General features: G+C 62.6%; 55 protein-coding genes and 1 tRNA gene (2 of these 56 only partly in view). 19 read left to right on the top strand and 37 right to left on the bottom strand.

Annotation, left to right across the window (positions count from 1 at the left end; translation table 11 throughout):
• The 12 genes from RCH10_RS08995 to uvrB all read right to left on the bottom strand — a co-directional run.
• A protein-coding gene (locus RCH10_RS08995; RefSeq protein ID WP_187052482.1) for a glycine zipper domain-containing protein crosses the window boundary here: on the bottom strand, nucleotides 1-294 show its 5' portion. Its footprint begins 3 nt before the window's first position; only the first 294 of its 297 coding nucleotides appear in the window; it begins with the start codon at nucleotides 292-294; its stop codon lies beyond the left edge, outside the window.
• A gap of 73 nt (nucleotides 295-367) precedes the next feature.
• Nucleotides 368-1,486 carry an NAD(P)/FAD-dependent oxidoreductase gene (locus RCH10_RS08990; RefSeq protein ID WP_409052097.1) on the bottom strand — a complete coding sequence of 373 codons (1,119 nt, stop codon included), beginning with the start codon at nucleotides 1,484-1,486 and terminating at the stop codon, nucleotides 368-370.
• A gap of 172 nt (nucleotides 1,487-1,658) precedes the next feature.
• Nucleotides 1,659-1,733, bottom strand: a tRNA-Val gene (locus tag RCH10_RS08985).
• Nucleotides 1,734-1,802: 69 nt separating this feature from the next.
• Complete coding sequence (dnaQ, locus tag RCH10_RS08980; RefSeq protein ID WP_323496414.1) at nucleotides 1,803-2,507, bottom strand: DNA polymerase III subunit epsilon; 705 nt, start codon at nucleotides 2,505-2,507, stop codon at nucleotides 1,803-1,805.
• Nucleotides 2,507-2,845 carry an ISC system 2Fe-2S type ferredoxin gene (gene fdx / locus RCH10_RS08975; protein ID WP_187052485.1) on the bottom strand — a complete coding sequence of 113 codons (339 nt, stop codon included), beginning with the start codon at nucleotides 2,843-2,845 and terminating at the stop codon, nucleotides 2,507-2,509. Before fdx ends, dnaQ begins: the two co-directional genes overlap by 1 nt.
• A 7-nt stretch (nucleotides 2,846-2,852) precedes the next feature.
• Nucleotides 2,853-4,709, bottom strand: coding sequence for a Fe-S protein assembly chaperone HscA (gene hscA, locus RCH10_RS08970; protein ID WP_409052096.1), 1,857 nt, complete (start codon nucleotides 4,707-4,709; stop codon nucleotides 2,853-2,855).
• Between the two features lie 4 nt (nucleotides 4,710-4,713).
• Nucleotides 4,714-5,232, bottom strand: coding sequence for a Fe-S protein assembly co-chaperone HscB (gene hscB / locus RCH10_RS08965; protein WP_323501051.1), 519 nt, complete (start codon nucleotides 5,230-5,232; stop codon nucleotides 4,714-4,716).
• A gap of 62 nt (nucleotides 5,233-5,294) precedes the next feature.
• Nucleotides 5,295-5,618: an iron-sulfur cluster assembly protein IscA gene (gene iscA / locus RCH10_RS08960; protein ID WP_187052488.1), complete on the bottom strand. Its 324-nt coding sequence runs from the start codon at nucleotides 5,616-5,618 to the stop codon at nucleotides 5,295-5,297.
• 2 nt (nucleotides 5,619-5,620) lie between these two features.
• A complete protein-coding gene (gene iscU / locus RCH10_RS08955) occupies nucleotides 5,621-6,043 on the bottom strand; it encodes a Fe-S cluster assembly scaffold IscU (RefSeq protein ID WP_187052489.1) in 423 nt (140 codons plus the stop codon).
• 27 nt (nucleotides 6,044-6,070) lie between these two features.
• Entirely contained in the window at nucleotides 6,071-7,291 is a 1,221-nt protein-coding gene (locus tag RCH10_RS08950) for an IscS subfamily cysteine desulfurase (RefSeq protein ID WP_409052095.1), read from the bottom strand.
• A gap of 77 nt (nucleotides 7,292-7,368) precedes the next feature.
• A complete protein-coding gene (iscR, locus tag RCH10_RS08945) occupies nucleotides 7,369-7,905 on the bottom strand; it encodes a Fe-S cluster assembly transcriptional regulator IscR (RefSeq protein ID WP_187052491.1) in 537 nt (178 codons plus the stop codon).
• Nucleotides 7,906-8,135: 230 nt separating this feature from the next.
• Nucleotides 8,136-10,271, bottom strand: coding sequence for an excinuclease ABC subunit UvrB (gene uvrB / locus RCH10_RS08940; RefSeq protein WP_323496412.1), 2,136 nt, complete (start codon nucleotides 10,269-10,271; stop codon nucleotides 8,136-8,138).
• Between the two features lie 106 nt (nucleotides 10,272-10,377).
• On the opposite strand from uvrB, the gene RCH10_RS08935 reads away from it, so the two are divergent.
• The 3 genes from RCH10_RS08935 (at nucleotide 10,378) to RCH10_RS08925 (ending at nucleotide 13,846) form a co-directional block, all read left to right on the top strand.
• On the top strand, nucleotides 10,378-11,574 hold the full coding sequence (locus RCH10_RS08935; RefSeq protein WP_323496411.1) for an amino acid aminotransferase: 1,197 nt from the start codon (nucleotides 10,378-10,380) through the stop codon (nucleotides 11,572-11,574).
• Between the two features lie 122 nt (nucleotides 11,575-11,696).
• Nucleotides 11,697-13,175, top strand: coding sequence for a polyhydroxyalkanoate depolymerase (locus RCH10_RS08930; protein WP_409052094.1), 1,479 nt, complete (start codon nucleotides 11,697-11,699; stop codon nucleotides 13,173-13,175).
• Between the two features lie 17 nt (nucleotides 13,176-13,192).
• Nucleotides 13,193-13,846: an RnfABCDGE type electron transport complex subunit B gene (locus RCH10_RS08925; RefSeq protein ID WP_409052093.1), complete on the top strand. Its 654-nt coding sequence runs from the start codon at nucleotides 13,193-13,195 to the stop codon at nucleotides 13,844-13,846.
• Nucleotides 13,847-13,850: 4 nt separating this feature from the next.
• Here RCH10_RS08925 and RCH10_RS08920 read toward each other — a convergent pair whose 3' ends face one another.
• Genes RCH10_RS08920 through scpA form a run of 5 tightly spaced genes read right to left on the bottom strand, consistent with a single transcriptional unit; the run spans nucleotide 13,851 to nucleotide 21,237 of the window.
• A complete protein-coding gene (locus RCH10_RS08920) occupies nucleotides 13,851-14,372 on the bottom strand; it encodes a VOC family protein (RefSeq protein ID WP_409052092.1) in 522 nt (173 codons plus the stop codon).
• Nucleotides 14,372-16,420, bottom strand: coding sequence for an acetyl-CoA carboxylase biotin carboxylase subunit (locus RCH10_RS08915; protein ID WP_409052091.1), 2,049 nt, complete (start codon nucleotides 16,418-16,420; stop codon nucleotides 14,372-14,374). Before RCH10_RS08915 ends, RCH10_RS08920 begins: the two co-directional genes overlap by 1 nt.
• A 17-nt stretch (nucleotides 16,421-16,437) precedes the next feature.
• Nucleotides 16,438-17,982, bottom strand: coding sequence for an acyl-CoA carboxylase subunit beta (locus tag RCH10_RS08910; protein ID WP_187052497.1), 1,545 nt, complete (start codon nucleotides 17,980-17,982; stop codon nucleotides 16,438-16,440).
• Between the two features lie 46 nt (nucleotides 17,983-18,028).
• Entirely contained in the window at nucleotides 18,029-19,075 is a 1,047-nt protein-coding gene (gene meaB / locus RCH10_RS08905) for a methylmalonyl Co-A mutase-associated GTPase MeaB (protein WP_409052090.1), read from the bottom strand.
• Nucleotides 19,076-19,077: 2 nt separating this feature from the next.
• On the bottom strand, nucleotides 19,078-21,237 hold the full coding sequence (gene scpA / locus RCH10_RS08900; protein ID WP_409052089.1) for a methylmalonyl-CoA mutase: 2,160 nt from the start codon (nucleotides 21,235-21,237) through the stop codon (nucleotides 19,078-19,080).
• A 117-nt stretch (nucleotides 21,238-21,354) separates the two neighbouring features.
• Here scpA and RCH10_RS08895 point away from each other — a divergent pair, with 117 nt between their 5' ends.
• From RCH10_RS08895 to RCH10_RS08875, 5 genes are all read left to right on the top strand, one after another.
• Complete coding sequence (locus tag RCH10_RS08895) at nucleotides 21,355-22,017, top strand: GntR family transcriptional regulator (protein ID WP_409052088.1); 663 nt, start codon at nucleotides 21,355-21,357, stop codon at nucleotides 22,015-22,017.
• A 136-nt stretch (nucleotides 22,018-22,153) separates the two neighbouring features.
• Nucleotides 22,154-22,912 (top strand): SDR family oxidoreductase, encoded by a 759-nt coding sequence (locus RCH10_RS08890; protein WP_323501026.1) that lies wholly within the window; start codon nucleotides 22,154-22,156, stop codon nucleotides 22,910-22,912.
• A 73-nt stretch (nucleotides 22,913-22,985) separates the two neighbouring features.
• Complete coding sequence (locus tag RCH10_RS08885; protein WP_409052087.1) at nucleotides 22,986-23,828, top strand: transporter substrate-binding domain-containing protein; 843 nt, start codon at nucleotides 22,986-22,988, stop codon at nucleotides 23,826-23,828.
• A gap of 42 nt (nucleotides 23,829-23,870) precedes the next feature.
• The gene (locus RCH10_RS08880) at nucleotides 23,871-24,539 is read left to right on the top strand and encodes an amino acid ABC transporter permease (RefSeq protein WP_323496401.1); all 669 of its coding nucleotides are present in this window, start codon (nucleotides 23,871-23,873) and stop codon (nucleotides 24,537-24,539) included.
• 23 nt (nucleotides 24,540-24,562) lie between these two features.
• Complete coding sequence (locus tag RCH10_RS08875) at nucleotides 24,563-25,330, top strand: amino acid ABC transporter ATP-binding protein (RefSeq protein ID WP_409052086.1); 768 nt, start codon at nucleotides 24,563-24,565, stop codon at nucleotides 25,328-25,330.
• Here the strand turns inward: RCH10_RS08875 and dusA are convergent.
• Together dusA and RCH10_RS08865 are read right to left on the bottom strand one after the other, a co-directional pair.
• Nucleotides 25,327-26,436: a tRNA dihydrouridine(20/20a) synthase DusA gene (gene dusA, locus RCH10_RS08870; protein WP_409052085.1), complete on the bottom strand. Its 1,110-nt coding sequence runs from the start codon at nucleotides 26,434-26,436 to the stop codon at nucleotides 25,327-25,329. The two genes, RCH10_RS08875 and dusA, sit on opposite strands and share 4 nt — an antisense overlap.
• A 163-nt stretch (nucleotides 26,437-26,599) precedes the next feature.
• The gene (locus RCH10_RS08865) at nucleotides 26,600-26,818 is read right to left on the bottom strand and encodes a hypothetical protein (RefSeq protein ID WP_187052506.1); all 219 of its coding nucleotides are present in this window, start codon (nucleotides 26,816-26,818) and stop codon (nucleotides 26,600-26,602) included.
• Between the two features lie 266 nt (nucleotides 26,819-27,084).
• Between RCH10_RS08865 and RCH10_RS08860 the strand changes: the two genes are divergently transcribed.
• Complete coding sequence (locus tag RCH10_RS08860) at nucleotides 27,085-27,489, top strand: hypothetical protein (protein WP_409052084.1); 405 nt, start codon at nucleotides 27,085-27,087, stop codon at nucleotides 27,487-27,489.
• Between the two features lie 42 nt (nucleotides 27,490-27,531).
• On the opposite strand, the gene RCH10_RS08855 is transcribed toward RCH10_RS08860, so the two are convergent.
• Together RCH10_RS08855 and phbB are read right to left on the bottom strand one after the other, a co-directional pair.
• On the bottom strand, nucleotides 27,532-28,881 hold the full coding sequence (locus tag RCH10_RS08855; RefSeq protein ID WP_323496396.1) for a dicarboxylate/amino acid:cation symporter: 1,350 nt from the start codon (nucleotides 28,879-28,881) through the stop codon (nucleotides 27,532-27,534).
• 194 nt (nucleotides 28,882-29,075) lie between these two features.
• Nucleotides 29,076-29,813, bottom strand: a complete 738-nt coding sequence (gene phbB / locus RCH10_RS08850; RefSeq protein WP_323496395.1) for an acetoacetyl-CoA reductase — start codon at nucleotides 29,811-29,813, stop codon at nucleotides 29,076-29,078.
• Between the two features lie 131 nt (nucleotides 29,814-29,944).
• On the opposite strand from phbB, the gene RCH10_RS08845 reads away from it, so the two are divergent.
• Genes RCH10_RS08845 through RCH10_RS08825 form a run of 5 tightly spaced genes read left to right on the top strand, consistent with a single transcriptional unit; the run spans nucleotide 29,945 to nucleotide 34,895 of the window.
• On the top strand, nucleotides 29,945-30,982 hold the full coding sequence (locus RCH10_RS08845; protein ID WP_323496394.1) for an ABC transporter ATP-binding protein: 1,038 nt from the start codon (nucleotides 29,945-29,947) through the stop codon (nucleotides 30,980-30,982).
• A gap of 49 nt (nucleotides 30,983-31,031) precedes the next feature.
• Complete coding sequence (locus RCH10_RS08840) at nucleotides 31,032-32,336, top strand: ABC transporter substrate-binding protein (protein WP_409052083.1); 1,305 nt, start codon at nucleotides 31,032-31,034, stop codon at nucleotides 32,334-32,336.
• Nucleotides 32,337-32,362: 26 nt separating this feature from the next.
• The gene (locus RCH10_RS08835) at nucleotides 32,363-33,202 is read left to right on the top strand and encodes a carbohydrate ABC transporter permease (protein WP_409052227.1); all 840 of its coding nucleotides are present in this window, start codon (nucleotides 32,363-32,365) and stop codon (nucleotides 33,200-33,202) included.
• Nucleotides 33,199-34,038, top strand: a complete 840-nt coding sequence (locus tag RCH10_RS08830) for a carbohydrate ABC transporter permease (RefSeq protein WP_409052082.1) — start codon at nucleotides 33,199-33,201, stop codon at nucleotides 34,036-34,038. Before RCH10_RS08835 ends, RCH10_RS08830 begins: the two co-directional genes overlap by 4 nt.
• Nucleotides 34,035-34,895, top strand: a complete 861-nt coding sequence (locus RCH10_RS08825) for an endonuclease/exonuclease/phosphatase family protein (protein WP_409052081.1) — start codon at nucleotides 34,035-34,037, stop codon at nucleotides 34,893-34,895. Before RCH10_RS08830 ends, RCH10_RS08825 begins: the two co-directional genes overlap by 4 nt.
• A 57-nt stretch (nucleotides 34,896-34,952) precedes the next feature.
• Here the strand turns inward: RCH10_RS08825 and RCH10_RS08820 are convergent, their stop codons facing one another.
• The 5 genes from RCH10_RS08820 to maiA form a co-directional block, all read right to left on the bottom strand.
• Nucleotides 34,953-35,321 (bottom strand): hypothetical protein, encoded by a 369-nt coding sequence (locus tag RCH10_RS08820; protein ID WP_409052080.1) that lies wholly within the window; start codon nucleotides 35,319-35,321, stop codon nucleotides 34,953-34,955.
• A 100-nt stretch (nucleotides 35,322-35,421) separates the two neighbouring features.
• Nucleotides 35,422-36,600: an acetyl-CoA C-acetyltransferase gene (locus tag RCH10_RS08815; RefSeq protein ID WP_187052514.1), complete on the bottom strand. Its 1,179-nt coding sequence runs from the start codon at nucleotides 36,598-36,600 to the stop codon at nucleotides 35,422-35,424.
• A 48-nt stretch (nucleotides 36,601-36,648) separates the two neighbouring features.
• On the bottom strand, nucleotides 36,649-38,373 hold the full coding sequence (gene phaC, locus RCH10_RS08810) for a class I poly(R)-hydroxyalkanoic acid synthase (RefSeq protein ID WP_409052079.1): 1,725 nt from the start codon (nucleotides 38,371-38,373) through the stop codon (nucleotides 36,649-36,651).
• A 410-nt stretch (nucleotides 38,374-38,783) separates the two neighbouring features.
• Nucleotides 38,784-39,623, bottom strand: coding sequence for a peptidoglycan editing factor PgeF (pgeF, locus tag RCH10_RS08805; protein ID WP_409052078.1), 840 nt, complete (start codon nucleotides 39,621-39,623; stop codon nucleotides 38,784-38,786).
• Entirely contained in the window at nucleotides 39,623-40,282 is a 660-nt protein-coding gene (gene maiA / locus RCH10_RS08800; protein ID WP_409052226.1) for a maleylacetoacetate isomerase, read from the bottom strand. The genes pgeF and maiA overlap by 1 nt, the downstream gene beginning before the upstream one ends.
• Nucleotides 40,283-40,397: 115 nt before the next feature.
• Here maiA and RCH10_RS08795 point away from each other — a divergent pair, with 115 nt between their 5' ends.
• From RCH10_RS08795 to RCH10_RS08775, 5 genes are read left to right on the top strand one after another with little or no spacing between them, the layout of a single operon-like run.
• On the top strand, nucleotides 40,398-41,099 hold the full coding sequence (locus tag RCH10_RS08795; protein ID WP_409052077.1) for a fumarylacetoacetate hydrolase family protein: 702 nt from the start codon (nucleotides 40,398-40,400) through the stop codon (nucleotides 41,097-41,099).
• Between the two features lie 25 nt (nucleotides 41,100-41,124).
• Complete coding sequence (locus tag RCH10_RS08790) at nucleotides 41,125-41,676, top strand: NUDIX hydrolase (protein WP_409052076.1); 552 nt, start codon at nucleotides 41,125-41,127, stop codon at nucleotides 41,674-41,676.
• A 5-nt stretch (nucleotides 41,677-41,681) separates the two neighbouring features.
• Nucleotides 41,682-42,182, top strand: a complete 501-nt coding sequence (locus RCH10_RS08785) for a CreA family protein (RefSeq protein WP_409052075.1) — start codon at nucleotides 41,682-41,684, stop codon at nucleotides 42,180-42,182.
• 31 nt (nucleotides 42,183-42,213) lie between these two features.
• Entirely contained in the window at nucleotides 42,214-43,965 is a 1,752-nt protein-coding gene (locus tag RCH10_RS08780) for an ABC transporter ATP-binding protein (RefSeq protein WP_409052074.1), read from the top strand.
• 56 nt (nucleotides 43,966-44,021) lie between these two features.
• Nucleotides 44,022-44,561 (top strand): peptidoglycan DD-metalloendopeptidase family protein, encoded by a 540-nt coding sequence (locus RCH10_RS08775; RefSeq protein WP_409052073.1) that lies wholly within the window; start codon nucleotides 44,022-44,024, stop codon nucleotides 44,559-44,561.
• Nucleotides 44,562-44,613: 52 nt separating this feature from the next.
• Here RCH10_RS08775 and RCH10_RS08770 read toward each other — a convergent pair whose 3' ends face one another.
• From RCH10_RS08770 to RCH10_RS08720, 11 genes are all read right to left on the bottom strand, one after another.
• Nucleotides 44,614-45,480: an intradiol ring-cleavage dioxygenase gene (locus RCH10_RS08770; RefSeq protein ID WP_409052072.1), complete on the bottom strand. Its 867-nt coding sequence runs from the start codon at nucleotides 45,478-45,480 to the stop codon at nucleotides 44,614-44,616.
• Nucleotides 45,477-46,499 carry a branched-chain amino acid ABC transporter permease gene (locus RCH10_RS08765; protein ID WP_323496380.1) on the bottom strand — a complete coding sequence of 341 codons (1,023 nt, stop codon included), beginning with the start codon at nucleotides 46,497-46,499 and terminating at the stop codon, nucleotides 45,477-45,479. The genes RCH10_RS08770 and RCH10_RS08765 overlap by 4 nt, the downstream gene beginning before the upstream one ends.
• 5 nt (nucleotides 46,500-46,504) lie before the next feature.
• Nucleotides 46,505-47,374, bottom strand: coding sequence for a branched-chain amino acid ABC transporter permease (locus tag RCH10_RS08760; RefSeq protein WP_409052071.1), 870 nt, complete (start codon nucleotides 47,372-47,374; stop codon nucleotides 46,505-46,507).
• A 37-nt stretch (nucleotides 47,375-47,411) separates the two neighbouring features.
• A complete protein-coding gene (locus RCH10_RS08755) occupies nucleotides 47,412-48,113 on the bottom strand; it encodes an ABC transporter ATP-binding protein (protein WP_409052070.1) in 702 nt (233 codons plus the stop codon).
• A complete protein-coding gene (locus RCH10_RS08750; protein ID WP_323496377.1) occupies nucleotides 48,110-48,829 on the bottom strand; it encodes an ABC transporter ATP-binding protein in 720 nt (239 codons plus the stop codon). Before RCH10_RS08750 ends, RCH10_RS08755 begins: the two co-directional genes overlap by 4 nt.
• A gap of 3 nt (nucleotides 48,830-48,832) precedes the next feature.
• Nucleotides 48,833-50,092: an ABC transporter substrate-binding protein gene (locus tag RCH10_RS08745; RefSeq protein WP_409052069.1), complete on the bottom strand. Its 1,260-nt coding sequence runs from the start codon at nucleotides 50,090-50,092 to the stop codon at nucleotides 48,833-48,835.
• A gap of 55 nt (nucleotides 50,093-50,147) precedes the next feature.
• Nucleotides 50,148-51,215, bottom strand: coding sequence for a maleylacetate reductase (locus tag RCH10_RS08740; protein WP_409052225.1), 1,068 nt, complete (start codon nucleotides 51,213-51,215; stop codon nucleotides 50,148-50,150).
• A gap of 23 nt (nucleotides 51,216-51,238) precedes the next feature.
• On the bottom strand, nucleotides 51,239-52,747 hold the full coding sequence (locus RCH10_RS08735; RefSeq protein ID WP_409052068.1) for an aldehyde dehydrogenase family protein: 1,509 nt from the start codon (nucleotides 52,745-52,747) through the stop codon (nucleotides 51,239-51,241).
• A gap of 42 nt (nucleotides 52,748-52,789) precedes the next feature.
• Nucleotides 52,790-53,797, bottom strand: coding sequence for a hydroxyquinol 1,2-dioxygenase (locus RCH10_RS08730; protein WP_409052067.1), 1,008 nt, complete (start codon nucleotides 53,795-53,797; stop codon nucleotides 52,790-52,792).
• Nucleotides 53,798-53,813: 16 nt separating this feature from the next.
• The gene (locus RCH10_RS08725) at nucleotides 53,814-54,323 is read right to left on the bottom strand and encodes a hydroxyquinol 1,2-dioxygenase (protein WP_409052066.1); all 510 of its coding nucleotides are present in this window, start codon (nucleotides 54,321-54,323) and stop codon (nucleotides 53,814-53,816) included.
• Between the two features lie 177 nt (nucleotides 54,324-54,500).
• Nucleotides 54,501-54,776, bottom strand: partial view of a LysR family transcriptional regulator gene (locus tag RCH10_RS08720; protein WP_187052530.1) — the 3' portion only. It continues 672 nt past the right edge of the window; the window shows 276 of its 948 coding nt (coding positions 673-948); its start codon lies off the right edge, out of view — the gene reads right to left on this strand; the stop codon is at nucleotides 54,501-54,503.

Below are 54,776 nucleotides of genomic sequence, written 5' to 3'. Positions count from 1 at the left end.
GCGGCGACCGAGCAACAGGCCCAGTAGCACGCCCACCGCGAGTGCAGCGCCTGCGATTTGCCATGGCTCGTCGTGCGCATAGGTGTTGGCGCTGTCTGCAGCCTCACGCGCCTTCTTGGCGGCAATGCGCGCCTTTTCGGCGGTCAGTTCCTTGGCGATGGCGATCTTGGCATCGACGCGCTGGCGCAAGGCCTTGATGTGCGGCACCGAGTCGAGTTCTTTGCTGGCGAGAACGCCTCGCACGTCTTCAACCACCGCATCGGCGGCTGCTTCGAGATTGCTGGTAGCACTCATTGAAATGTTCCCTCCGTGGATTGACGCCGGCACTGTGCCGACGACTTTGACACGCCTGCAATTGGCGTGCCGCTCATGGTACAGCCGCCAAACGGCCACCGAGCAATCCGGCGACATGCGTACCGATCGCCAGGCTGCTGGTAAGGCCCGGCGACTCGATGCCGAACAGGTTGACCAGACCCCGTACGCCGTGATCGGCAGGGCCTGATATGACGAAGTCCATCGCCGGCTGTCCCGGGCCAGAGAGCTTGGGGCGCATCCCTGCATAACCCGGCAGCAACGCGCCTTCGCGAAGCGCGGGCCAGTAACGTCTGACTTCGGCGTAAAAGGCGTCGCCACGAGCCGGATCGACCACCAGATCGACGGGCGACGACACCCATTCGACGTCGGGCCCGAACTTGGCCTGACCGCCCAGGTCGATCGTCAGATGAACGCCAAGCCCCCCAACTTCGGGCACCGGATAGATGAGGCGGCTGAAGGGCGCGCGGCCCGCGAGGGTGAAGTAATTTCCCTTTGCGAAATACTCGGTCGGGACTGCGTCGGCAGGCAAACCGGCAAAGCGTCGGGCAAGCGCAGGGGCGGACAGCCCAGCAGCGTTGACGACGCTGTTGCAGCGTACGCACGTACCGTCTTCCAGCTGTAGCTCGATCGCGCGGTCGACGCACTTGGCCGCAACGACTGAGGACTTGATCGCCAGAACACCACCCGCGTTTTCCATGTCGCCCTGAAAGCTCAGCATCAACGCGTGGCTGTCGATGATGCCGGTGCTGGGCGAGTGCAGCGCGGCCAGACATTCCAGTTCTGGCTCCATGGCCCGCGCTTCAACGCCGTTCAATCGCACGATGTCGGGGACGCCGTTGCGCAGCGCCTTGACCTGAATGGCCTCGAGTTCTTCGATTTGCGCAGGGGTCGTTGCCACGATCAACTTGCCGCAGCGCCTATGCGGCACGCCGCGCTGTGCCGCATAGGCGTACAGCGCCGCGTTGCCAGCGACACACAGCGTCGCTTTCAACGAGTCTCGCGGGTAATAGATGCCGGCATGGATGACTTCGCTGTTTCGGGAGCTGGTGCCGGTGCCGATGGCGCTCTCCGCCTCCAACACGACAACCTCGTGCCCTCGCAATGCCAGGGCCCGCGCGACCGCCAAACCCACAACGCCGGCGCCTATGACGGCGCAATCGATGGTCTCCATGACACGAGCTTAGCGTCTTGTCGCAGATTGCTCGAGAGGCGTGTCGGTCAGCGCCATCGGATCAACAAAAAGAAGGGGAAGTTTGGGGCAACCAGCCAGCGAGCGAGTGGCCCGATCTGCAGTACGGCTGTGCAGACGCGAGGACGCATCTAACCTGTCTGACTGAAGGAATTGGTGGGCGGTCCAGGTTTCGAACCTGGGACCCCAGCAGTGTGAATGCTGTGCTCTACCCCTGAGCTAACCGCCCGAGCGCTGCTGCTGCAACACTTTGGATCTCCACGCTACGGCGCGGAGCCTCAAATTATGCCATAGGGCTCTAGCTGACCTGGCGGAACAGCGTACGTCCGTTGCTGGCCTTGTCGAGCTGCTGCAGCGTCGCGTCGTGTGCCGCCAATTCGACATCGGCTGCGTAGATCACCGGTAAATCGAAGCTGCGCAAATCGATGGCCACGAAGGTACCCAGCGCTGGCTCGTTGGATGCCACATCGATCAGCAAGGCGTCCTGTCCACGCGTGAGGTTGATGTAGACGTCGGCCAGCAACTGGGCATCGAGCTTGGCGCCGTGGAAGGTCCGATTCGAGCGATCGACGCCGAAACGGTCGCACAGTGCATCGAGCGAATTGCGCTTGCCGGGGTACACCTGCTTGGCCATGGCCAGCGTGTCGGTAACCTGGCCGACGAAAGTCTTCAACGGCGGCAGGCCGACTCGCTCGAACTCCTTGTTAAGAAAGCCGACGTCGAACGCAGCGTTGTGAATGATCAACTCTGCATCGCGCAGGTACTCGATCACGTCGTTAGCAAGCGCAGCGAACTTGGGCTTGTCGCGCAGGAAATCCGTCGTCAGCCCGTGCACCTTGAGCGCGTCTTCGTGGCTCTCGCGCTCGGGGTTGAAATAAATGTGCAGATCGTTGCCGGTGAGCTTGCGATTGAACAACTCCACGCAACCGAGTTCGATCACACGATCGCCGTTTTCTGCAGAGAGGCCGGTGGTTTCGGTATCGAGAACAACGAGACGCGACATCAGTGGTTTTCCTTGGCGTGATTGATCGAGTACTTCGGGATCTCGATGGTCACGTTCTGCTGCGCCAAGATGGCCTGGCAACTCAGGCGCGATTGCGGCTCGAGCCCCCAGGCGCGGTCGAGCAGATCTTCTTCGCCCTCTTCCGCCTCGTTGAGCGAATCGAAGCCTTGGCGAACCAGCACATGGCAGGTCGTGCAGGCGCAGCTCATCTCGCACGCGTGCTCGATATTGATGTGATGTTCGAGCAGCGCCTCGCAGATCGACGTGCCCGCAGGCGCGGTGATCTCGGCGCCTTGCGGACAGTATTCGGGGTGGGGCAGGATCTTGATGACTGGCATTTTTTTTCTACAGGGATTCGACTTTGCGACCCGAGAGTGCTCGGGCAATACCGGCATTCATGCGCGCTGCGGCAAAGCCTTCTGTCACATGAGCGAGCGCTTTGGTAGCGGCCTCTACCACCGCGGCATCGGTGCTCCGATGGGCTTGGCGCAGCGCCGTCATCGACTGATCGATCAGCGTGCGATCTTCAGAGCTCAGCAGGTCGCCGTCGGCGTCGAGCGCGCTCTGCGTCGCGAGCAGCATGCGATCGGCGTCCACACGTGCTTCGACCAGAGCCCGCGCCTGCATGTCTTGCTGCGCGGTCGCGAAACTGTCTTGCAGCATCGTCGCGATCTGGTCGTCCGACAGTCCATACGAGGGCTTCACGGTGACGCTGGCTTCCACACCACTGCCCTGCTCCTTGGCGCCGACGCTGAGCAAGCCGTCGGCATCGACGGTGAAGGTGACGCGAATGCGCGCAGCGCCAGCCGACATCGGCGGGATGCCGCGCAAGGTGAAACGCGCGAGGCTGCGGCAATCGGCAACGAGATCGCGCTCGCCTTGCACCACATGCAAAGCAAGCGCGGTTTGCCCGTCCTGGTAGGTGGTGAAGTCTTGCGCCATCGCGGTCGGAATGGTCTGGTTGCGTGGGACGATGCGCTCCACGAGCCCGCCCATGGTCTCGATGCCGAGCGACAGCGGGATCACGTCGAGCAGCAACAAATCGTCCGCGCCGCCGTTGCCTGCCAACTGGTTGGCCTGGATCGCTGCGCCGAGTGCGACGACTTCGTCCGGGTTCAAATTGGTCAGTGGCGCACGACCGAAGAACTCGCCGACCGCATGCTGGATCTGCGGCATGCGCGTCGACCCGCCCACCATGACGATGCCCTGCAGGTCATCGGTCTTGAGCCTGGCATCGCGCAGCGCTTTGCGCACTGCGGCGATGGTGCGGTCCGTGAGCGGCTTGGTCGCCACATCGAACTGCTGCCGGGTGAGCTCGAACTGCACGTCGGCACTTGACACCTGCACATGAAACAGCGTCGAAGCCGAAGTGCTGAGCGCTTCTTTTGCAGCGCGCGCTGCCACAAGCATCGTGGCCCGATCGGCATCGTCTGTCGCGTGCGCACCGGTGTTCGACAGCACGAGATCAGCGATCGCGTGATCGTAGTCGTCACCACCCAGCGCAGAGTCGCCCCCAGTCGCGATCACCTCGAACACGCCCCGCGTCAGTCGCAGGATGGAAATGTCGAAAGTGCCGCCGCCCAGGTCATAAACCGCGTAGACGCCTTCGCTGGCGTTATCGAGGCCGTAGGCGATGGCAGCAGCCGTCGGCTCGCTGATGAGCCGAAGCACATTGATGCCTGCGAGCTGCGCGGCGTCTTTGGTGGCCTGGCGCTGTCCTTCGTCGAAATAGGCCGGCACGGTAATGACCGCACCGTAGAGCGAATCATCGAAAGTGTCTTCGGCGCGGAAACGCAGCGTGGCCAGAATCTCGGCGCTGATCTCGACCGGCGATTTGATGCCCGCCGCAGTGTCGACCTTGACCATTCCGCCTTCGTCCACCAACCGATACGACATCGCATCGCGGTTGACGATGTCGGACAAGCCGCGTCCCATCAGCCGTTTGACCGACGTGATGGTGTTGGCGGCGTCCTGCGCGCGTGCCGCCAGCGCTTCGAACCCGATCTGCCTACGCTCGGCGTCGAGGTAGCGAACCGCAGATGGAAGAATGACGCGGCCCTCGTTGTCGGGCAAGCATTCGGCAACGCCGTTGCGCACCGCGGCCACAAGCGAGTGCGTCGTGCCGAGGTCGATGCCGACGGCGATGCGCCGTTGATGCGGGTCCGGCGCCTGGCCCGGTTCGGAAATCTGCAGAAGTGCCATCGCTCTATTGTCCCAACTGATCGGCTTTGGACTCAACGTCGTCGGCAAAGCGCTCGATGAACATGAGGGCTCTCACCTGCTGCGCTGCCGCAGGGTGGTCGCCCTCTTCGTCGATAAAGCGGTCCAGAGAGGAGAGAGCCACCGCGCGCGCCGTCTCCACCTCGGTCCGTAACGCGTCGACAACTGCTACTTTCGTCGCGTCATCGAGCGTCTCGCGCCACTCCATCTGTTGCATCAGGAATGCGGGCGGCATCGCGGTATTGGTTTCGGCGTTGATCGACGAACCGCGTTGCTCGCACAAATAAGCGGCGCGCTTGACCGGATCTTTCAACCGCTGGTAAGCCTCGTTGATGCGCACCGACCATTGCATCGCCAGTCGCTGCGCGGCCGGGCCTTGCGCCGCGAAACGGTCTGGGTGCGCTTCGCGCTGCAGTTCCTTCCAACGCGCGTCCAGCGCCGCGCGGTCCTGCGCAAACATCGTTGGCACGGCGAAGAGTTCGAAGTCGGTGTCGTTAAGGTTCATGGCAATAAAAAAGCCGCCAGCACATGACATGGTGGCGGCTCGGGCGCGAAACGCGCACGGCGTCAAATCCTGAAAGACTCTCCGCAGCCGCAACGATCGCGCTCGTTTGGATTAATGAACTTGAAGCCTTCGTTCAAGCCTTCGCGAACGAAGTCGAGCTGCGTTCCGTCGATATAGGCCAGGCTTTTTGGATCGACGAGCACTTTGACGCCGCGGTCTTCGAAAACCACGTCTTCAGGCGCGAACTCATCGACATATTCCAGCTTGTAGGCGAGCCCGGAGCAGCCGGTTGTCTTGACGCCCAGACGCACACCCACGCCCTTGCCACGCTTACCGAGGTAGCGATTGACGTGGCGCGCGGCCGCATCGGTAAGGGTCACGGCCATGATCAGTGAACCGCTTCCTGAGGCGCAGCCTTGGCAGCCGATGCGGCGTGCTTGGCTTTGTAGTCGTTGACCGCTGCCTTGATCGCGTCTTCTGCCAGGATCGAGCAGTGAATCTTTACCGGCGGCAACGCCAGTTCTTCAGCGATCTGCGCGTTCTTGAGCGCAGCGGCTTCGTCGAGCGTCTTGCCCTTGACCCACTCGGTGACCAACGACGACGACGCGATGGCCGAGCCGCAGCCGTAGGTCTTGAAACGTGCGTCTTCGATCACGCCGGTTTCCGGGTTGACCTTGATCTGCAGCTTCATAACGTCGCCGCAAGCAGGTGCGCCGACCATGCCGGTGCCCACAGAGTCGTCGCCCTTTTCGAACGAACCGACGTTGCGGGGATTTTCGTAGTGGTCTATGACCTTGGATGAATATGCCATGAAGTTACCTCTTGTTTTGTATCGTGTTCAGTGCGCCGACCATTGGATAGCGCTGATGTCGATACCGTCCTTGAACATTTCCCACAGTGGGCTCAACTCGCGCAGCTTGGCGACGTTGTGCTTAATGGTGGAAATCGCGTAGTCGATTTCTTCTTCGGTCGTGAAGCGACCGATCGTCATGCGAAGGCTACTGTGCGCGAGCTCATCGCTGCGGCCGAGAGCGCGCAACACATAGCTCGGCTCCAGACTGGCTGATGTGCATGCCGAGCCCGACGACACCGCCAAGCCCTTGATACCCATGATCAGCGACTCGCCTTCGACGTAGTTGAAGCTGATATTCAGGTTGTGCGGCACACGATGCTCGAGGTCACCATTGATGAAGACCTGCTCGACATCTTTCAGGCCATCGAGCAAGCGCTTTTGCAGCGCTGCGGCTCTGGCGTTGTCTGCCTTCATATCGAGTTTAGCGATGCGGAAGGCTTCACCCATTCCGACGATCTGGTGCGTCGGCAACGATCCTGAACGCATGCCGCGCTCATGGCCACCCCCGTGCATTTGCGCTTCGAGCCGGACGCGCGGCTTGCGCCGAACATACAACGCGCCGATACCTTTGGGACCATAAGTCTTGTGCGAAGCCAGACTCATCAAATCGATGGGTAGCTGCGTGATGTCGATCTCGACCTTGCCCGTCGCTTGCGCTGCATCGACGTGAAGCAGCACGCCTTTTTCCCGGCAGGCGTTACCGATGGCGACAACGTCTTGCACCACCCCGATTTCGTTATTGACGAACATGACGCTCGCCAGAATCGTGTCGGGGCGAATGGCCGCCTTGAACTTGCCGAGGTCGAGCAAACCGTTTTCTTCAACGTCGAGGTACGTGACCTCGAAGCCTTGACGTTCGAGCTCGCGCATGGTGTCGAGAACGGCCTTGTGCTCGGTCTTGACCGTGATGAGGTGCTTGCCCTTGCCTTTGTAGAACTGGGCCGCGCCTTTCAGCGCAAGGTTGATCGATTCGGTAGCGCCGGAAGTCCACACGATCTCACGAGGGTCGGCATTGATCAATTCCGCGACGTACCCGCGGCCTTTTTCGACGGCCTCTTCCGCCTCCCAGCCCCACGCGTGACTGCGGGAGGCCGGGTTGCCGAAGTGCTCGCTCAACCAGGGAATCATTGCGTCGACGACGCGCGGATCGACGGGCGTGGTCGCGCCGTAGTCAAGATAGATGGGGAAATGAGGAGTGAAGTCCATGGCTGGCTCTGGCTGGCATTGGTTAATTTGAGGGTCGCTGCAGGCAAGGCACCCGAGGGCGCCTTAGTTCATGGCCTTCACGACTTCGCAAAGACATTCCCGAGGGCAAACACCGAATTCGGCGCGTTGATGCGGATAGGCTTCGCCACCGGTTGCGCCGAAATCGCGCGCTTGATCACCGGCTTGTTCTCGATCTGGACACCCTTGGCGAGTTGGTCATCGACCAATTTTTGCAAGGTGACCGAATCGAGGAACTCGACCATGCGCTGATTCAGCGATGCCCAAAGTTCGTGCGTCATGCAGCGACCGGCCTCGCCCAGACAATTCTCTTTGCCACCGCAATGAGTCGCATCGATGGGTTCATCCACCGAAACGATGATGTCGGCGACAGTGATCTCGGCCGCTTTACGACCGAGGCTGTATCCGCCGCCGGGGCCGCGGGTCGATTCGACCAGTTCGTGGCGGCGCAGCTTGCCGAAGAGCTGTTCAAGGTAGGACAGCGAAATCTGCTGCCGCTGGCTGATGGCCGCCAGCGTGACCGGACCGGTGTTCTGGCGCAATGCCAGATCGATCATGGCAGTGACCGCAAAACGGCCTTTTGTAGTGAGACGCATCGCAAGCTCCTTCAAGTGCTTACCGTTGAAATGACACCGCTGCCAGAGGGCTTCGGGTAGCTTCGTCTCCGCCCTGACCGACCTCTGTAGCTGGTGCACCAGTCGGTATGAGTCGGTCCTTCATCGCGAAGTTCTGGTGTTGTTGACTAATTCGGTCAAGTATAGCGATAAGCCTTCAGTTTTGCTCGGGTAACTCCCGCCGACCCCCTCGGGGGCTGTAGGCCAATCACTCATTTACGGGGCACTGCCTCGGCAATGTTGTCGGTGCGTCCGCCGCCGAAAGCCTGTTCACGCAACTGAGCCAACTGATCCCGGACCCGTGCCGCTTTTTCGAACTCCAGATTGCGCGCGTGCTCAAGCATCAGCTTTTCGAGGCGCTTGATCTCGCGAGCAACATCTTTCTCGCTCATGTCCTCGACCTTGGCGCGCTCCAGATCGAGCTTGGCCATTTCCTTGCCGGTTTTCTCGCTGTAGACGCCATCGATCAAGTCGCGCACTTCCTTCACGATGCTGCGCGGCGTGATGCCTTCGGCCAGGTTGTGGGCGATCTGCTTGGTACGACGTCGATCGGTTTCGTCAATCGCCTTTTTCATCGAATCGGTCATCCGGTCGGCATACAGGATGGCTTTGCCGTTCACATTGCGCGCGGCACGCCCGATCGTCTGAATCAGCGAGCGCTCCGCACGCAGGAAGCCCTCCTTGTCAGCATCCAGGATGGCAACCAGCGATACCTCCGGAATGTCCAGCCCCTCGCGCAAGAGGTTGATTCCGACCAGCACGTCGAAGCTGCCCAAACGCAGGTCGCGCAGGATTTCGACGCGTTCGACAGTGTCGATATCGCTGTGCAAATAACGCACCTTCACGCCGTTGTCGCTCAGGTAGTCGGTGAGCTGCTCGGCCATGCGCTTGGTCAGCGTCGTGATCAGCACCCGTTCGTTCTTGTCGACGCGCAGACGAATCTCGCCCAGCACATCGTCGACCTGATGCGTGGCCGGCCGCACCTCGACCTCGGGATCGATCAGTCCGGTCGGCCGTACCAGCTGCTCGACCGTGTTGCCTGAATGGTCCTTCTCGTACTGCGCCGGCGTGGCAGACACGAAGATCGCCTGCCGCATGCGCGCCTCGAACTCCTCGAACTTGAGAGGTCGGTTGTCCATCGCGGAAGGCAGGCGAAAACCGTACTCGACCAGCGTCGTCTTGCGCGCACGGTCGCCCGCATACATGCCGTTGAGCTGGCCGATCATCTGATGACTCTCGTCGAGGAACATCAACGCGTCTTTGGGCAGGTAGTCGGTCAACGTCGAGGGCGGTTGCCCCGGCGCAGCCCCCGAAAGATGCCGAGAATAGTTCTCGATGCCTTTGCAATGGCCGATCTCGGCGAGCATTTCCAGGTCGAAGCGAGTGCGCTGCTCTATGCGTTGGGCTTCGACGAGCTTGCCCTGGCTCACAAACTCCTTCACCCGGCCGACCAACTCGTGCTTGATGCCCTCGACCGCAGACATCACCTTGTCGCGTGGCGTCACGTAGTGGCTCGATGGGTACACCGTGAAGCGTGGGATTTTCTGTCGGATTCGGCCGGTGAGCGGATCGAACAGTTGCAGTGTTTCGATCTCGTCGTCGAAGAGCTCGATGCGGATGGCCAGCTCGCTGTGCTCCGCCGGAAAAATATCGATGGTGTCGCCACGCACCCGGAACGACCCACGCGAAAAATCCTGTTCGTTGCGCGTGTACTGCATGCGGATCAGCCGCCCGATCACATCGCGCTGGCCGATTTTGTCGCCGATGCGCATGATGAAGCGCATCTGCGTGTAGTCCTCGGGCGTGCCGATGCCGTAGATGGCGCTCACCGTCGCCACGATGACCGTGTCGCGTCGCTCCAGCACGCTCTTGGTCGCCGACAGCCGCATCTGCTCGATGTGCTCGTTGATGGAGCTGTCTTTTTCGATGAACAGGTCGCGCTGAGGCACGTAGGCCTCGGGCTGGTAATAGTCGTAGTAGCTGACGAAGTACTCGACGGCGTTATGCGGAAAAAATTCGCGGAACTCGCTGTAAAGCTGCGCCGCCAGCGTCTTGTTCGGTGCGAAGACGATGGCCGGCCGGCCGAGCCGGGCGATCACGTTGGCCATGGTGAAGGTTTTGCCGGAACCAGTCACGCCCAGCAGGGTCTGGAACACCTCGCCATCGTTCACGCCTTCGACCAAGCCATCAATCGCTTTCGGCTGATCGCCCGCAGGAGGATAGGGCTGGTAAAGCTCGAAGGGCGAGCCGGGAAAAGTGACGAACGTTCCCGACTTTGCGGGCCCGATCGCTGCAAGCTTGTGTGCGTCGGTCACTGTATCGGTGATGGCTTCGGTGGTCTCTGGCATGGCTGTACCCGTCAATTGGCGGTGGCGCCGGTAAAATTCAATGCAACCGGAAAGCTTAAGCGCTTGCCCGGTTGCACGCGAAGCTTTCAATCAAAGGACTTTCTCCATGTCTATGTTTACCGCGGTCGAAATGGCGCCGCGCGACCCGATCCTCGGCCTTAACGAGCAATACGCCGCCGACACCAATCCCGCCAAGGTGAATCTGGGTGTGGGCGTTTATTACGACGACAACGGCAAGCTCCCGCTACTGAAATGCGTCCAGACCGCCGAACAAAACATGATGAAGTCGCCGACTGCACGCGGCTACTTGCCGATCGACGGCATCGTCGCGTACGACAACGCGGTGAAGAGCCTGGTCTTCGGGGCCGACAGCGAGCCGCTGAAGTCGGGCCGCGTCGCGACCGTGCAAGGCCTGGGCGGCACTGGAGGCCTGAAGGTCGGTGCCGACTTCCTTAAGAAGCTGAGCCCGAATGCCAAGGTGCTGATCAGCGACCCGAGCTGGGAAAACCATCGCGCCCTGTTCACGCAGGCCGGCTTCGTGGTCGAAAGCTACCCGTACTACGACGCCGCTACGCGCGGCGTCAATTTCGAAGCCATGCTGGCAGCGCTCGATGCGTCACCTGCCGGCACCATCGTCGTGCTGCATGCCTGCTGCCACAACCCGACCGGCTACGACATCACCGCCGCCCAGTGGGATCAGGTGGTCGACGTGGTCAAGGCTAAGAACCTGACCGCGTTCCTCGACATGGCCTACCAGGGCTTTGCCCATGGCATCCAAGAAGATGGCGCGGCCATCGGCAAGTTCGTCGAAGCCGGCTTGACCTTCTTCGTGTCGACTTCGTTTTCAAAGAGCTTCAGCCTCTACGGCGAGCGTGTCGGTGCGCTGTCGGTGTTGTGCAAGGACAAGGAAGAAACCTCGCGCGTGCTGTCGCAACTGAAGGTCATGGTGCGTACCAACTACAGCAATCCGCCGATTCACGGTGGCGCGGTGGTGGCAGCGGTGCTCGGCGACCCCGCACTGCGTGCGATGTGGGAAGGCGAACTGGCGGAAATGCGCGTTCGCATCAAGGCGATGCGGCAGAAGCTGGTCGACGGACTGAAGGCAGCTGGCGTAAAGGAAGACATGAGCTTCATCACCAAGCAGATCGGCATGTTCAGCTACTCCGGCCTCAACAAAGACCAGATGGTGAGGTTGCGCTCAGAGTTCGGCATCTACGGAACCGACACCGGCCGCATGTGCGTTGCGGCACTGAACAGCAAGAACATCGACTACGTCTGCGCTTCGATCGCCAAGGTTATCTGACCTGCACGGATATCGAAACGTTTGGTTGACACGATTGCGGTGGTGTTTGTAGGGGTTACGCCCCTACAAACACGGGGACCCCGCTGATATATTGCACTGCAACATCCTAGTACAACCACGCAATGCTCTACCAACTCTACGAAGCCCAACGCTCCTTGATGGAGCCGTTTTCGGACTTCGCTCAAGCTGCCTCCAAACTCTATGGCCACGGGGCAGTGTGGGGCAACATGCCCATGGCGCAGCGCATGGCCGCTGGCTACGAGCTGATGTATCGCCTCGGCAAGGACTACGAAAAGCCGAAGTTCAGCATCGAAAGCGTCAAGGTGAACGGAGACGACGTCGTCATCCACGAAGCGATTGCGCTAGACAAGCCGTTTTGCGAGCTGCGTCGCTTCAAGCGGTTCACCGATGACCCGGACACGTTAAAGATTTTGAAAAGCCAGCCCGTCGTGCTCATCGTTGCGCCGCTGTCGGGTCACTACGCCACGCTGCTGCGGGACACTGTTCGCACCATGCTGCAAGGCCACAAGGTCTACATTACCGACTGGAAAAACGCCCGCCTCGTGCCGCTGTCCGAAGGCGAATTCCATCTCGATGATTACATCCACTACGTGCAGGACTTCATCCGGCTGCTGCAAGCCGAATACGGCAACTGCCACGTAATGAGCGTTTGCCAGCCGACGGTGCCGGTGTTGGCCGCTGTGGCGCTTATGGCGAGCAAGGGCGAGACGCTGCCGCTCACGATGACCATGATGGGTGGTCCGATAGATGCGCGCAAATCGCCGACCGCCGTAAACAACCTGGCTACGACCAAAGGCTTCGACTGGTTCGAGAACAACGTCATCTATCCGGTCCCGCAGGGATTCCCGGGCGAGGGCCGGCGCGTGTACCCGGGCTTCCTGCAGCACACCGGATTCGTCGCAATGAATCCTGACCGTCACGCGACCAGCCACTACGATTACTTCAAGGACTTGATGAAGGGCGACGACGCCAGCGCCGAAGCGCATCGCAAGTTCTACGACGAGTACAACGCCGTGCTCGACATGGATGCGGACTACTACCTCGACACCATCAAGACCGTCTTCCAGGACTTCAGCCTGGTGAACGGCAACTGGGACGTGAAGAACGCTGATGGCGAGCTTGAACGCGTGCGTCCGCAAGACATTCGCACGACCGCCTTGCTGACCGTCGAGGGTGAGTTGGACGACATCTCCGGCTCGGGTCAGACGCAGGCTGCGCACGACCTTTGCACCGGTATTGCTGCGAATCAGCGGGAGCACTACGAGGCCAAGGGCGCAGGCCATTACGGCATCTTCAGCGGCCGCCGCTGGCGCGACCTGGTCTACCCGAAGGTTCAGAAGTTCATCGCGGCGCATGACGAGGCACAGCACCGCGCACTCGCCAAGCCTTCAGTAGATGCAGAAGACACGGTAAAGCCGGTTCAGACTGGCGCGAAGCCTTCGGTGAAGCCTGTGACCAAAGCGATCGCAAAGCCAGCGGTCAAGCCAACGGGCAAGCCGGCCGCGACTGTTCGGCAACCGAAGGCAATGGCAGCAAGCGCGTCGAAAAGCAAAGTGCGCGCCGGCACGCGCGCGCGCTGAGCAACCGCGCACAAGTCATGACCGAAGCGCCGTCCGGGTCACTGGCCGCGCGCATCAACGACGCCCTTCCGCAAACGCAGTGCACGCGTTGCGGCTATCCGGACTGCAATGGCTATGCCGAAGCCATCGCTGCAGGCGACGCGGCCATCAACCAATGCCCACCCGGCGGTGCCGAGGGCATAGGCCGTCTTTCCTCGCTTACAGGCCGACCGGCAATCGCGCTCGACCCTCAGTTCGGAATCGAGGCACCGCGCCTGATGGCGGTCATTGACGAAGCCTGGTGCATCGGCTGCACGCTCTGCCTCGATGCGTGCCCAACCGACGCCATCCTGGGCATCCACAAGCGGATGCACACGGTGATCGAAGCGCACTGTACGGGTTGCGAACTCTGCATTCCGGTATGTCCGGTCGACTGCATCTCGCTCGAAGTAGAAACGCCGGGCTTGAGCGGATGGGATGCATGGTCATCGACACAGGCAGACCATTCACGGCAACGCTACGAATCCCACAAGGTACGCCGCCCGGCGCGAGAAGAAGCCGCAGCGAAACTGGCTCAGGACGCCTCGGCAGATGCACCTAACGCCGATGCCGATGCCGATGCTCGCAAACGCTCGGTGGTGGAGGCCGCTATGGCACGCGCGCGGGCTGCGGCAGCTGCGCGCAAACCTTGATCTTTCAAGCGGTGATTTGCGGCGTGCCCGCAGCCAGCGCCTCAAAGGCTTTCACCACGCCCGGCGGGGCCTGCACCATCTCGATCAGCACGCCCTCGCCCGCGATGGGAAATTCGTCGTTGGCCTTCGGATGCATGAAGCAGATGTCGAAGCCCGCGGCACCCTTGCGAATACCGCCGGGCGCAAAGCGCACGCCCTGCGCGGTCAGCCACTCGACCGCGACCGGCAGGTCATCGATCCACAAGCCGATGTGATTCAGCGGCGTGACGTGTACCGCCGGCTTCTTGTCGATGTCCAGCGGCTGCATCAAGTCGACCTCGACCTTGAACGGCCCGCTGCCGATCGCGCAGATGTCTTCGTCCACGTTCTCGCGCTCGCTGCGAAACGTGCCCGTCACTTCCAGGCCCAGCATGTCGACCCAGAGCTTTTGCAGCCGCGTCTTGTCGACAGCGCCGATAGCGATCTGCTGGATGCCCAGCACCTTGAACGGGCGAATCTTTGAATCATTGGTTGCGTCGGTTGGCATCACACGAACTCCAGAATGATCTGATCGACAGCCAGCGACTCACCCTTGCCCGCGGAGATCTTGCCGACCACGCCGTCCTGCGATGCGAAGAGCACATTTTCCATCTTCATCGCCTCGATCACAGCCAGCTTCTCGCCCGCCTGCACCTGCTGGCCGGGCTGCACCGACACCTCGACCAGCAGACCCGGCATCGGGGACATCAGGAACTTGCTTAGGTCGGGCGGTGCCTTGTACGGCATCAGTTCGAGCAGGCGCGCACCGAGCGGCGACAGGACCATCGCTTCGATCTGCGTGCCGTCGTGCAACACGCGCAACGCCAGCGGATTCTTGCCCGCGCCGCGCTCGACCTGCGCGACGAAAGGCTTGTCGTTGACCGTACCTTCGACGCGAATACTGCCGAGCGCGCCATTGCTATCGATCTTGAAATTGCTGTCGCCGACAGCCACGGCGCTCGCACCGTTCTTGCCCTGAAAGTCGGTGACGGACACGGGGTGATGAATGTGCTTTCCTTCCGGCCCAAGCTCGACCACCACGAACTGCTCGCCGACCTTCACGCTGTGGCCTTCGAGTTGGCCGCTGATGCCCGAGGCCCGCGCACGATAGCGCCGGTGCACATAGGCGGCCAGCGCGATCAAGAAAGCCGGATCGCTGTGAGGCACGTCCTCCGCATGAAAGCCATGCGCGTAATGCTCGGCGATAAAGCCGGTGTTGAAGTCACCCGCGACGAACTGTGGATGCGCCAACAGCGCCGCCTGGAACGGGATGTTGCTGCTGATGCCGCGGATCACGAAGCCATTGAGTGCCTCGCGCATCTTCGCAATTGCATGCTGGCGATCCTTGCCGTGCACGATGAGCTTGGCGATCATCGAGTCGTAGAACATCGGGATCTCGCCGCCGTCGTACACGCCCGTATCGACGCGCACGCCGTAGAGATGCGCGGTATCGGCAGAGAACATCGTCTCTTCCGGCGGCTGGAACTTCACCAACCGGCCGGTCGACGGCAGGAAGCTGCGAAACGGATCTTCGGCATTGATGCGGCATTCGATGGCCCAGCCCTCACGCTTCACGTCGGCCTGCTTCAGCGGCAGCGGCTCACCCGCCGCGACGCGAATCATGAGTTCGACCAGGTCGAGCCCGGTGATGCACTCCGTCACCGGATGTTCCACCTGCAGCCGCGTGTTCATCTCCAGAAAGTAAAAGCTCTGGTCCTTGCCGACCACGAACTCGACTGTGCCGGCACTCTGGTATTTCACGGCCTTGGCCAGCAACACCGCCTGCTCTCCCATCGCCTTGCGCGTGGCGTCCGTGATGAAAGGTGACGGCGCCTCTTCGATCACTTTCTGGTGGCGCCGCTGGATCGAGCATTCACGCTCGTTCAGGTAGATCACGTTGCCCTGCGAATCGCCCAGCACCTGGATTTCGATGTGGCGCGGTTCGACCACGAACTTCTCGATAAAGACCCGGTCATCGCCGAAGCTGTTGCGCGCCTCGTTGCGGCAAGCGGAAAAGCCTTCGAACGCTTCCTTGTCGTCGTTCGCAACACGCAAGCCTTTGCCCCCGCCGCCGGCCGACGCCTTGATCATCACCGGGTAGCCGATTTCCCTGGCGATCTCGACTGCGCGTTCGGCGGTTTCGATGGCTTCGTTCCAGCCCGGAATGGTGTTGACCTTGGCCTCGTTCGCCAACTTCTTGGAGGCGATCTTGTCGCCCATCGCCGCGATCGAATAGTGCTTGGGGCCGATGAAGACGATGCCCTCTTCTTCGACCTTGCGCGCGAAGGCTTCGTTCTCCGACAGGAAGCCGTAGCCCGGATGCACCGCTTCGGCACCAGTCTGCTTGCACGCCGCGATGATGCGGTCGACCTGCAGATAACTGTCGCGGCTGGCTGCGCCACCGATGTGCACCGCCTCGTCGGCCAGTTCGACATGGCGCGCTTCCTTATCGGCATCGGAATAAACCGCGACGGTCAGGATGCCCATCTTCTTCGCGGTCTTGATGACGCGACAGGCGATTTCGCCGCGGTTGGCGATCAGGATTTTTTTAAACATGTTCTTCTTCTAGGAGCTCAGAGCGGAATGTTCCCGTGCTTGCGCCACGGGTTCTCGAGCTTCTTGGCCCGAAGCATCACGAGCGAGCGGCAGATGCGCTTGCGCGTCTCGTGAGGCAGGATCACGTCGTCGATGTAACCACGTGCGCTCGCCACATACGGGTTGGCGAAACGCGCTTTGTATTCGGCCTCGCGCGCAGCCAGCTTCTCCGGGTCGTTCTTGTCTTCGCGAAAGATGATTTCGACCGCACCCTTGGCGCCCATCACCGCGATCTCGGCGCGCGGCCATGCGAGATTGACGTCGCCGCGCAGATGCTTCGACGCCATCACGTCGTAAGCGCCGCCGTAGGCTTTGCGCGTGATCACCGTGATCTTCGGCACTGTGCACTCAGCGTACGCATAGAGCAGCTTCGCGCCGTGCTTGATGATCCCGCCGTACTCCTGCCCCGTGCCGGGCATGAAGCCGGGTACGTCGACAAAGGTGACGACCGGAATGTTGAAGCAATCGCAAAAGCGCACGAAGCGCGCCGCCTTGATGCTGCTTTTGATGTCGAGACAACCAGCCAGCACCAGGGGCTGGTTGGCCACGATGCCGACGGTCTGCCCCTCCATGCGGGCGAAGCCGATGACGATGTTTTTCGCGTACTCGGGCTGCAACTCGAAGAAGTCGCCGTCGTCGACCACCTTGAGGATCAACTCCTTCATGTCGTACGGCTTGTTGGCGTTGTCGGGCACCAGCGTATCGAGCGAAAAATCGGGTCGGTCGGCCGGATCGCCCTTGCCGTTGTTGCCAAGGCGCACCGGCGATTTCTCGCGGTTGTTGAGCGGCAGGTAGTTGTAGAGCCGGCGCAGCATCATCAGCGCTTCGACGTCGTTTTCGAATGCCCTGTCGGCCACGCCACTGCGCGTGGTGTGCGTGATGGCGCCACCGAGTTCTTCGGCCGTCACGTTCTCGTGTGTCACCGTCTTCACGACCTCGGGGCCAGTGACGAACATGTAGCTCGAGTCCTTCACCATGAAGATGAAATCGGTCATGGCGGGCGAGTACACAGCGCCGCCGGCGCACGGGCCCATGATCATGCTGATCTGCGGCACCACGCCCGACGCCATCACGTTGCGCTGGAACACGTCGGCATAACCGCCGAGCGAGGCCACGCCTTCCTGGATGCGCGCGCCGCCGGAATCGTTGAGGCCGATAACCGGTGCACCGACCTTCATCGCCTGGTCCATCACCTTGCAGATTTTCTCGGCATGGGCTTCGCTGAGCGCACCGCCGAAAACGGTGAAGTCCTGGCTGAAGACGAAGACCAGCCGGCCGTTGATCATTCCGTAACCAGTGACCACACCGTCACCTGGAATCTTCTGCTCCGCCATGCCGAAGTCGACCGACCGATGCTCGACGAACATGTCCCACTCTTCGAAGGTGTTGTCGTCGAGCAGCAGTTCGATGCGCTCGCGCGCGGTGAGCTTGCCCTTCTTGTGCTGTGCATCGATGCGCTTTTGTCCACCGCCGAGCCGGGCCTTGGCGCGGCGCTCTTCGAGTTGGTCGATCAGTTCTTGCATGGTTGTTTCTCCAAAGCTGAAGTTCGATTGATTCTTGTATTCCGGGCTAGATCTGGCCAGCCGCTATGGCGAGCAAAGTGCGCGCTGCGGCCGACGCCGGCAGCGTGCCTTCGACCACTTGCCGCGTCAGTTGCGGCAACATTTCGCGCACCTGCGGATGATGTCGAAAAGCGTGCTTCAGACCAGCGTCGATGCGCTCCCACATCCAGGACAGCGACTGCTTTTCACGCCGCTTCACCAGCTTGCCATTGCCAGCCTGCAGTGCCTTGAACTGTGTGACCGAGTCCCAGAACGCGTCGACGCCGGTACCGGCGAGCGCACTCAACTGCATCACGCGCGGCAACCAGAAGCGCACCTCGGCGCCGTTGTACGCATCGTGCATCGCATGCACATGATCAGGATTGCCCTGATGGCCGAAGAGGCGCAGCGCAGAAGTTATCTGCGCCTGCGCGCGCGTGGCGGCATCCTTGTCGAGATCGGCCTTGTTGATGACGACCAGGTCGGCCAGTTCCATCACACCCTTCTTGATCGCCTGCAGATCGTCACCGGCGTTCGGCAGTTGCATCAGCACGAACATGTCGGTCATGCCCGCCACCGCGGTCTCGCTCTGGCCAACGCCGACGGTTTCGACAATGACGATGTCATACCCCGCAGCCTCGCACACCAGCATCGCTTCACGCGTCTTCTCTGCCACGCCACCCAGCGTGCCCGACGACGGGCTCGGCCGAATGTAGGCGCGCTCATGCACCGAGAGTCGTTCCATGCGTGTCTTGTCGCCGAGGATCGAGCCACCTGACACGGAAGACGATGGGTCGATGGTGAGCACTGCGACCCGATGGCCCTTGTCGATCAACAAGAGGCCGAGCGTTTCAATGAAGGTCGACTTGCCGACGCCCGGAACGCCCGAGATGCCGAGCCGAAACGACTGGCCCGTGTGTGGCAGCAAGGCGGTGAGCAACTCGTCCGCTTGCGCTCGATGGTCGGCTCGGGTCGACTCCAGCAGCGTGATGGCCTTGGCAATGGCGCGCCGCTGCGCGGGGCCTTCGGCACTCAACAAGGAATCGGACGTGACCGTGGTGCGCTCCCCCGGCATGTTCAGGCCGCAATCGAAGCGCGAATCTGCTCCAGCACATCCTTGGCACTCGCCGGGATCGGCGTCCCCGGGCCGTAGATGCCTTTCACGCCGGCCTCGTAAAGCATCTCGTAATCGCCGCGCGGAATCACGCCGCCGACGAACACGATGATGTCGTCGGCGCCCTGCTTCTTCAGCTCGGCGATGATCGCCGGCACCAGCGTCTTGTGGCCAGCGGCAAGGGTCGAGACGCCGACCGCATGCACGTCGTTCTCGATGGCCTGGCGCGCGCACTCCTCAGGCGTCTGGAACAACGGACCCATATCGACGTCGAAACCAAGGTCAGCGAAGGCCGTGGCGACAACCTTGGCGCCGCGGTCGTGGCCGTCTTGCCCGAGCTTGGAAATCATCACGCGTGGACGGCGGCCCTGCTCTTCAGCAAACAAGGCGATCTCGTTTTGGAGCGCTTCCCAGCCCTCGGCCGAGTCATAGGCTGCGGCATAAACGCCGGTGACCTTCTGCGTGTCGGCGCGATGCCGGCCATAGACTTTTTCCAGCGCGTCGCTGATCTCGCCGACCGTGGCGCGCAGGCGCACCGCATCGATGCTCAGCGCCAGCATGTTGCCTTCGCCGCTTTCGGCAGCGGCCGTCAGCGCTTCGAGTGCCACCTGCACGGCTGCCGAGTCACGCGAAGCGCGAATGGTCTTCAGCTTGGCGATCTGGCCGTCGCGCACTTTCACGTTGTCGATCGACAAACTGTCGATCGCGTCTTCAGTCTTTAGCTTGTACTTGTTGACGCCGACGATCACGTCACGGCCAGAATCGATGCGCGCCTGCTTGTCGGCGGCGGCGGCTTCGATCTTGAGCTTGGCCCAGCCGCTGTCGACGGCCTTGATCATGCCGCCCATGGCTTCGACTTCTTCGATGATTTCCCAGGCCTTGTCGGCCATGTCCTGGGTCAGCTTTTCCATCATGTAGCTGCCGGCCCATGGGTCGACCACGCTGGTGATGTGGGTCTCTTCCTGAATGATGAGTTGCGTGTTGCGTGCGATGCGCGAGCTGAACTCGGTCGGCAGTGCAATCGCTTCATCGAGCGCATTGGTGTGCAGGCTTTGCGTGCCGCCGAACACCGCGGCCATTGCCTCGATGGTGGTGCGCACGACGTTGTTGTACGGGTCTTGTTCGGTGAGCGACCAGCCGCTGGTCTGGCAGTGCGTGCGCAGCATCAGGCTCTTGGCGTTCTTGGGCTCGAAGTCTTTCATGATGCGGCACCACAGCAAGCGCGCGGCGCGCATCTTGGCGACTTCCAGATAGAAGTTCATTCCGATGGCCCAGAAGAAACTCAGGCGCCCCGCGAACACGTCGACGTCGAGCCCCTTGGCCAAGGCCGTCTTGACGTACTCCTTGCCATCAGCCAGCGTGAAGGCCAGTTCCAACGCCTGGTTGGCACCGGCCTCCTGCATGTGATAACCGCTGATGCTGATCGAGTTGAACTTCGGCATCTTGTGCGCCGTGTACTCGATGATGTCGCCGATGATCCGCATGCTCGGCGCCGGCGGAAAGATGTAGGTGTTGCGCACCATGAACTCTTTCAGAATATCGTTCTGAATAGTCCCGCTCAACTGGTCTTGCGGCACGCCCTGCTCTTCGCCGGCCACGATGTAGCCGGCCAGCACCGGCAACACGGCGCCGTTCATCGTCATAGATACCGACACCTTGTCGAGCGGAATCTGGTCGAACAGGATCTTCATGTCTTCGACCGAGTCGATTGCTACGCCCGCCTTGCCGACATCGCCCGTCACCCGCGGGTGGTCGCTGTCGTAGCCGCGGTGTGTCGGCAGATCGAACGCGACGCTCACGCCCTGGCCGCCGGCAGCCAGCGCCTTGCGATAGAAGGCGTTGGACTCTTCTGCAGTCGAGAAGCCGGCGTACTGCCGGATGGTCCAGGGCCGCACTGCGTACATCGTGGCTTGCGGCCCGCGCAGGTAGGGCTCGAACCCCGGCATCGTGTCGGTGTACTTCAAGCCCTTGAGGTCGGCGGCGGTGTAGAGCGGCTTGACGCTGATGCCGTCCGGTGTCAGCCAGTTCAGCGCATTGACGTCGCCACCCGGCGCCGACTTGGCAGCCGCTTTGGTCCATGCCTCGAGGCTGACGGGTGGGAAGGTCGGTTCGGGTGTGCTCATGGGCGCCGCTTTTGCAAAGTTGTTCCCAGTGTCTCCGCTGAGTCCGGGCAGTTCAAGACGAGTCTACCCGATCCATAATTATTAATTCAGATCGCGTCATTGCAGTACAGTTCGCGCATGTCCGCTGTCACGCTCACTCCGCGCGCCCTCTACGAAGAGGTGGCCGAGCTGCTGCGCCAACGCATCTTCAATCAGGAGCTGGAACCGGGCGCCTGGATCGACGAACTGAAGCTGGCGGAGGAGTACGGCATCAGCCGCACGCCACTGCGCGAAGCGTTGAAGGTGCTGGCCGCCGAGGGCCTGATCACGATGAAGGTGCGACGCGGCGCCTACGTGACCGAGGTGTCCGAGCGCGATCTGGTCGACGTTTATCACCTGCTCTCGCTGCTGGAAAGCGACGCCGCAGCGACCGTCGCGGTCACTGCCACAAAGTCACAGCTGGACGAACTCGAAGCACTGCACGCGCAGCTTCAGGCAGCGCTGAGCATGCCGCGCCCCAACTACGCGGCCTTTCTGGCGCTGAACATCGCCTTTCATACGCGCCTGCTGGAAATTGCCAACAACCGCTGGCGGGTGCAGATGGTGGCCGACCTGCGCAAGATCATGAAGCTCAAAGGCCACAGCTCGCTTTTCAAAGAGCCGCGCGCGCGCGAATCGCTCAGGGAGCACGACGCGCTGATGAAGGCGATCACGGCGCGCGACGGGCCGGCCGCCATGCAGCGAATGCAGGAGCATTTTGAGAGTGGATTGAAGGCTGCAACGGGTGCCCACGTTCCCTGAGGCCCCGAAGCTTCGCCTTACCCGCAGCTCCTCGTCGGCCTCATGTACGAGGCGGTGACACCCTACTTTTGCTTGCACAATACTTGCATCCATAAAGCAGCGGCACCATTCGGTGACCGAAAACAAGGCAGTTCGAATGAGCAGTGTGGTCGTGACCGGCGCGGGCTCGGGCATCGGAGCAGCGACGTGTCGACGCCTGGCGGCACAGGGCATCGACCTCGTGATCCATACCGGCAGCCGGCGTGCAGCGGCTGACGCCGTGGCAGCGGAATGCAGTGCGGTGCGCACCACGGTGGTGGTCGGCGACATGGCGCTGCCATCGACCGTCGATGCGCTTCTCGATGCTGCGATGGCGCTTGGTGGAGCGCCAGGCGATGCTGGCGGACTGCGCGGCGTGGTCGCCAATGCCGGCTTCGCCGACAAGACCAGCCTCGCCGAACTCGACGACGACATCCTCGAACGATCGCTTCGGACCATGGTCGTTTCCGTCGCGCACCTTCTGCGCAAAAGCCTGCCGCTGCTCGCACTTTCTGGGCAAGGCCGCTTCGTGGCCGTCAGTTCCTTCGTGGCGCACCGCTTCACGCTGGGCGCATCGACGTTTCCAGCCACCGCCGCAGCCAAGGCCGGCGTCGAGGCACTGGTCAAAGCAGCGGCGGCCGAGAACGCTGCACGCGGTGTCACGGTCAACGCGGTAGCGCCAGGCTACGTCCGCAAAGACCGCGCCAACGCCGGTGCGCTGACCGACGAGCAATGGAAGCAAGCGCTGTTGCGCGTGCCCGCCGGCCGGCTCGCCACGCCCGATGACATCGCAGCACCCATCGCCTTTTTGCTGAGCCGTGAGGCGGCTTTTATCACCGGCCAGATCCTTCACGTCGATGGCGGCATGACCCTGTGACTGGCCGCACCGTCGTTCCATTTCAACGCTTCTCTTCCTTCCTGTCTTCTCTCATCATCTACGTAAAAAAATCATGACAAACCGTCGTCAGTTCATCACCAGCGTCGCCGCAGCCAGCGCCGCGACCGCCCTCCCGCACGCCGCCTTCGCGCAGACCGATGCGACCGAAAGCGCATGGGCCCGCATCAACCGCACCAAGGTACTGCGCATGGGCGCAGTGGCCGGCGCGGCGCCCTACTATCACAAGGACCTGGCATCGGGCGAATGGCAAGGCTTCATGATCGACTTCGGCAAGAGCCTCGCCGGGAGCCTCAACGCCAAACTCGACATCAACGAAACCAGCTGGGGCAACTCGGTGCTCGATCTCCAGTCGAACAAGATCGACGTGTTCTTCGGCCTGAACCCGACGCCGGCGCGCGCGTTGGTCGTCGACTTTTCCGACCCGTTGTTCAACAACGCTTTCGTCCTCGTGGCACGCAAGGGGTTCGACCCGAAGACGTGGGAGGAGCTCAACAAGCCCGACGTCAAGATCGCCGTCGATATCGGCTCGTCGCACGACCAGGTCGTCACCAAGACCTGCCCCAACGCGCAGATCATCCGCCTCGAAAAAGCCGCCGATGCCACGCTCGCCCTGCAGACCGGCCGCGCCGATTGCCAGGTCCTCGCCGTGGTGCTGGCACTCACCGTGGTCAGCAAGAACCCGACCGTCGGGCACATCGTGCTGCCGACGCCGACGCAGGCCACAACAACCAACCTGGGCTTCCGCAAGGAAAGCGACCGTCAGTGGGTCGAGTACGTCAACAAGTGGATCGCGCAGACGCGTTCCAGCGGCAAGGTGAAGGAGGTGGTGCTGGCCAACATGCAGACCCTGTCAGGCGTGAAGCCGGACCAGGTTCCATCGACGATCAGCTTCTGATCCGAATTCAGCACCCGACAAGAAGAGCGAACGAGAGCCGCCGTGTACCACTGGGACTTCGAATTTCTGTGGGGCTTTCGCAAGCTCCTTCTCATGGGTCTCGGCTACACCGTCGCCTACACGGTCATCTGCACTGTGATCGGGCTGGCGATCGGGCTGGCGGTCGCGATGGGTCGGTTGTCGCAACCCGTTTGGCTGCGCGCGCCGCTGCGGGCTTATGTCGAAGTATTCCGCTGCACACCGGTGCTGGTGCAACTGGTGTGGTTCTATTACGCGCTGCCGGTGCTCACAGGCATCCAGATCTCGGCGGCGCTGGCGGCCATATTGGCGCTCTCTTTGTACGGCAGCTCGTTCTACTCCGAGATCATCCGCGGCGGCATCATCTCTATTGATCCGGGGCAAACAGAAGCAGCACGTGCGCTGGGCATGCGGCGCTTTCAGATGATGCGCCGGGTGGTCCTGCCGCAAGCGTTCAGGCGCATGGTGCCGCCACTGTTGAATCAGTCGATCCTGCAACTCAAGAACACGTCGCTGCTGTCGGTGCTGGCATTGCCGGACCTGCTCTATCAGGGCCAAAGCATCGCTCACGAAACCTATCGGCCGCTGGAGACCTACACCGTGGTCGCACTCGCCTACTTCCTCGTGCTGCTGCCGGCCACGATTCTGGTTAAGCGTGCTGAAACCCGCCTCTCCGGTCCAGCGCACGCATGACAACGTTGCCAACATCTGCGCCCATGATCGAGGTCACGCGCCTGGGCAAACGCTTCGGCGACAACCGCGTGTTGCGCGACGTGTCGCTCTCGGTCGCAAAGGGTGAAGTCATTGCACTGATCGGGCCTTCGGGCTCGGGCAAGTCGACCTTGCTGCGCTGCCTCAACCTGCTGACGGTGCCCGACCAAGGCACCGTTCGAGTGGGCGAGCAATCGCTGACCTTCACCGGCGCCGCGACCCGGCTGCCGAAAGACGCGGTGCTCTCCGGCTTCCGCGCACGAACCGGAATGGTGTTCCAGCACTTCAACCTCTTCCCTCACATGACGGTGCTTGGCAACGTCATGGAGGGGCCGGTCACCGTCATGAAGCAGCCGAAGGCGCAAGCCGCCGAGAAGGCACGTGCGCTGCTCGCCAAGGTGGGGTTGCTGGACAAGGCCGACGCCTGGCCCGATCAACTCTCAGGCGGCCAGAAGCAGCGCGTCGCGATTGCACGTGCACTGGCGATGGAGCCGCAGGTAATGCTGTTCGACGAGGTTACTTCGGCCCTGGACCCGGAGCTGGTCGGCGAGGTGTTGCGCGTGATTCAGGCGCTGGCCGAAGAAGGTATGACGATGTTGCTGGTCACGCATGAGATGTCATTCGCGCGCGAAGTGGCTAACCAGGTGGCGTTCATGCGCGACGGCGTCATCGTGGAATGCGGACCGGCGCGGCAGGTCATCGATGCGCCGACGGAAGTCGCTACGCGCGCCTTCCTGGCACGCTTTCACGAAGGCAGGCCGGCCAGCGCCTAGGCCGAAAGCGCGGCGGCCGGCTTGCCCGCAGACGCGTCGAGCGCCGGTCCGGACGCAGGCTTGGCAATTGATACAGCCGCTGCACTGCGCGCGTCCGCATCAGCCTGCGAATGCGCCAGCGCCATGACCTCGTGCGGCGTCGTGCCCTTCAGCTTGTGGTCACTCCACACCTGGCGCCAATGTCGCGCACCGGGCAACCCGTTGCGTAAGCCGAGCATGTGCCGCGCGATGTTCGACCAAGGCGTGCCGTGCGCGGCCGCTTCGCGAACCATGTAGTCGCACATCTGCCGCTCCACATCTTCGCGAGTGAGTTCGACACCGCCATTTCGCGACGTGTCCCCGAAGAACTCCGCGTCCCATCCAGCCAGCCACCAGGGGTTGTGATACGCCTCGCGGCCGATCATCACGCCGTCGAGCAGGCGCAACTGCGTGTGCACTTCGGCGTTGTCGTGGATGCCGCCATTGATCGAAAAACGAAGCGCCGGAAAATCGTGCTTCAGCCGATGAACCAGCGCGTAGCGCAGCGGCGGCACTTCACGGTTTTGCTTCGGGCTCAAGCCCTTGAGCCACGCGTTGCGCGCATGCACGATGAAGGTCTCGCAGCCTGCTTCGCTCACCGTGCCGACGAAGTCACGCACGAACTCGTAGCTCTCCGACTTGTCGATGCCGATGCGGTGCTTGACCGTGACCGGCACATCGACCACGTTGACCATCGCCTTCACGCAATCGGCCACCAGTTGCGGCTCGGCCATGAGACAGGCACCGAACGCCCCGCGCTGCACGCGCTCGCTCGGGCAACCGCAGTTCAGGTTGATTTCGTCGTAGCCCCACTCTTCTCCCAGTTGCGCGCAGTGGGCCAAGTCAGCCGGCTCGCTGCCGCCCAATTGCAGCGCAAGCGGATGTTCTTCTGCATTGAAGCGCAAGTGTCGCGGAACGTCGCCGTGCACCAGCGCGCCGGTCGTGACCATCTCGGTGTAAAGGAGCGCCTGGCGGGTGAGCAGCCGATGAAAGTAGCGGCAATGCGTGTCTGACCAATCCATCATGGGCGCAACGCTCACGCGGTCCGGCGCAGGGCGAAGACTCGGATCGAAGGAAGAAGCGGACATGGGACTTGGACGTTGCGCCGGCAGCGCCGGCAAAGCCTCGGATTGTCTCTCAGGGGTTGCCAAGCTGCCCGTAAGACCCGGCAATTGCAACGTTACTTAGCGGCCCTGGACGAGGGCCGCTTGAAACTTCCGCATGCTCGTATTTCCCGGATGCCGCGCAATATCAGGCACGCGGACCTTCCTTGCCGAACATTCTTCGAATTGCAGCGACGCCCGCGACCAAAGCGTTGGCATAGGTAGATTGGGGATCGGTCGCAGATTCAAGCGGAAGGTAGGGCAACGCGTCTTCCATCGCGTAATCCGTGCCTTCCATCAATACCCAATAGAACTCGCCTTCTTCGAGTTCGTGAACGGTCAGTGCGATATTTCGCAGTGTTGACATGGGTTTAGGCGGGGCCGGTAAATGTTACGAATTGGACCGATTGATCCTATTCAACGGCCACGACAGCGCCTAAGCACAATTTCACGGTTCTATATGAATGTGACAAATCGTAAGATTTTTGGCGTGAATTTGCCAAGTATTTGTATGCGAACTGGCTGAAATCGCCGCATTGCGACAGCTTCCGGTTTTTTCCCTACAGCTGACGTCCTAGCCGCCTTCTAAGCTGTTGCATCGCCCTTCCAGGGCCTACAAATCCGGAGACAACGATGAACCAATTTCATATCGAGCCGACCATGCTGGCCACATTCGGCGGCGCGTTTTATCCGACCGGTTATTCGATGGTGATGTTTCCGGATGCAAAAGATGCGGCCCGCGTCGGGCAGCAACTGATCGACGCTGGCTTCGACGCACAAGACGTGATGCTGGTGCCACCCGCCATCGTCTTGTCGCAGATCACACCGACCGTGAGCGGCGCCGACGACCCCTTGCCGTCAGCTGGCACAGAGGGCGCAACCGTGCGCGCCCTGACCGAGCTGGCTCAAAAGGGGCACGCAGGTCTGTTGGTCAAGACCCACGATGAAGACACCGCCAATCGAATGATGAAAGCGGTGCGCGAAGTGCCGTATTCGATGGCCCAGCGCTATCGCGCGCTGGTCATTGAAGACCTTTGAGCGACGCTCTCCGAGCCAACTGAGCTGAGTCTCGCAAGGCGCTCAACTCGCCATGTGACTGGTCTTGGCGTTGACGATCTCTTCAGGCTCGTTCGCCTCGACCCAGGTCTCGCCATTGAGCCCGGCCTGCAGACGATCCATGTCGAGTTCGTTGGTCCACTTGGCCACCACGATCGTCGCCACGCCATTGCCCACCAGATTGGTCAGCGCTCGGGCTTCGGACATGAAGCGGTCGATGCCGAGGATCAATGCCAGTGCACCAACCGGCACATGACCCACGGCCGACAGTGTGGCAGCCAGCACGATGAAGCCGCTGCCAGTCACGCCAGCCGCGCCCTTGGAGGTCAGCAGCAGCACCAGCAACAACGTGATCTGCTGCATGATCGTCATCGGCGTGTTGGTGGCTTGCGCCAAAAACACCGCCGCCATCGTCAGGTAGATCGAGGTGCCATCGAGGTTGAACGAATAACCGGTGGGAATCACCAGCCCGACCACCGACTTCTTGGCACCGAGGTTTTCCATCTTCTCCATCATGCGTGGCAATGCCGCTTCGCTCGATGAGGTGCCGAGCACGATCAGCAGTTCTTCACGGATGTACTTGACGAACTTCCAGATCGAAAAGCCGTGGTATTTCGCAATGCTGCCCAGCACCACGAAGACGAAGATCAGACAGGTCAAATAGAAGGTTGCCATGAGCTGACCCAACTGCACCAACGAGCCGACACCGTACTTGCCGATGGTGAACGCCATTGCGCCAAAAGCGCCAATGGGTGCGACCTTCATGATGTAGCCCACGATGACGAACAGCACATGCGAGAACTTCTCGATCAGGTCGAACACCAGGGTGCCCCGGCCACCGAACTTGTGCAGTGCGAAGCCGAACAAAACTGCGATCAGCAACACCTGCAGGATTTCTCCCTTGGCAAAGGCATCGACGAACTGAGTCGGGATCACGTTGAGCAAAAAGTCGGTGGTCGAAGTCATCTTGCCCGGCCCGGTGAAGGCCGCGATGCCCTTGGTATCGAGCGCTGCAACGTCGATGTTCATTCCCGTGCCCGGATGCACCAGATTGATGATGACCAGTCCGACGATCAGCGCGATGGTGCTGACCACCTCGAAGTACAGCAGCGCCAGGCCACCGGTTTTACCGACCTTCTTCATGTCTTCCATGCCGGCGATGCCGACCACCACTGTGCAGAAGATGATCGGCGCGATGATCATCTTGATCAGCTTGATGAAGCCGTCGCCCAGCGGTTTCATGGCCTCGCCGGTCTGCGGGTAGAAGTGCCCGAGGATCACGCCGATGACGATGGCGGTGATGACCTGAAAGTAGAGCGACCTGTAGAACGGCGGCTTCACCGCGGGCGCGGCGGTGGATGGTGCGGTAGACATGGCGTCTCCTTCGTATTTCTTGCTGTTGGACTTATGAATTCAGAACTTGGCTGCCGGTGCGGCTTTCGCAGCTTTTGCGCCGGTGGCGACTTTAGCGCGATCACTCGACGGCGTCCGCTTCGGTCCGCCGTGCGGCGAGCCATGAAAAAACCCGCCAGAGCGGGTTTTCGTCGAGGCGCGTTGCGAACAACGCTTCAATGCATGTGAAGTCCGCCGTTCACCGAGAAGTCGGCGCCGGTCGAATAGCCGCCTTCGTCCGTGGCCAGCCATGAAATGATCGAGGCAATTTCGCTCGGTTTTCCGAGGCGCTTGACCGGGATGGTGGCAATGATCTTGTCGAGCACTTCCTGGCGAATGGCGTTGACCATGTCGGTGCCGATGTAACCGGGGCTCACGGTGTTGACCGTCACGCCCTTGTTGGCCATTTCTTGCGCCAGCGCCATCGTGAAGCCGTGCATGCCGGCCTTGGCTGCCGAGTAGTTGGTCTGACCAGCCTGGCCCTTGGCGCCGTTGACCGAGCTGATGTTGACGATGCGGCCCCAGCCCTTCTCGACCATGTCGCCGACCACCTGCTTGGTCACGTTGAACATGCTGTTGAGGTTGGTCTCGATCACCGCGCTCCAGTCTTCCGGCGTCATCTTGATGAACATCCGGTCGCGCGTGATGCCGGCGTTGTTCACCAGCACGTCGATGGCGCCATGGTCGGCCTTGGCCTTGGCAAAGGCGTCGACGGTGGAGGCCCAGTCGCCGACGTTGCCGACCGACGCGAAGAACTCATAGCCTTCGGCCTTTTGTTCGGTCAGCCACTTAGCGTGGTCTCGCGTCGGGCCGCAGCCGGCGATGACGGTAAAGCCGTCCTTGTGAAGACGCTGACAGATGGCGGTTCCGATGCCACCCATGCCTCCGGTGACGTATGCGACTTTTTTGCTCATGTTATTTCCTGGAATTCGGTACAGCCGGAACTGGCAAGGTGACTTTAGCGAAATTTGCCCTTGCGTCTTCTGAGGAAAACACTGACACGCGCGTGCAACCAGCTGTCACAAGCCGTATCTATACTCGTTCGATGTCATCGATTGAGCTCGCCGGCGTTGCCAAATCATGGGGCCAGACCACCGCCCTCCACGCCATCAACCTCCAGATCGAAAAAGGCACCTTTTGCGTCTTGCTGGGCCCCTCGGGCTGCGGCAAGTCGACGACATTGCGCATCATCGCCGGGCTGGAAGTGGCAACTGCCGGCCAGGTGCGCATCGACGGTCGCGACGTGACCGACGCGCCGCCGGCGCAGCGCGGCATCGCGATGGTGTTTCAAAACTACGCGCTCTTTCCACACCTGACCGTCGCCGACAACATCACCTTCGGGCTCTCGGTTCGCAAGACGCCTGCTGCAGAAATGGCAACGCGGCTGAAAGAAACGGCGACGCTGCTCGGCCTGACGGCTTTGCTCGATCGCCGCCCCGGCCAACTGTCGGGCGGTCAGCAACAACGCGTCGCACTCGGCCGTGCGCTCGTCGCGCAGGCGAGCGTCTGCCTGATGGACGAACCTCTCTCCAACCTCGATGCACAGCTGCGGCAGGAAATGCGGCTCGAACTGCGCGACCTGCAGCAAAAGCTCGGACTCACCGTCGTCTACGTCACGCACGACCAGACCGAGGCGATGAGCATGGCCGACCAAGTGGTGCTGCTGAACCTGGGCCGCGTCGAGCAGGCCGGCGCACCGCGCGAGCTTTACGCACAACCCGCCACGACCTTTGCGGCCCGGTTTATCGGCACGCCGCCGATGAATCTCGTGGCCATCGAGGCCGGCCGCATCGCGGGAAGCGACGTCGCCATCGGACTGACCGCAACAACGCTCGGCGTGCGCCCAGAGTCGATCTCGCTGGCGCCGCACATCGACAACCCCGAGAGCCTTGGCGTGCCGGCGCGCGTCGCCAGCGTCGAGTACCTGGGTGCCGATCTGGTCTTGCGCTGCACTGTCGGCACGCAAACGCTGCTGGTGCGCGCCGACGGCCGCCTCCGGGCGCAGCCCGGAGACACCGTGCGGCTGCACTGGTCGCCGCGCGACAGCCACGGCTTCGACGTCGCCGGTCAACGAATTCACTGACCTGCTTACTGACCTGCTCTCTTCCGTAGTTTTTTCGAGGACCACTCCCATGAGACGAGATACCTTTCTGCGCGCCACCACCCTCCAGCTCGCTGCGGCCATCGCCGTGCTGGCAGGTGCGACGACGCCGCTGCACGCGCAAACACCGGTCGAAGTTCAGTTCTATTACCCGGTCGCCGTCGGCGGCCCGATCGCCAAGACCATCGACGGCTTTGCCGCGGGCTTCATGAAAGACAACCCCGGCATCAAGGTGACGCCGATCTACGCCGGCACCTACCAGGAGACCATCGTGAAAGCGCTCACAGCGCACAAGTCGGGCACGCCGCCGGTGACGTCGGTGCTGCTGTCGACCGACATGTTCACCCTGATCGACGAAGACGCCATCGTGCCGTTCGATACTTTCGCCAAGACGGCTGATGACAAGGCGTGGATGGGCAGTTTCTACAAGGCCTTCATGCTCAACAGCCAGAGCGGCGGCAAGACCTGGGGCATTCCGTTCCAGCGCTCGACCGTCGTCATGTACTGGAACAAGGAACTCTTCAAAGAGGCAGGCCTTGACCCGGAAAAAGGCCCGACCAATTGGGCCGAGCTGAAAGAAGCCGCCACCAAGCTCACGAAGAAAGACGCCAGCGGCAAGACCACGCAGTACGGCGTCCAGATTCCGTCGAGCGGGTTTCCCTATTGGCTGTTCCAGACGCTGACGACACCCAACGACGCGATCCTGGCGAACGAGGCCGGCACGCAGGTCAAGTTCGACGATCCGAAGATCGTCGAGGCGCTGCAGTACTGGGTCGACCTGGGCAAAGCCGGCATCCATCCGCCTGGCGTGGTCGAGTGGGGCACCACGCCCAAGGACTTCTTCGAGAAGAAGGCCGCGATCATCTACACGACCACCGGCAACCTGACCAACATCAAGGCCAACGCCAAGTTCGATTTCGGCGTCGGCATGATCCCCGGCAACAAGCGCAAGGGCTCGCCCACCGGCGGCGGCAACTTCTACATCTTCAAGAAGTCGACCCCGGCGCAGCAAGAGGCTGCGTTCAAGTTCGTTCAGTGGGTGACGCAGCCGGAGCGTGCCGCGCAATGGAGCATCGAGACCGGTTACGCCGGCACCTCTCAAGCGGCCTACGACACGCCCGCACTGAAGAAGTACGGCACCGATTTCCCGGTTGCGCTCGTGGCGCGCGACCAGTTGCCGGTGTCGGTGGCCGAGTTTTCGACGCACGACAACCAGCGCGTGACCAAAGCGCTGAACGACGGCCTGCAGTCCGCGCTCACCGGCACCAAGACGCCGGCGCAAGCCATGAAGGACGCGCAGACAGAAGCCGATCGCATCCTGCGCGCCTACAAGTGAACCGACGATCGGTCGATGCGTGGTTGATGCTGCTGCCGGCACTCGTGCTGCTGGTGGCCTTCACGCATTGGCCGGCGGTATCGACACTCGTCGACAGCTTTTTCTCGACGCCGAAAGGCAGCCGCGCGGCCGTGTGGGTCGGCCCTGAAAACTACCAGGCGATGGCAGCCGATCCGGTGTTCTGGAAGGCGGTGCGCAACAACCTTTGGTTTGCCGGCGCGACGATTCCGTGCTCGATCGGCCTCGCGTTGCTGATGGCGTTATGGGTCAACGAGCGCATTCGCGGCCGCGCATTCCTGCGCATGGCGTACTTCACGCCGACCGTGCTGCCGATGATCGCGGTCGCCAACATCTGGCTCTTTTTCTACACGCCGCAATACGGCTTGTTAGAGCAGATCACCGGTGCGCTCGGCCTGCCTTCGCAAAACTGGCTCGGCAGTCCGAGCACGGCTCTCGGGGCGGTAACGGTGGTCGCGATCTGGAAGGAGTCCGGCTTCTTCATGATCTTCTATTTGGCCGCGTTGCAGACGCTCAACCCCAGCCTGCGCGAGGCTGCGGCTATCGAAGGCACATCGCGCTGGTACTTCTTCAGGCGGGTGCAGTGGCCGCTGCTGATGCCGACCACGCTGTTCGTGCTGGTCAACGCTTTCATCAACGCCTTTCGCATGGTCGACCATCTTTTCGTGCTGACGCGTGGCGGGCCCGACAACGCGTCGACGCTGTTGCTCTATTACCTGTACGAGGTGGGCTTCAGCTACTGGGACACGGCATATGCATCGGCGATCACCGTGGTGCTGGTGGTCGTGCTGGTGAGCATTGCGCTGTTCCAGTTCTTCGTGCTCGACACGCGGGTGCACTACAAATGACCGCGCGTGCGCCCTCCCAACAGCTGGCCTACAACGCCCCCGGCTGGCTCGACACCATCGCTGCGTGGCTGCTGGCTCTGTTATGGATCTTGCCGCTGGTCTACGCGGTGTGGACCGCCTTTCACGCGCCCGAGTTTTCAACGCGCTTCAGCCTCACTGCGCCGCTCACGCTCGATAACTTTCGCCGCGCCTGGGCGGCCGCGCCGTTCGCGCGCTACTTCCTCAACACCACGCTGCTGGTCGCGATGATCCTGGTCGCGCAGCTGGTACTCGGCACGCTGGCCGCCTACGCGTTCGCGCGCTATGAGTTCAAGGGCCGCAACATCGCCTTCGCACTGGTGCTCCTGCAACTGATGGTGATGCCCGACATCCTGGTGGTTGAAAACTACAAGACGATGGCGCGGCTCGGCCTGGTCGACACGCTGCTCGCGATCGGCCTGCCCTACTTCGCATCGGCCTTCGCCATCTTCCTGCTGCGCCAGACCTTCATGGGCATTCCGAAGGAGCTAGACGATGCAGCGCGCGTTGAAGGAGCCAGTGCCATGCAGATGTTGTGGCGCGTCTATGTGCCGCTCGCCAAGCCGGTGTATACCGCCTTCGCGCTGGTCTCCGTCAGCTTCCACTGGAACAATTTTCTCTGGCCGCTGATCGTTACCAACAGCGTCAACGCACGGCCGCTCACCGTCGGGCTGCAGGTGTTTTCTTCGGTGGACCAGGGGGTCGACTGGTCGATCATCACGGCCGCCACGCTGATGACGTCGGCGCCGCTTCTGGTGGCGTTCCTGCTGTTCCAGCGGCAATTCGTGCAGAGCTTCATGCGGGCGGGGATCAAATGAAACTGGTGACGTGGAACACGCAATGGTGCCGCGGTCTCGACGATGTGGTCGACGTTGCGCGCATCGTCGACGGCGCGCGCGCCATGGCCGACTTCGACGTGCTGTGCCTACAGGAAATCGCGCAGGGCTTCGACACCCTGCCGGGCCAGCCAGGCGACCAGCCGGCGCAACTGCAGGCGCTGTTACCAGGTTTTCGAATCTTCTTCGGTGCCGCGGTCGACGAGTTCACTGCCGATGGCAAACGCCAGCGCTTCGGCAACCTGATCGCCACGCGATTGCCGGTCGCACAGGTGCAGCACCACGCGCTGCCCTGGCCCGCCGATGCCGATGTGCGCAGCATGCCGCGCATGTGCAGCGTGATGACCGTGCGTGACGCCGCGCTCGGGCCGGTGCGCGTGATGACGACGCACCTCGAGTACTACTCCAAGGTGCAGCGCATGGCGCAGGCGCGTGCGCTGCGGCAATTGCACATCGATGGCTGCGCGCAAGCCGTAGCGCCGCCGGTGAAGGATGACAGTGGCTCGCCGTTTCAAACCAAGACGCACACGCCGCACGCGATCCTCTGCGGTGATTTCAATCTGGCGGCAAGTGAGCCGGAGTATCCGGTGATGCAGGCGCCGTTTCAGGTCGACGGCGATGCCGCGGCGCATGCGTTGCACGATGCGTGGCCGCTGGTGCATGGCGCGGCATTGCACGCGCCGACCTTCCGGCTGTTCGATCGGACTTATGGCCCCGAACCGGTTGCCTGCGACTTCGTCTTCGTCAGCGAAGGCTTGGCGTCGCGTGTGCGCCGCATCGAAGTCGATTCCGTCACGCGCGCGTCGGACCACCAGCCGGTTGTCGTCGAACTGGCTTGAGGGTCTGCGCGCAGTTTCGACGCGCCGGTTTGTTTGCGCTTCGCTCTGTCGCCTGTATCAGCGGTCGGGATGTTTCTTCTCGAAGCGCCGCTCTGCGCCGACCAGATGACTGATCAAGAGGTGCGAGATCAGGTTGACGCCGATGCCGCCGAACATCAACGGAAAAAGATAGAGCGCGAACGACACTTCGGAGTCGAAGACAGCGTCGTCGACCAGCGACGGCGTGCCGCGAACCGCCGTTTGCATGTGCTGCAAAAAGTAGACATCGAACCCGGCGATCGCGACCAGCGCGAGGCCCAGCGCCAGCACCGTGTAGCGCGAGACGCTCGGCTTCGCGAAGAGCACGGCGTAGATCGTCACCGGCAGGATCACCGACACGGCGACCATTGCCCAGAAGCTCAACTCCGCGAAGACTGAGTCGATCATGTTGAAGCTTTGCGCATCGAGGTGAGCCGCAACCGGGTCCGCACTTCGAAGCGCGGCGTCTCGTACAACTTGATGGCGGAGACGTTTTCTTCGAATGCGTTCAGCGCTCGATGGTCAACGCCACGCCCATGCCGCCGCCGATGCACAGCGAAGCAATGCCCTTCTTCGCGTTCTGGCGCTGCATCTCGTGCAGCAACGTGACGAGGATGCGGCAGCCCGAAGCGCCGATCGGATGGCCGATGGCAATCGCGCCGCCGTTCACGTTGACCTTATTGACGTCCCAGCCCATCTCGCGATTCACGGCGCAGGCTTGTGCAGCGAAGGCTTCGTTGATTTCGAGCACGTCGAGGTCTTGCGGCTTCCATCCGGCGCGTTGCAGCGCCTTGGTCGACGCGGCCACCGGTCCCATGCCCATGATCGCCGGGTCGAGACCCACGGTCGCGAAGCTGGCGATGCGGCCCAACGGCTTCAGGCCGAGTTGTGCCGCCTTCTTGGCGGTCATGACCATCACGGCGGCGGCGCCGTCGTTCAGGCCCGACGCATTGCCCGCCGTCACACCCCCCGCCTTGTCGAAGGCGGGGCGCAAAGCGGCCAGACCTTCGGCGCTGCTCTTGCGGTTGATGAATTCGTCCTTGTCGAAGACGAGCGGGTCGCCCTTCTTCTGCGGAATGTTGACGGCGACGATTTCGTCCTTGAACTTGCCGGCGTCCTGCGCGGCCGCAGCCTTGGTCTGGCTGCCCAGCGCCAGCTCGTCTTGAGACGCACGGCTGATATCGAACTTCTTGGCCACGTTCTCGGCCGTGATGCCCATGTGGTACTGGTTGTACACATCCCAGAGGCCGTCGACGATCATGGTGTCGACCAGCTTCCAGTCGCCCATGCGCTGGCCATTGCGCGAGTTGGGCAGCACGTGCGGCGCCATGCTCATGTTCTCTTGACCACCGGCGATGACGATCTCGCTGTCGCCCGTTGCCACCGCTTGTGCCGCCAGCATCACGGCCTTCAGGCCGGAGCCGCACACGGCGTTGATGGTGAGCGCCGGGACCGACTTGTCGATGCCGCTCTTCAGCAGCGCCTGACGCGCCGGGTTCTGGCCGGCGCCTGCTGCCAGCACCTGGCCCATGATGACTTCACCGATCTGGTCGGGTGTGAGCTTGGCACGTGCCAGAACTTCTCGGATGACGATCGAGCCGAGCTCGGTGGCTGCGATGCCGGCGAGCGAGCCGCCGAACTTGCCGACGGCTGTGCGTGCGGCCGAAACGATGACGATGTCTTCCATGCTTTCTCTCCGATGGTGTAGTTGAAATGACTGTATTGCAAACAAGCTTCAGGCGGCGACCGGCGTCGTGGCTTTGGCCTTGACGTAGCGCCCTGGTGCCGGCTCGCTCGCCTTGTAGGCGCTGCCCTTGCCGTACGCCTTGGGCGCCGCGATCTGCTTGCCCGCGTGTCCCTTGAGCCATTGGGCCCAGTCGGTCCACCAGCTGCCGGGATGCTCCTGGGCGCCGGTCAGCCAATCGGCCTGCGACGCCGGCAGCTTGCCGTCTTCGCGAATCCAGTGGCTGCGCTTTTTCTTGGCCGGCGGATTGATCACGCCGGCAATGTGGCCCGACGCGCCCATAACGAAGCGCTTCTTGCCCTTCAGCAATTGGGTCGATGCATAGGCACCGCCGATCGGCACGATGTGGTCTTCACGCGAGCCGTAGATGTACACCGGCGCATCGATGGCGCCGAGGTCGATCTTCTCGCCGCACACCGTCAGCGCGCCCGGCACCTTGAGCTTGTTCTCGTGGTACGTGTTGCGCAGATACCAGACATAGAACGGCCCAGGCAAATTGGTCGCATCGCAATTCCAGTACAAAAGGTCGAACGGCGGCGGCGTTTCACCCTTCAGGTAGTTGCCGACGACGTAGTTCCAGACCAGGTCGTTCGGCCGCAAGAAGCTGAAGGTCGATGCCAGTTCGCCGCCGTCCAGCAAGCCGCCGGAGCCCATCTGCATTTCGCGAAACTTGACCATCGCCTCGTCGATGAAGATGTCGAGGATGCCGGTGTCGGTGAAGTCGAGCAGCGTGGTCAATAGCGTGACGGAAGCGGCCGGCTTTTCACCGCGTGCCGCCAGCACCGCCAGCGCCGTGCTGAGGATGGTGCCGCCGACGCAGAAGCCGAGCGTGTTGATTTGCTTGCTGCCCCCGATCTCCTGCACCAGATGGATCGCCTTGATCGCAGCGTCTTCGATGTACTGGTCCCACGTGGTGTCTCGCAGCGATTCGTCCGGATTGCGCCAGCTGATGACGAACACGCGATGGCCCTGCTCCACCGCATACCGGATGAGCGAGTTCTCGGGTTGCAGGTCGAGAATGTAGAACTTGTTGATGCAAGGCGGCACCAGCAGGAAGGGACGCTCGTAGACCTTGGCTGTCAACGGCTTGTATTCGAGCAACTGAAAGAGTTCGTTCTCGAACACCACCGCACCCTCGGTCGTCGCCACGTTGCGACCCACTTCGAAGGCCGTCTCGTCGGTCATGCTCAGATGACCCCGCTTCACATCGCCCAGCAGGTTCTTGAGGCCCTTGGCGATGCTCTCGCCCTGCGTGTCGATCGCACGCTTTTGCGCCTCGGCATTGAAGGCGAGTGAGTTGCTGGGCGACGACGCCGCCATCCATTGCTCGACCGCAAAGCGAAGGCGCGACTTGGTCTTGGCGTCGGCCTCGACCGCTTCGACCATGTTGAGCAAGGTGCGGCCGTTGAGCAGGTAGACCGCAGCCGTGAAAGACGAGACCGGGTTGCTGCCCCAGGCCTCGCCGGCAAAGCGACGATCGCTGCTGGCCGTGGTGGGTGTCATGCCGGCCTTCCACAGCTCTCCAGCCTCGGCCACGTACTGTTCCTGCAGGCTCTTCAACTTTTCAGCCGAGAAGGAAAGCTTGGGAAGATCGAAAGATGGCGCGGCACCGTTGGCACCGATCGACTGCAGAGACGTCAGTGCCTTGTCCCAGCCCTGCGTCAGCGCCTGTTGAAAGGGTGCGAAAGCATCGACCCCGTTGGCTTGTTTTTTCATGTGGTGTCTCCTGCTGCCTCGCCTGAATCGGGTGGCTTTTGAGTATGCTGCATTCGACCAGCGCTCACAACGCCGTGTTTTCGCCTAGCCCTTGTTTTCTACTCCGACAACGACAACGCCCACTCATGCACCTGGTTGTAATTGCCTGGCTCTACGTCACGATGATGATGGCCGTGGCGGAGGCCACCAACACCACCGGCACCGTGCTGGGTGCCAGCGTGACGTTCGTGCTGTACGGGCTACTTCCGGTTGGACTCATCATGTATTTCATGCTGACGCCGGCAAGGCGGCGGCGCGCCCGAGAACGAGAAATCGCAGCGCAGGAAAAGGCTCGCGAGGCGCACCGGTCGAGCAATCCGACTGGCCCCGCTGGTCATCCGACCAGCGCTCCGGCAGATGACAACCTTCCGTCAGACCTTCCAGATCAGCGCGGCGAAGCGGCCGCTGCCAGCCTCCCGCCGGTACGAGAAAAACTGTGACGAGTTGCTAACGGTGCACCAGGCATCGCTGCCGTCGTTGCCGTAGACGGCTTCCACGCCCATCGCCCGCAGCCGCTGCCGGGCCAGCGCCGGCAAATCGGCGAGCCACTTGCCGGGCACCGCGCCAGGCTCGAAGCACGACGCGGCTCCGGCGGAATGCGCTTCGAATGCGGCCTTGACCTCCGAGCCGACTTCGAAGACCTTGGGGCCGATGCAGGGGCCGAGCCAGGCGATTATTTTTGAAGCGCCGCGCTGTTGCGCATCGCCTTGCGTCCCAGCGCCCGTTGGCCCCACGTCCTTCGTGAACGTGCCGAGGGTGCGTTCCAGCACGCCCGCAGCCAGCCCGCGCCATCCGGCATGCGCCGCTGCCACGCGCTCCCCGCCTTCGTCGGTGAACAACACCGGCATGCAGTCGGCGACCATGATGGTGCAGGCGATACCCGTCCCGGTGGTAGTGCAAGCGTCCGCTGCGATGGCACCTGACCCATCGGATGTGTCTGCGTCGAGCGCAGCGACATCGGTGCCGTGCACTTGCCGCAGGAACACGGGACGAACACCGATGACCGACCGCAGCCGCGACCGGTTCTCGATAACAGCCTCCGGCGCATCGCCGACGTGCTCGCCCAGGTTCAGGCTGGCGCAAGGGCCGGTCGAGACGCCACCGGCGCGCGTGGTGCAAAGCGCCCGGACGTTGGCCGGCGCCGGCCAGTCGGGCACCAGCGGCATGAGCGGCATGAGCGGCACCAACGACTTTGACGACTGCACCGCCATCAATTCTCCGCGTCCGGACACCGTGACGGATGCGCGCGCTGGAAGGCGTCGAGCTGCATGCAGGCCTCGTAAGCCGCCGTGGTGCGCGGCAGGCCGCTCAGATCGCAATCGAAGCGCTGCGCGTTGAAGATTTGCGGCACCAGGCAACAGTCGGCCAACGTCGGCGTGTGGCCCCAGCAATACAGGGCGGCCGGCCGCTGCGCCAGCTGGCGCTCGAAAGCCTCCAGGCCGAGCCGGGTCCAGTGCCGGTACCACGCGTTCTTGGCCGCGTCGTCCAGCTTGAGGTCGCGCACCAGGTACTTCAGCACCCGCAGGTTGTTGATCGGGTGGATCTCGCAGGCGATGGTTTCCGACAGCGCCCGCACATGCGCCCGGCCGGCGGGGTCGAGCGGCATCAGCGGCGGTTCTGGATGCACCTCGTCGAGGTACTCGATGATGGCCATCGATTGCGAAAAGCGCTCGCCTTGTTCTTCGCCCGCGGCAGGTTCGTCCTCGAAAAGAGGCACCAGCATGTCGGCCGAAATCTGCGGATAAGCACCTGCCAGATGCTCACCCCTGGCGATGTGCACGGGGAGGTACTCGTAGTCGAGCCCCTTCAGGTTGAGCGCGATGCGCACCCGGTAAGAGGCGGACGAGCGGAAGTAGTTGTACAGCTTCATCATGCGCCGAGCATAGCTTCGCAGCGCCGGCGCGCGCAGGGGTAATGCGAAGGGGCGGTACCCTCTGGCACACTGCCGGTTCGGCGCGCAGCCGGCAGACAAAGGACACAACGCCATGGCATCAGAATTCGTTTTTCCACCTCCCGCGACCGTCTCGGTTCCCGTGGTGGGCCAGACCGCCCGCTTCGCGGTGCACCGCATCTATTGCGTCGGCCGAAACTACGAGGATCACGCCAAGGAAATGGGCTTCACTGGCCGCGAGCCGCCGTTCTTCTTCATGAAACCGGCCGATGCGGTGGTGGTGGTCGACGCCGGCCAGACCGGCGCCATGGCATACCCGACGCTCAGCAAGAACCTGCACCACGAAATCGAGCTGGTCGCCTGCATCGGCACCGGCGGCAAGAACATCAAGGCGGTCGATGCACACAAGCACATCTACGGCTATGCGGTCGGCCTCGACATGACGCGCCGCGACCTGCAGGGCGAGATGAAAAAGCAGGGCCGCCCCTGGGAGATCGGCAAGGCTTTCGAGCAGAGCGCACCCATCGGACCGATCGTTCCTGCGGCCGCGGCCGGCGATGTCGAAAAGGCCGAGATCTCGCTGCAGGTGAACGGCACCGACCGCCAGCGCAGCAACGTGAGCAAGCTGATCTGGAACCTGGGCGAAACCATCGAGCATCTGTCGGCGGCATGGGAGTTGCAACCGGGTGATCTGATTTTTACCGGCACGCCCGAGGGCGTCGCAGCCGTGGTCGCTGGCGACACGCTGGTCGGTGAAGTCGCCGGTCTGCCTTCGCTGACCGTCAAGATCGTTTGAGCCCACCTTTAAGACCTCGTTGCCGATGACCTTCCGCGTTCCCATCAAGCACTGTAAAAACTGCGGCACCGCGGTGGTCTATCGTCTTCCGGACGATGGCGACACCAAGGAACGTGCGGTTTGCCCCGCCTGCCACACCGTTCATTACGAGAACCCGCTCAACGTGGTCGGCACCATTCCCGTGTTGGGTGATCGCGTGCTGCTGTGCAAGCGAAACATCGAGCCGCGCTGGGGTAAGTGGACGCTGCCGGCTGGCTTCATGGAGCTGAACGAAAGCGCATCGCAAGGTGCGGCGCGCGAAACCGACGAAGAGGCCGGTGCGCATTTCGAAATGCAGGGTCTGTTCGCAGTGATGAGCGTGATACGGGTTGGCCAAGTGCACCTGTTCTATCGCGCCAAGCTGCTCGACGACGTGTTTGCTCCCGGCCACGAAACGATCGAGGCCAAGCTCTTCACCGAAGAAGAGATTCCCTGGGACGAGATCGCTTTTCGTACCGTGCGCGAAGCACTCGAATGCTTCTTTGCCGATCGCAAGCGCGGCAGCTTCGACCGGGTGCATACGATCGACATCGCCTGAAATCCATGAACCCTATTCACCGCATCGCCCGTCCCTTTTTGCGCACTCTCGGGGGCGCGTTGTTGCTCGCGGCGACGTTGAGCGCACATGCCGAAGTTGTCGGCGATGTCGACACCGCCTTCAAGCTGATCGGCCCCGATCACAAGATCGTGGTCGAGGCCTACGACGACCCAAAGGTCGCCGGCGTGACCTGTTATGTGTCGCGCGCAAAGACCGGTGGCGTCTCGGGCGCACTGGGCTTTGCCACGGACAAGGCCGAGGCGTCGATCGCGTGCCGTCAGGTCGGTCCGGTGAGCTTCAACGGCGGGCCGCTGCCACTGCGCGAAGAAGTGTTCAGCGAGCGGCTTTCGATTCTTTTCAAGCGGCTGCGCGTGGTGCGCATGGTCGACACAAAGCGCAGCGCGCTCGTGTACCTCACCTACTCCGATCTGCTCATCGACGGCTCGCCGAAGAACAGCATCACCGCGGTCGCGATCGACCGCGGTACGCCCATTCCGGTCAAGTAACGGGCCTCACGAAACGCCAAGAGACCCGAGGATGCGCCTGGCACCGGACCAGCCCCTTCGCGTCTTGTACACGGCGCTGTGGCGCTTCGCGCTCGGCACACGTGGCCAGCTGGTCGCCTCGCTGTCGCTGCTGACCACGTCTCAGCTCATCCGCCTGAGCATGCCTTTCCTGGCGGGCAAGGCCATCAACGCGCTGCAGCATGGCGAGCTGGGCATTGCAGTGCGCTGGATCGCCCTGTTGATCTTTGTCTACGTCGTTTCGTGGAGCGTGCACGGGCCGGGCCGCGTGCTGGAGCGCAACGTGGCCGTGCGCATCCGCGAGACGCTGGCCGACACGCTCTACGCCCGCATCGCAGGCGCGCCGATGACATGGCGCGACACGCACCACTCGGGCGAATTGCAGCACCGCGTGCACCAGGCGAGCCGGGCGCTGTCGGACTTCGCGCAGAACCAGTTTGTCTACCTTGCCAACGCGGTCAGCTTCGTCGGGCCGCTGGTCGCGCTGGTACTGCTGTCGCGTGTCAGCGGGTTGATCGCTTTCTTCGGCTACATGCTGGTCGGCCTGATCATCCTGCGCTTCGACCGTGCGCTGATGAAGCTGGCCCGCACAGAGAACGACGCCGACCGGCGCTATGTCGCGGCCTTGCTCGACTTCATCGGCAACGCCTCCACGGTGGTCGGCTTGCGGTTGCAGCAAGCTTCGCGCGTGCTCTTGCGGCGGCGCATGGAGGCGGTGTCGACGCCGCTCAAGCGCACTGCGCTGCTCAATGAAGGCAAGTGGGCCACCGTGGACCTGCTCGGTCTCGGACTCACCTGGGCGCTGGTGCTTATCTACGTTTGGCACGAGCGCACGCCCGGCACGGCGGTGCAGCTGGGCACCGTGTTCATGATCTACCAGTACGCACAGCAGGCCGCCGCAGTGGTCGGCTCGATGGCCGCCAACTTTCAGGGCTTTGCGCGCATGCACACCGACTACCTGAGTGCCGAGCCGATCTGGAATGCGCCCGATGCGGCGCCCGACACCGCGCATGCAATCGATGCCACGGCCAGCTGGAAGAACATGACCATCGATGGCCTGCGCTGGGACTATGCCGACACGTCGCGCGGCGGTAGCCTGCAGGATGTCGCGCTCACGCTGCGTCGCGGCGAGCGGGTTGCTCTCGTCGGCCCGAGCGGCGGCGGCAAGAGCACGCTGCTGCGCGTGCTGGCCGGGCTCTACGTGCCGCAGGACGGCAGCCTGTCGTTCGACGGTGCGGCGCGCGATTGGCCCTCATTGCGCACGCTGGCCACGTTGATCCCGCAAGAGACCGAGGTCTTCGAGGCCAGCGTGCGCGAGAACCTGACATTCGGCGAAGCGCACGACGATTCGAAGCTTCAGGCGGCCCTTCATTCGAGCGCGTTCGACGAAGTGCTCGAAGCGATGCAGGGCGACCTCGACACGATGCTGACCGAGCGTGGCTTCAACCTTTCCGGGGGCCAACGCCAGCGGTTGTGTCTGGCGCGCGGCGTGCTGGCGGCCAAGGGCAGCACGCTGCTGCTGTTGGACGAGCCAACCAGCGCGCTCGATGCCGCGACCGAGACGCGTGTGCTCGACCGCATTGCCGCGGGCTTTCCGGGTGCGTGCCTCGTCGCGTCGATCCATCGGCTCAGCGTGCTCGACCATTTCGACAGCATCGTGCTGATGGAAGCTGGCCGCGTGCGCGACTACGGCCCATGCGACGCGGTGCTGGCACGTCAGCCGCAACTACAAAAACTGGCGGCACACCCTAGGCCAAACCCTTAAAGTAAAAAAAGGCTACTTGTGGAACGTCCGGCATCGATTGCGTTCCAATGAGCGCCATGCACCTTTCGACCCTGATCCTTCGCGCAGCCGCGGCCGTCTTCATCGCTACCGGCCTCGTGGCCTGCGGCACCAACGTGCCGTTGAATGCGCCGCCGTCGCCCTCGCTGCCGCCGGTGCCGCAGCAGCCGCCTGTTGCTCCACCCGTCACGCCGCCGCCCAAACCGGCACCGCTCTTCGGTTCACCGGCAGCAGGCGCCACTATCGCGCGCTTCGACGGCAACAAGAGCAAAGGCCTGGACATCGCGGGCGAGTTGGGCGACCCGATCCTGGCATCGCGCGACGGCCGCGTCGTCATCGTCAGCAATGCGTTGAAGGCCTACGGCACGATGATCATCGTCAAGCACGACGACACCTACATCACCGCCTACGCGCACATCGACAAGGCGCTGGTCAAAGAGAACGACGTGGTGCGGCAAGGCCAGAAGATCGCCGAGATGGGCAAGAGCGGTACCGACCGCGTCAAGCTGCACTTCGAGATCCGGAAGCAAGGCGTCGCGGTCGATCCGGAGCCTTTCCTGAGCGGCAAACAACGCTAGGCTTCAGCGCGGCGGTGCGGACCTGAGCCAGGCGCCGTGCTCGGGTCGAAGCTCAGGCCTGCGCCGGCTCCAGCACGAAGCCGAAGTCGAGCGTGTGAAACGCGGTTGCCTGCACGCAGCCGTCGGGTGCCGTGCCCGGCGCATGACGCACGTAGTTACCGATCAACGAATTGCGCACCCCGAACACCGCATCGCTGTCGAGGTACGTATCGCCGTCGACGAACACATGCGTGATGAGCGTTTCGTAGCCCGGCGCCTTCACGATGAAATGCACGTGCGCCGGGCGCCACGGATGCCGCTTGACCGCGGCCAGCATGCGCCCCACCGGCCCATCGGTCGGAATCGGATAAGCCACCGGCAACACCGCCTTGAAGTTAAGCCGCCCTTCACCATCGGTCTTGAACACAGCTCGGCCTTGCGGGCCGGTGAGCTCCGGGCGTTGCACGTCGTAGAAGCCATCGGCGTCGGCCTCCCACACATCGACCTCGGCATGCGGAACCGCCTCACCGCCGATGCCGCGCACTGTGGCTTGGACGAAGAGCGGCTCACCGACCGCGCCGCCGGACATGTCGTCGCCCTGCTCGAGCTGCGGCGCGCCGTGCACATGAAACGGCCCGAACACCGTCGCCTCAGTGGCTTGCGGACTCTTGGAATGGTTGAGCGCCACCGTCAGCATCGACAGGCCCAGCGTGTCCGATAGCAGGATGAACTCCTGCCGTTTCTCGTCGCACTTCTGCCCCGTGGCGGTCAGGAACTGGATGCCCTCCATCCACTCGGCCTCGGTGAGCTTCACCTCGCGCGCGAAGTCGTGCAGATGGCGCACCAGCGCCGACATCACTTCCTTCAATCGCGGGTTGTCGCAGCCTGCGATGCTTTCGAGTACGGCGGTGGTGATGGTGTCTTCGTTGATGTTTCTCATGGGGAACGGTCTCCTGAAATTTCAATCAGCCGGCGCTGCGTGGGAAAGAGCGACCAGCCCCAGCGTTGCTGCGCGTAGCCCCACAAGCCCTGCTTGAAGAAAAGGGTGACCACGATGGCGAGCAGGCCGAGGCCGAGCAAATACCAAGTGCCATAGTCGCTCAAAAATTTGTTGAGCGCCCAGAAGATCACAGCGCCGACGAGCGGCCCTTCGATGCGACCGATGCCGCCGATCACCACCATGAAGATCGCGAAGGCCGACCAGTTGACGCTGAAGGCTGCATCGGGGCTGATGCGCAGATTGCCAACGAAGTACAGAGCTCCCGCCAGCCCGGCACCGAAGGCCGCCACCACATACACGGCGAGCTTCATGCGCGCCACCGGGATGCCCTGCGATTCGGCCGCCACTTCGTTGTCGCGTATCGCGAGCAATGCCAGGCCGCGCTTGCTGCGGAGGAAAAGAAAAACCAACGCGATGGCCGCCACCACGCAAGCCAGTGCCATCCAGTAGGTCACGCTTTCGCGCGTCGCTTTCTCGATACCACGCAGCGCGGTGAGCGTGGTGCCGGAGCCACCCCCCACCGCAGACACGTTTGCGAAGCTCAGGCGAAACACTTCGGCGATGACCCAGGTGCCGATTGCGAAGTAGCCGCCCGCCAGCCGGAACGCGACGTAAGACACAGGCACCGCGATGAGCCCCGCAGCGACGGCACCCAGCGGAATCGCAACAAAAGGATTGAGCCCGAGGAAATTCCCGAGCATCAGCATCACGTACCCGCCAAAACCGAAGTACGCCTGCTGGCCGATGCTCACCATGCCGCCATAGCCCGCGAGCAGGTTCCACATCATCGCGAAAATGAAGTAGCAGGCGACCTGGACGAACTCGCGCATCCAACTTGATTCGCCCCAGAACGGCAGGCTCGCCGCCAGCACGACGAGCACGGCCGCCACTACCAAAGCGGCACGGCTGGCGGCGGTACCGCGCACGACGTCGACATTCGAATCGGTCACTTGCGTCATCGGCATCATCCTCGGGTCTTCGGAAAGAGCCCCTGCGGGCGCAGCACCAGCACGAGCAGAAAAACGATGTGGCCGAACCAGATGCCCCAGCCCGGGTCGAGCCTGAAGCCGATCTGCTGCGTGATGCCGAGGATCATCGCGCCGGCCAGAGTGCCCCAAAAGGAACCCATGCCGCCGATGATCACGGCCTCGAAGGCAAAGAGCAGCAGCAGCGGGCCGTCGGAAGGCGAGACCGTCGTGCGCATGCCCTGCAACGCCCCCGCAATGGCGATCAGCACGAAGGCGATGGCCGTTGCCAGCGCGTAGACCTTCTTCGCGTTGAGGCCCATGAGTTCGGCGATCTCGCGGTCGTCCGACACCGCCCTGAAAGAACGGCCGAGCGCCGTGCGCGCGAAGAGCCACTGCAGTGCTGCGGTCGCCACCAGCGCGATCGCAAGCACGATCAGCGGCAACACGCCGAGCGACAAAGATTCGCCAAGGCGCAAGCCTTGCGTGTTGAGACCAGCCGTTTCGATGGAGCGCGGGTCGGCCGAAAACAATTCGAGCAGCATGTTCTGGATCACGATCGAGAGGCCGAAGGTCACGACCAGCGACGGCAGCGGATCTTTGCCGAGCGTGCCGTTCAACACGTAGCGCTGCAGCGCGTAGCCGAACCCGAAGGCGATCGGCAACACGGCGAGCGCTGCCACCGCCACCTGCAGCGGCGCATCTCCGAACAGCGACGTGCTCGCGATCACCGTAAAGGCGCCAAGGATGATGAAGTCGCCCTGCGCCGTGTTCGTCAGCCGCATCACGCCGAACATCAGCGACTGGCCGAGCGCGAACAGCGTGTAGAGACCGCCGAGCAGAATGCCCTGGAGGATGGTTTCGATCAATGCAGTGGCTCCACTCGCGTTACGTTTCGTGCTGCCATCACAAGCCGAAGTACGCCTGCGATATCTGTTCGCGCGTCATCGAATCGGAGCGGCCCTGCAACGACACACGCCCCTCCTGCAGACAGTAGATGCGTTGCGACACGCGTTGCGCCATCGTCACGTCCTGCTCGACGATGACCACCGTCATGCCTTCACCCGTGATGTCGGGCATGGCGGCGTAGATCTCGCGGATGACGATGGGCGCCAGGCCCAGGGACAGCTCGTCGCACAACAGCACGTCGGGGTTGCTCATGAGTGCGCGGCCCAGCGCCACCATCTGCTGCTGGCCACCCGACAACGACGTGGCAGGATGGCTGCGCTTCTCGGCCAGGATGGGAAAGAGCGCGTAAAGGCGGCTCAGGTTCCACGGCCCCTTGCGCTGTGTGAGGCCACCGATCAGCAGGTTCTCCTCGACGCTCAGGCTCGGAAACAGACGCCGGCCTTCCGGCACCATCGCGAGACCGCGCTTGACGATCTCGCCGGGGGGTAATCCGCCAATGGTTTCGCCCTTGAATCGCACCGCATCGCGCGGCGCGCGAACCAGGCCGGTCAGGCACTTGAGCAGCGTCGACTTGCCCGCACCATTGGCGCCGATGATGGCGACCAGTTCGCCTTGCGCCAGCGTGAAGTCGACACCGAACAGCGCCTGCGCATCGCCGTAGAAGGCTTGCAATCCCTGCGTCTGCAATAGAGCCGTCACGCTTCCATCCCCATGTACACACGGCGCACTTCGCCGTCGTTCATCACGGCACGCGGTTCGCCCTCGGCCAGCTTCTGTCCGAAGTTGATGACGAACAACCGGTCGGCAAGCGACAGCAGCGCATGCACCACATGCTCGATCCAGATCATGGTCATGCCACGCGACTTGATGCGCTGCAGTTCCTCGACCAGCTGCTTGGCCTCGTGCTCGGTAAGGCCGCCCGCGATCTCGTCGAGCAGCAGCAACTTGGGCCGCGTCGCCAACGCCCGCGCGAGCTCCAGCCGTTTGCGATTCAGCAGCGTCAGGCCACCCGCCGGCTTGTTGGCGTGCGGCATGAGCCCGGTCTGCTCCAGCACCTCGTGCGCCGTGTTCCAGGCTTCCCGCTCGCTTTGCTGCGCCCCGAAGCAGGCAGCGGTCACCAGGTTTTCGAACACGCTCATGTTGCCGAACGGCTGCGGCACCTGATAGCTCCGGCCGATGCCGGCCTGGCAGCGCTGATGCGGCTTGAGCCCGGTCACGTCGCGCCCCTCGTACTCGATGCGGCCGGCATCGGCCCGCGCATCGCCCGAGATCAGGTTGAACAGCGTGGTCTTCCCCGCGCCGTTCGGCCCGAGGATGCCCAGCGTTTCGCCCTCGCTCACCGACAACGTGATGTCGTCGATAACCTTGAGCGCGCCGTACGACTTGCTGACCCCGTGCAGCGCCAGAAGCGTCATCGCTCAGCTCGGCATCGGCCGCAGCGTGCCGCCGACCGGAATGCTCTTGGCTGCTTCGTCGTTGACGATGACCATCTCGTACTTGTACTTCTTGCCCTTGCCCCACTGTCCGAGCACCAGAGGTGTCTTGCTCACGTTCTTGAACGGGCCCTGACCGCCCCACTTCACCGGGCCGACCACTGAATCGATCGACGTCGCGGCCACCGCATCGCGCACGTCGGACGCCTTCTGCGACTTGGCGCGCGACAACGCATCGACCGCCACTTCGAAGAGCGCATGCGAAAAGCCGATCGGCTGCGTCCATTGCTTTTTCGTACCGGCTTCGTAAGCGTCGGCCAGCGCCTTGGCGCTCTGCTTGGTGAGGCTCGATGTGAACGGATGCGACGGGCTCCACCAGACTTCGGTCGACAGGCCATCGCCCAGATCGCCGAGCGCTTCGATGGCGCCCGGGAACAGCAGCGCTTTGCCAAGCGTAATGATCTTCGGCTTGAAACCCTGCTGTTTCGCTTGCGTCAAAAAGGTCTTGGCGTCCGGCGGAATCACCACCCCGGTGACGATCTCGACGCCGTCTTTCTTGAAGGCCGCGATCTGCGCACTGAAGTCCTGCGTGCCATTCTGGAAGCGGCCGGGGTCGGTCAGGGTGAAGCCCATCTGCGCCAGCGGTTTGGGAAAGCCGAGCTCCTTGTCGCCCCAAGCGTTGCCGTCGCCATCGTTGGGGAACAGGCCGCCGACCTTCTTGTTTGTCGCCACCGTCTTCCAGCCATTGGTGTAGGTGGCGATGACGTCCTCGAGCCCCCAGAACACGTGGTAGGTCCAGTTGAAACCTTTGGCCGGATCGCCCTTGCGCCCAAAGAACCAGGGCTGCCACGGCACCACGCTGGAGATGCAGGGCACCTCGTTCAGTTCGCACGCATCGCTCACCGGGTTGGCGGTTTCGGGCGTACCCGCGGTAAGCATGAGCGCGACCTTTTCTTTCAGGATCAGGTCGTTGGCGACTTCGCCGGCCCGGTTCGGATTCGACTGGCTGTCTTTCAGTACGATCTGCACCGCGTACTTTTTGCCGCCGACGTTGATGCCGTCCTTGAAGGCCGTCTTCATCTGGTCGATGACCCACTTGTCGGCTTCGCCGAACGGCGCGAGCGGGCCGGTCTGCGGCGACACGAACCCGATCTTTATCGTGTCGGCCGCGAACACCAGCGGCGTAGCGCCGGTGGCGGCGAGGGCCGCTGCGGCCTGGGTGAACTGTCTGCGATTGAAAGCCATGGTTGTCTCCTTCTTCGTTATGTCGTTGCACAAATTCGGTTGCTACCGGACGCCATCAGCGCGGCGGCTCGCCATCCCACGCGCGCTGCAGCAGCGCGCGAATCGCGCTGCGTTCTGCCGGGCCAAAAGGCCGCGGGTTCCAGTACGGATTGCTCACCGCCAGGTCCGCTGCGCGGTCGAGGTCTTCGGCTCGCATGCCAATGTCTTTGAGCGAGGTGGGTGCGCCGTTGTCGCGCGCCAGCGCGTACAGCCCCGCCGCCGCTGACGCGCTGCCCAGCGCCTTGGCGATTCGCGCCATTGCAATCGGCGCCGCACCGGCATTGAAGGCCAGGGCATGTGGCAGCACAACGGTGTGTACCTCCGCATGCGGGAGGTTGAAGCTGCCGCCCAGCGTGTGGCACAGCTTGTGGTGCAGCGCCATGCCCACGCTGCCGAGCACACTGCCGCACAGCCATGCGCCATAGAGCGCATCGGTGCGGGCATGGATGTCGAGCGCGTTTTTGCGGATCGACGGAAGCGCGCGTGCCATGGCTGTGATGCCTTCGACTGCCATCAGGTCCATCACCGGATTGCTGTCCTGCGCGTAGAGGCCTTCGGCTGCATGCGCGATGGCGTTGATGCCGCTGGTGACGCTCATCGCCAGCGGCAAGGTCTGCGAAAGCTCGGGGTCGTAGAGGACGGTGCGCGGCAGAACACGCGAAGTTTTGCCGGTCTTCTTCACACCGGCTTCGGTGAGGCCGTAGATCGACGTCATCTCACTGCCGGCGTAGGTCGTCGGAATGGCGAGGATCGGCAAGCCCGAATCGAGTGCGATCGCCTTGCCCAGCCCGGTGGTCGATCCGCCGCCGATGGCGACGGCGCAGTCGGCGCCGAGCCGGCGTGCCACGTCACGTGCTTCGCGCGCCGTCTCGATCGGCACGTGCATCACGGCGCGGTCGAAGATGCCAGCGGCTTGCGTGCCGAGCATGTCGGCCACGCGCTCGGCCTGCGTGCGTTGCTCGGGCGTCGACAGCACCAGCGCGCGGCGCCCGCCGAGGGCGTCGATCTCGCGCGCCAGATGCTTCATAGACCCGATGCCGAACACCACGCGCTGCGAATGGCTGGTGTAGACGAAGTCTTGCATCGGAGCTTTCACTGCGGCTTTTTTCAACGTGCGAAGTGCGGTGGAATCTGCGCGTCGATGTTGACCCATACGCTCTTGACCTGGGTGTACTCGCGCATCGCATCGAACCCCATCTCGCGCCCGTACCCGCTCTGCCCGACGCCACCGAACGGTGAGCCGGGGTTCACGCGCTTGTAGCTGTTGATCCACACCATGCCGGCGTGCAGGTCACGCGCCATGCGGTGCGCACGTTGCAAGTTGCCTGTCCACAAGCCGCTGCCCAGGCCGTAGTCGGTGCCGTTGGCGATCTCCATCGCTTCCGCCTCGTCCTTGAAGGTGAGCACGGTGACGAAGGGACCGAACACTTCTTCCTGTGCAATGCGATCGCGTGACGAACGCGCCCGCACGATGGTCGGCTCAACATAGCAACCGGCCGCCAGGTCACCGCCCGGTGCGCGGCCTCCCGCCAACACCTCGCCGCCCTGCTCGCGCGCGATGTCGACATACGCCAGCACGCGGTCTTTGTGCAGCGCGCTGGTGAGCGGGCCCATTTCGGTCGCGTCGTCGAGCGGGTTGCCGAGGCGGATCGACTGCGCCAGCGGGACGAACTTGTCGAGGAAGGCGTCGGCGATTTTCTCGTGCAGCATCAAGCGCGAACCTGCGATGCAGGCCTGCCCCTGGTTATGAAAAATTGCCCAGGCGCTGCCGTTGACGGCGGCCTGCAGGTTGGCGTCTTCGAACACGATGTTCGGGCCCTTGCCGCCGAGTTCGAGCTGCACCTTCTTGAGATTGCCAGCACTGGCTTGGACGATGCGGCGACCGGTCGCAGTGCTGCCGGTGAAGGCAATCTTGGCGATGTCCGGATGCTCGGCGATGTACTGGCCCGCCACGCTGCCGAGCCCCGGCAGCATATTGACCACGCCGGGTGGCATGCCGGCCTCGGCCATCAATTCTGCGATCTTCAAAGAGCTGAGCGGCGTGATCTCCGAGGGTTTCATCACGATGCAGTTGCCCGCAGCCAGCGCAGGCGCCATCTTCCAGCTGGTGAACATCAGTGGAAAGTTCCACGGCACGATCTGGCCGACGACGCCGACCGGCTCGCGCAGCGTGTAGTTCAGGAAGCCGGCCTCGACCGGAATCGTCTCGCCCTGGAACTTGTCGGCCATGCCACCGAAGTAGCGGAAGCACGCTGCCGTGCGCGGCACGTCGAGTTTGCGGGAGTCGCGTATCGGATGGCCGGTGTCGAGCGATTCGAGTCGCGCCAGTTCTTCGGTGTTGGCTTCGATCAGGTCGGCAAGCTTGAGCAGGATGCGTCCACGATCGGCGGCCGCCATGCGGCTCCATGCAGGGAACGCGCGCTTCGCCGCAACGACGGCCTTGTCGACGTCGGCCTTGCCGGCGAGTGCGACGTGGGCGATGGTCGAGTTGTCATGCGGGTTGAGCGTGGCCAGCGTTTCGCCGGATTCGGCATCGACGAAGCGTCCGTCGATAAAGAGCTGGTGGCGGACAGGCGTGACAAGGCCAGCCGCGGCCTGAATGTCCGCAAGAGTCATGAAAAGGTTTTCCTTGGTGCGGTCGCGATGGACCGCGTGGCTTCAGAACTGAACGGGGATCTCTGGGCTTTCGCCCTTCTGGATCTCATGGACCAGGGTGGGCGAGCCGTTCTCCCAGACCAGCAGCATCGAGCGCTTGGGGCTGTAGCCCTGGTGCCGGCAATAGGCGGGCATGGCGGACATGTCTCCCGCCTTCATGATCACGCGGGCCATCGGCTTGCCGGTGTTCTTGTCGGCGCAGTCCCAATGGATCTCATCGGTCATCTGAAAAAACCACTCGACGCGATCGTTGCCATGAATGATCGGCAGCATGTGTTCTTCGGTGGTAGGGCACATGAAGCTGTGCTTCACCACCGAGGTGAAACTCGGGTTCCACGTCACTTGTGAGCGGCTCAAGAAGCCGAACAGGCTGAACGCATGGACTTCGTTCTCGAAGCCGGGCTCTGGATGCAGCTCGGGCTGAGACTGCGAGACGTCGGCGAAGGCCCGGTTGATCGGCGCCCCACTTTCATCGCTGCGCAGATTAAGGTCGCCTTTGAGGCCGACGCAACGCTTGGCGAGTTCACGGGCTCGGGTGATCTTCGCGGTGTTGCTGCCGTTCTTGCGCCCGTAGGCGGAGCCGGTTTCCTGTGGGGCGGAGAACGGATCGAAGCTCTCGTTGGTCCAGTCGTCCAGCATCGCCTCGAAGGTGGCACGGATCTGTGCCGTCGGGAAGTTCTCCAGCATGTCGATGCCGGCGTCCTTCATGGTGCCGTTGAAACTGCCGGCGTACATGTCGACCGACTGGTAGTGGTTGACCGTGCCGAACACGTTGTCGAAGTTGACCCAGCCGTAGAAGAAGCCCCAGGCTACGTCGCGCATCAGTGCACGCAGGTAGTTGCCGGCGTCCATCGTGTGGCTCATGGGCCGGCCGTCGCGCGTCTTCCAGTTGATATGGACGAAGTATTCGTCACGCCGAAAGCCGAAGCTGCCGAGCGAAAAATTCTTGTAGCCGAGTGAAGCGTCTGGCTGCGACGCGATCACCTTGGCGAGTTCTGCGGGTGCGTTCATGTGTGTGGCTCCTCTGTCAGTGCGTTTGGCAGATATCGGCCCACTTCTCGGTCGAGAGGTCGCCCTTGCAGGTCTGCAGCACGATCACGCCGGGCTCGCCGGGCGTACGGAACTGGTAGGCGGTGCTCTTGGGCAGCAGCGCCTGATGGCCGCGCGACAACTTCATCCAGCCCATCTTCTGGCCACGGGGTTCGCCCTCGACCCTTACCGCACCGTTCTTCTCGAGGTCGGCAACGGCCTGCGCCGCGTCGAGCTTGATCAGGTGCACCTCGACCTCACCGTCCATCACCAGCGCGAACTCGTCGTGCGCACAGGTGTACCAAGGCGAAGTGCCCTCTGCGCGCAGCGTTTCGAGCACGTAGATCTGGTTCTGCCCGAACACGACTTTTTCGTAAGGCTTGCTCTTGCTCGCGATCTCGAAGCAGTTGGAAAACGCGTAGTGGCGCACGTCGTCGGAGATCGGCTCGACGTGGCCCTTTTCAAAATTCTTCAGCGATCCGAAACGGGTCTGGTAGACGGCTGCCATGGGGTGTCTCCTTTGGTCATCCTGTGGTGGTCAACGAAGCGCCATCGTGGTGCTGCGGGATGGAGGCACTCTATGAAACGGACCGGTTTTCCGGTAGGCCTTAAATGTGGCCCGCATTGTTCGGTGAATCCGGTCAATCGACAGGGTTTTCCCGGGGCTGTAACCCCCTGAAGACGCTCAGTCGAAAATCAGTTGCGCGGGCAACAAACCCTTGTCGACCATGGCTGCGTCCCATGGCGGCACGCGCGCGAAAGCTGCCACGATGTGTTCTATGAAGAGCTTGAGCTTGAACGCATTGCGCGACGTCCCGGCATAGACGGCGCTCAGCGAAAACGAAGACAACTGGTGCTGCGGCAGCACCACCTGAAGATCGCCTCGCAAGATCGCGTCGCCGGCGACGAGCGTCGGAAGGCACACGATACCGGCATGCTCCAGCGCATATTCCCGCAGCAG

Origin of the sequence: Variovorax sp. GrIS 2.14, from assembly GCF_046115955.1 — a bacterium.
Classification (GTDB): domain Bacteria; phylum Pseudomonadota; class Gammaproteobacteria; order Burkholderiales; family Burkholderiaceae_C; genus Variovorax.
Note: the sequence above shows the minus strand (reverse complement) of the source record. Positions and strands in the feature narration are given on the sequence as shown.

What these genes read in the sequence shown, in the direction of transcription:
- RCH10_RS08990 (WP_409052097.1), bottom strand. Translation starts at nt 1,486, where the DNA reads ATGGAGACCATCGATTGCGCCGTCATAGGCGCCGGCGTTGTGGGTTTG.
- dnaQ (WP_323496414.1), bottom strand. Translation starts at nt 2,507, where the DNA reads ATGTCGCGTCTCGTTGTTCTCGATACCGAAACCACCGGCCTCTCTGCA.
- fdx (WP_187052485.1), bottom strand. Translation starts at nt 2,845, where the DNA reads ATGCCAGTCATCAAGATCCTGCCCCACCCCGAATACTGTCCGCAAGGC.
- hscA (WP_409052096.1), bottom strand. Translation starts at nt 4,709, where the DNA reads ATGGCACTTCTGCAGATTTCCGAACCGGGCCAGGCGCCGGACCCGCAT.
- hscB (WP_323501051.1), bottom strand. Translation starts at nt 5,232, where the DNA reads ATGAACCTTAACGACACCGACTTCGAACTCTTCGCCGTGCCAACGATG.
- iscA (WP_187052488.1), bottom strand. Translation starts at nt 5,618, where the DNA reads ATGGCCGTGACCCTTACCGATGCGGCCGCGCGCCACGTCAATCGCTAC.
- iscU (WP_187052489.1), bottom strand. Translation starts at nt 6,043, where the DNA reads ATGGCATATTCATCCAAGGTCATAGACCACTACGAAAATCCCCGCAAC.
- RCH10_RS08950 (WP_409052095.1), bottom strand. Translation starts at nt 7,291, where the DNA reads ATGGACTTCACTCCTCATTTCCCCATCTATCTTGACTACGGCGCGACC.
- iscR (WP_187052491.1), bottom strand. Translation starts at nt 7,905, where the DNA reads ATGCGTCTCACTACAAAAGGCCGTTTTGCGGTCACTGCCATGATCGAT.
- uvrB (WP_323496412.1), bottom strand. Translation starts at nt 10,271, where the DNA reads ATGCCAGAGACCACCGAAGCCATCACCGATACAGTGACCGACGCACAC.
- RCH10_RS08935 (WP_323496411.1), top strand. Translation starts at nt 10,378, where the DNA reads ATGTCTATGTTTACCGCGGTCGAAATGGCGCCGCGCGACCCGATCCTC.
- RCH10_RS08930 (WP_409052094.1), top strand. Translation starts at nt 11,697, where the DNA reads ATGCTCTACCAACTCTACGAAGCCCAACGCTCCTTGATGGAGCCGTTT.
- RCH10_RS08925 (WP_409052093.1), top strand. Translation starts at nt 13,193, where the DNA reads ATGACCGAAGCGCCGTCCGGGTCACTGGCCGCGCGCATCAACGACGCC.
- RCH10_RS08920 (WP_409052092.1), bottom strand. Translation starts at nt 14,372, where the DNA reads ATGCCAACCGACGCAACCAATGATTCAAAGATTCGCCCGTTCAAGGTG.
- RCH10_RS08915 (WP_409052091.1), bottom strand. Translation starts at nt 16,420, where the DNA reads ATGTTTAAAAAAATCCTGATCGCCAACCGCGGCGAAATCGCCTGTCGC.
- RCH10_RS08910 (WP_187052497.1), bottom strand. Translation starts at nt 17,982, where the DNA reads ATGCAAGAACTGATCGACCAACTCGAAGAGCGCCGCGCCAAGGCCCGG.
- meaB (WP_409052090.1), bottom strand. Translation starts at nt 19,075, where the DNA reads ATGCCGGGGGAGCGCACCACGGTCACGTCCGATTCCTTGTTGAGTGCC.
- scpA (WP_409052089.1), bottom strand. Translation starts at nt 21,237, where the DNA reads ATGAGCACACCCGAACCGACCTTCCCACCCGTCAGCCTCGAGGCATGG.
- RCH10_RS08895 (WP_409052088.1), top strand. Translation starts at nt 21,355, where the DNA reads ATGTCCGCTGTCACGCTCACTCCGCGCGCCCTCTACGAAGAGGTGGCC.
- RCH10_RS08890 (WP_323501026.1), top strand. Translation starts at nt 22,154, where the DNA reads ATGAGCAGTGTGGTCGTGACCGGCGCGGGCTCGGGCATCGGAGCAGCG.
- RCH10_RS08885 (WP_409052087.1), top strand. Translation starts at nt 22,986, where the DNA reads ATGACAAACCGTCGTCAGTTCATCACCAGCGTCGCCGCAGCCAGCGCC.
- RCH10_RS08875 (WP_409052086.1), top strand. Translation starts at nt 24,563, where the DNA reads ATGATCGAGGTCACGCGCCTGGGCAAACGCTTCGGCGACAACCGCGTG.
- dusA (WP_409052085.1), bottom strand. Translation starts at nt 26,436, where the DNA reads ATGTCCGCTTCTTCCTTCGATCCGAGTCTTCGCCCTGCGCCGGACCGC.
- RCH10_RS08865 (WP_187052506.1), bottom strand. Translation starts at nt 26,818, where the DNA reads ATGTCAACACTGCGAAATATCGCACTGACCGTTCACGAACTCGAAGAA.
- RCH10_RS08860 (WP_409052084.1), top strand. Translation starts at nt 27,085, where the DNA reads ATGAACCAATTTCATATCGAGCCGACCATGCTGGCCACATTCGGCGGC.
- RCH10_RS08855 (WP_323496396.1), bottom strand. Translation starts at nt 28,881, where the DNA reads ATGTCTACCGCACCATCCACCGCCGCGCCCGCGGTGAAGCCGCCGTTC.
- phbB (WP_323496395.1), bottom strand. Translation starts at nt 29,813, where the DNA reads ATGAGCAAAAAAGTCGCATACGTCACCGGAGGCATGGGTGGCATCGGA.
- RCH10_RS08845 (WP_323496394.1), top strand. Translation starts at nt 29,945, where the DNA reads ATGTCATCGATTGAGCTCGCCGGCGTTGCCAAATCATGGGGCCAGACC.
- RCH10_RS08840 (WP_409052083.1), top strand. Translation starts at nt 31,032, where the DNA reads ATGAGACGAGATACCTTTCTGCGCGCCACCACCCTCCAGCTCGCTGCG.
- RCH10_RS08835 (WP_409052227.1), top strand. Translation starts at nt 32,363, where the DNA reads ATGCTGCTGCCGGCACTCGTGCTGCTGGTGGCCTTCACGCATTGGCCG.
- RCH10_RS08830 (WP_409052082.1), top strand. Translation starts at nt 33,199, where the DNA reads ATGACCGCGCGTGCGCCCTCCCAACAGCTGGCCTACAACGCCCCCGGC.
- RCH10_RS08825 (WP_409052081.1), top strand. Translation starts at nt 34,035, where the DNA reads ATGAAACTGGTGACGTGGAACACGCAATGGTGCCGCGGTCTCGACGAT.
- RCH10_RS08820 (WP_409052080.1), bottom strand. Translation starts at nt 35,321, where the DNA reads ATGATCGACTCAGTCTTCGCGGAGTTGAGCTTCTGGGCAATGGTCGCC.
- RCH10_RS08815 (WP_187052514.1), bottom strand. Translation starts at nt 36,600, where the DNA reads ATGGAAGACATCGTCATCGTTTCGGCCGCACGCACAGCCGTCGGCAAG.
- phaC (WP_409052079.1), bottom strand. Translation starts at nt 38,373, where the DNA reads ATGAAAAAACAAGCCAACGGGGTCGATGCTTTCGCACCCTTTCAACAG.
- pgeF (WP_409052078.1), bottom strand. Translation starts at nt 39,623, where the DNA reads ATGGCGGTGCAGTCGTCAAAGTCGTTGGTGCCGCTCATGCCGCTCATG.
- maiA (WP_409052226.1), bottom strand. Translation starts at nt 40,282, where the DNA reads ATGAAGCTGTACAACTACTTCCGCTCGTCCGCCTCTTACCGGGTGCGC.
- RCH10_RS08795 (WP_409052077.1), top strand. Translation starts at nt 40,398, where the DNA reads ATGGCATCAGAATTCGTTTTTCCACCTCCCGCGACCGTCTCGGTTCCC.
- RCH10_RS08790 (WP_409052076.1), top strand. Translation starts at nt 41,125, where the DNA reads ATGACCTTCCGCGTTCCCATCAAGCACTGTAAAAACTGCGGCACCGCG.
- RCH10_RS08785 (WP_409052075.1), top strand. Translation starts at nt 41,682, where the DNA reads ATGAACCCTATTCACCGCATCGCCCGTCCCTTTTTGCGCACTCTCGGG.
- RCH10_RS08780 (WP_409052074.1), top strand. Translation starts at nt 42,214, where the DNA reads ATGCGCCTGGCACCGGACCAGCCCCTTCGCGTCTTGTACACGGCGCTG.
- RCH10_RS08775 (WP_409052073.1), top strand. Translation starts at nt 44,022, where the DNA reads ATGCACCTTTCGACCCTGATCCTTCGCGCAGCCGCGGCCGTCTTCATC.
- RCH10_RS08770 (WP_409052072.1), bottom strand. Translation starts at nt 45,480, where the DNA reads ATGAGAAACATCAACGAAGACACCATCACCACCGCCGTACTCGAAAGC.
- RCH10_RS08765 (WP_323496380.1), bottom strand. Translation starts at nt 46,499, where the DNA reads ATGACGCAAGTGACCGATTCGAATGTCGACGTCGTGCGCGGTACCGCC.
- RCH10_RS08750 (WP_323496377.1), bottom strand. Translation starts at nt 48,829, where the DNA reads ATGACGCTTCTGGCGCTGCACGGGGTCAGCAAGTCGTACGGCGCGCTC.
- RCH10_RS08745 (WP_409052069.1), bottom strand. Translation starts at nt 50,092, where the DNA reads ATGGCTTTCAATCGCAGACAGTTCACCCAGGCCGCAGCGGCCCTCGCC.
- RCH10_RS08740 (WP_409052225.1), bottom strand. Translation starts at nt 51,215, where the DNA reads ATGCAAGACTTCGTCTACACCAGCCATTCGCAGCGCGTGGTGTTCGGC.
- RCH10_RS08735 (WP_409052068.1), bottom strand. Translation starts at nt 52,747, where the DNA reads ATGACTCTTGCGGACATTCAGGCCGCGGCTGGCCTTGTCACGCCTGTC.
- RCH10_RS08730 (WP_409052067.1), bottom strand. Translation starts at nt 53,797, where the DNA reads ATGAACGCACCCGCAGAACTCGCCAAGGTGATCGCGTCGCAGCCAGAC.
- RCH10_RS08725 (WP_409052066.1), bottom strand. Translation starts at nt 54,323, where the DNA reads ATGGCAGCCGTCTACCAGACCCGTTTCGGATCGCTGAAGAATTTTGAA.